Origin of the sequence: Xanthomonas melonis (assembly GCF_020783655.1) — a bacterium.
GTDB lineage: Bacteria > Pseudomonadota > Gammaproteobacteria > Xanthomonadales > Xanthomonadaceae > Xanthomonas > Xanthomonas melonis.
In genome coordinates, this window is record NZ_JAJGQH010000011.1 from 1 (window position 1) to 57671 (window position 57671).

The window sequence follows — 57671 nt, forward strand, 5'->3', positions numbered from 1 at the left end:
AGGCAATACCCCGCAAACGCGCCGAAAACGGCAAAAAATCGGGGATTTGAGCGCTCTTAGCGCGGTGGATGTGGCTTGCTTCGTTCTCCGGCCGCGTTGATCAGACCATCCCTAAAGCAATCCCCTGAAAGGCGAAACGCGATCCGCCCACCCAGCACCCGGCGTGGACATACCGGTTACCGCCTTGCCACCGCCCATTCCTAGCGCGCAAGCAACGTCAACAGCGCCTCGGCAGCCTTCTCCGAGGAAGCCGGGTTCTGACCGGTGACCAGGGTGCCATCGGTGACCACGTACTCGCCCCAATCCGCACCTTTTTCATACTTGCCACCGAGCTCGGTCAGCACGTCTTCGACAAGGAACGGCACGATCTTGGTCAGGCCCACACCCTCCTCTTCGCTATTGGTGAAGCCGGTGACGCGGCGGCCATCGACCAGCGGCGTGCCGTCGCTGCGCTTGACCCGGCGCAGCACGCCCGGCGCATGGCAGACCAGGCCATGCGGTTTGTCGGCCTTGGCGAAGGCCTCGATCAGCGCGATCGAGTGCGCGTCTTCGGCCAGATCCCACAGCGGGCCATGGCCGCCCGGGTAGAACAACGCATCGAAATCGTCCGCCTTGACGTCTGCCAGACGGTGCGTGCTTGCCAGTGCCTTCTGCGCATCCGGATCCTGCTTGAAGCGCCTGGTGGCGTCGGTCTGCGCGTCGGGCTCGTCGCTCTTCGGATCCAGCGGCGGCTGGCCGCCCTTGGGAGAGGCCAGGGTGATGTCCGCACCGGCGTCCTTGAACACGTAGTATGGCGCGGCGAATTCCTCCAGCCAGAAGCCGGTCTTCTTGCCGGTGTCGCCAAGCTGGTCGTGGGAGGTGAGTACCATCAGGACTTTCATCGCATTGCCTCGCATCATGGCCCACTCGGGCGAGGCAGCCAGTGTGCGGTTCGGCCCGTTGCAGCGTCGTGTAGAGCACGCTGCGCGCACCGCACCGTTCATCAATGTAGGCAATGCATCATCGCGACAGCACCAACGCGCGCCGCCGTATCACACGTTGATCGCCGGCGGCTGCAGCTGATCCATGCGGATGCGATTGGCAAACAACGAGAACGCCAGCATGCCGGCCAGCCCGCTGGCGCGGCTCACCCACGGCGGCAGCCAGCGCGGCGCCACCAGCACGCCGCTGTCGAACAGCGGCGCAAACCGCGCGACATCGCCCAGTGCCATCTTGCCGGCGAACAGATAACGGCAGAGCTGCAGTTGGTCACGTTGCAGGGCGTGGCGGAAGAAGGTGTGCACGGCCACCAGCCCACGCAGGTACACGGTGTCCTTGGTGAACGCTCCGCCGCCATGGGTGGGGACGCCGCGGAAGACCCGCTGCGCCGAGGAAAAACTCTCCGCGGCGTTCTGCCCGCCGTCGGTGAAATAGCGGAACACCTCGATGAAATCCGCACCCGCACGCGCCATCGCGATCGCTTCGATGCGCATGCTGATGCGCTTCATGCGTTCGATATCGATGCTGCCGGTGATCTGCTCGGCAAAGGTCGCCAGACCTTCCTGTGTCGCGGTGGTGCGCGGCGAGGAAATGCCCAGGCTGGGCAGATGCAGCTGCGCGCGCCCGTTGAGCGCGGTGAGCGAATGCACCAGCGCCTCGTGATGGAACAGCTGCGCGCGGTCGTAATCGCTGAAGGTGGCGCCGCTGCGCAGGCGGATGCGGTGCGCACCGGCCGCCGCCTTGGCGAGCAGGTCCGGATCCAGCGTCACGGTGATCACGCGCCCTTCGAAGAAGCCGTCCAGATCGTTCTGCAACTGCATGCGCAAGGCCGTGGCCGAGACCGGCACCTGCTCTTCCGGGGCCAGCAGTTCGCGGTCCAGCTCCTGCGCGATCTGGATGAAGTGCCGCGCCGCTTCGCGCGTGCTCGGGCCGTTGCCCGGCATCGGATCGTCGGGCACGCCGAACAGTTGCGCCGAGTAATCGCTGACCGCCGCCGTGCCCAGCGACTCCAGCAGGCCGGCGGCCAGGTCCCAACTATGGGTCGAATCGATCAGGTAGGCGCCGAGCGGATGGTGCGGATCGGCCGCCTTGGCGATCGCGGCAAGTTCGCGGCGGGTCTCGCCAAAGTCCAGCGCCGGGTAGTCCACCTGCGGCAGCGCCGGCTGCCCGCGCGCCACGCTCTGCAGAAACGGCTCCTGCAATGCGCGCGGCCAGCTCGCCAGGGCCAGCAGGCGCACACCGCGCACGGCCTTGACCAGGCGCGCATCCAGCGCCGCGTGGTGGACGATGTCCGGCGGGCCCTTGCGCGATGGCATCAGCGCCGCCCGGGGCGATCGACGCTGGCCGGGCGCTTGCCCGACCCTTTGCCGCGGGTGTTCTGCGCCACGCGGGTGGCAAGCTTCTCCGCCGCGCTGGCCACTTCCACACGCAGTTTCATGTAGTTGGCCACCCGCTCCGGATCCAGCTCGCCGGCCTCGATCGCCGCCCGCACCGCACAACCCGGCTCGGCGACATGCGCGCAATCGTTGAAGCGGCACTGCGCCGCCAACGCCTCCACATCGGAGAAGCCGCCCTCGGCCAGATCTTCCTCGCCGGTGGGCTTGAGTTCGCGCATGCCGGGCGTATCGATCAGGCACGCACCGGTCGGCAGCGGGATCAACGCGCGGTGCGTGGTGGTATGCCGGCCGCGCGAATCGTTCTCGCGCACCGCGTTGGTCTTCATCTTCTCGGTGCCCAGCAAGGTGTTGGTCAGGGTGGACTTGCCCGCACCGGACGAGCCCACCAGCACAGCGGTACGGCCATCGCCCAGCCATGGCCGCAGCGCCGCCACGCTGTCCGGATCCCGGGCATTGACCGCGCGCAGCGGGATGTCCTGCGCCTCCAGTTCCTCGAGCACCGCCAACGCATCGTCGGCGTATTCGGTCTGGTCGGCCTTGGTCAGCACCACCACCGGCTGCGCCCCGCCGCCGCCGACCAGCAACAGGTAGCGCTCGATGCGGCGCGGATTGAAGTCCGCATCCAGCCCGCACACGATGAACACCGTATCGATATTGGCCGCGATCACCTGCTGGTGGTAATGCTCACCGGCCGCCCCGCGCTTGATCGACGTGCGCCGCGGCAGCAGCGCCACGATGCGCCTGCCCTCCATCAGCACCCAATCGCCCACCGCCGCCCGCTCATGGCTGGGAAAGCGCGGTCGCTGCCACTCCGGCAGCGACTCGGCCTTCAGGCTCGCCTCCGGCGCATCGGCCACCACATAACCGGTGCGATGCTGCTCCACCACCCGCGCCGGTAACGCCTGCGGGTGCGCAGCAAACACCGCCTGCCAGGCCGCCTCCTCCGGCGGCCCAGGCCAGGGCCAGCCGATGGATTGAAGGGTGGGGTAATCAGGGGAAGGCGTGTTCATGGGGGGATTCTACGCTCACTGCCATTTGCGACATCCACCACCGATAAGCGCCAGTGGATTACAGCCCACACCCCGCAAGCCCGTCCTGATGTTTGCGGGGTATGGATTCAGCAACAAGCTGACCGTCAGACAGCAGCAATCAGGAGATGTGGCTGATTGCCGCGTTCGCCCCAGGTCTGCACATAGACCTCATTACCCGTTTCGCCCTGGGACATCGCACCAATCAACTGACTCAATTCCGCCCCACCAACCAAGCTGTCCACTTGATCTGCGCTGAGCTCCATCCGGTTCTTGTCGTGCAGACGGTCGACACGATTGGCGGCGTCCGCGTACCAGTTCTTGAACGTCAAACTACCGGACTGGTCGTTCAGTATTGCAACCATGTCATCGCCCACTCGGGTGAAGCTGAATTGATCGAAGCCTGCACCGTCCACCTGCAGCATATCGTCACCATAAGCATCGACATTGACGATGGTGTCGTGGCCTTGCCCAGCGGTGTAGCCATAAAAGTCATCGCCATCACCGCCAACCAACGTGTCGTCCCCATCGTTGCCATCCAGATCGTCACCACCATCGCCCCCATATAGAACGTCGCGGCCGGCACCGCCATAGATGGTGTCATAGTCTCCCAAGCCGCTCAGCACATTGTCTTGGGCGTTCCCGCGCAACCAATTTCTAGAATCATTCCCAGTACCGTTGACGGCGGCGCCAATCAGGATCAGCGACTCCAGGTCTCCATTCAAAGTGAAATCGATACTGGCGGCCACCGTGTCGCCATTGCGATCAGGGTGTTCACCCATTGCGGGAATGCCAGGCGCTGCCAACTCGCCGGCATAGGATGCCGTCGCGTTGCTCGAGAACTGCATTGCCATTGGGAATGAAGGGGCCTCGCCCTCGGTTTCGACGATGACATCACCAAGACTGTCGACATAGTAGAGATCATTTCCACTACCTCCTTCCATGCGATCGGCGCCGGACCCACCAATAAGCGTGTCGTCACCCCACGCACCGATCAAGGTGTCATTCCCCGCTCCACCATCCATCCAGTCGGCTTGGTAAGAATAATCGCCCACGGCCGCCGCGGTCAGGATATTGGCTCCTGCATTGCCCTGCAGGCTGTTGGATTTTCCATTCCCGGTCCCGTTGAGATCGGCAGACCCATCGAGGATCAACTGCTGCAAGTTCACGCCGAGCGTGTAGTCGATACTGCTGATCACCGTATTGATGTCTGTCCGCCAAAAATCTTCAAATCCGCTGTTGTATCCATCATCGAAAATGGAGTCACCAGCATCATCTACCACGTAGATATCGCTTCCCCTTCCCCCGCGCATCACATCTGCACCGGCACCACCGTCGAGTAGATCATCACCGCTTTCGCCTTCCAATTGGTCGTTACCATCCAACCCGAACAGCCGATCATTGCCGATGTTTCCACGCAAGATGTCGCCGGTGGCAGTCCCGTTCAAGGTCAGGTCGGGGTTAACGGCACTGGCACGCACCCATGCGGAATCCCAGACAGTTCCGTTGGCGAAGACCATCGATTCGATCGCTGCCATGCCACTTTCACTGAAGAATCCAATGATGGTGAGCGGCGATTGACCCTCCACATACATCTGCAAGTCATCGCCCAGCTTGTAGAGGGTGAAATCGCTTGGGGATAGGTCATCGTTGAAAATTATCCGATCTGTTCCGCCGTGGTCTTGTATCGCCTGGATTCCATAGCCCTTGCCGAACACGTAGGTATCTCCGGCATTACCGCCGGAAATGTGTACATCACTTGGCCCGAGATCGAACCAGGTGGCTCCCGCCATTTCATAATGATGATCACGCGCAGCACTCTGAATGCCGATGACGTAGCCGCCAGTATCATAGAAATTGGTATAGCTCGAACCGCCGATGTTGACTTCAATAGGTTCGAGAGGTGCATCAAGTTTTTTCAGAATTTCGTCTTGATCCCAGATATTGCCATCGGCGAAGCGCAAACCATTTATCGCCCCCCCACTCCCCCATTGTTCGGCTGTCAGAAAATGACCCAACGCCATCAATCGGTCGGTGTAGCCATCGATATCGATCACCAAAGCATCACCCGAGCGCGCGAGGCGGATGTTTTCCGTGGTAATTCCTTCACCAAGCTCAATCAAATCGTGGCCGGGCTCCTCTGTACGCCAATTACTAACGAAATCCAGTCCCGAGCCAATGCCAAAGCGATAAACGTCATTCCCGGCACCACCATTTACAATATCCGAACCACCGCCTCCCACCAGAATATCGTCACCCGCACCACCTGACAAGCTATCATTTCCGGCGCCACCGAAGATGACGTCATCATTCTCCAGCCCTTGGACAATATCATTACCTAAACCAGAATCGATAAATTCATCGCCCGGATAGAATACAATAATATTGTCGTTACGATACGACCCTCGCATTGATTGATAAAATATCTCCTGTGCATCCCATACAGTGCCATCAGCAAATACGATCTGCTCGATCAAATCAAAAGTAAGAACCCCCGAAGATTGATAATAGTAAAATCCTTCCAATGCAATGGAGTCACCGGTCCCTTCAATGACGACTTGCAAAGAACCGCCATAAATATCGTCGTTATAGAAGATGATATCTTCTTTCAGAACACTGGCATCGAACCTAAGCGTGTCGATGTCATCGAACTGCGGCAGACCCCGGTGCCAACCACCTTTTTCATGGATGAAGTCGCGACCGTAACCGCGGCCAAACTCGTAGGTATCCCCACCCCAACCTCCATAAAGTGCATCGCTACCTGCTCCACCATTCAGGATATCAGTGTCATCCCCACCACTGATTGAGTCATTGCCTGCGCCACCTATAAGAATATCGTTTCCGTCATCCCCATAAATAAAGTCATCACCCTCCCCGCCGTCCAGATAGTCGTCACCCCCCGCATCTAACTGCCAATAATAATAAACGTGGAGAAAGTCCCCTCTCAGCGTATCCTGGCCGTTTCCACCATAAATTCTATCGTTCCCCAACATTCCAACTAGACGATCATCGCCGTCATATCCGTAAATCTCATCGTCCCACGAATTTCCTTCAATCTCATCCGCACCGCGCCACAACATTTCTGGTAAAAGCTCGCTGCCGTCGGCCAGCAAGATACGTGCGGTCGGCCCATTTGCACCAGCATACCCCTCAATGGCGAGGCTCTGGCCAGTCTCGATAACGGTCATTATCAGAGCGCCATTCTTGAGCGCGTAGCGCATACCTTCTGGTCTGGCGATATCAACTAGCTGTACCTGCCGAACATCGGCAGCGGGGTCGAAGGCGATGCTGTCGTTACCGTAGCCGGTACCGTAACGAAAAACGTCGGCGCCCGCTCCGCCGGACAGATGGTCGTCGCCAGCTCCACCGTCGAGAAGATCGTCGCCGTCGCCGCCTTCGAGCAGGTCATCTCCGCCACCACCGAATACAAGATCGTTGCCGATTCCGCCATTGAGCGAATCATTGCCTTCCTGGCCGTACAGTCTGTCGTTACCCGCCTCGCCGTACAGTTCGTCGTCCTGGTCGCTGCCTTGCAACTCATCATCGCCCGCAGTACCACCGCCAAGTAAGCTCAGAGCTTCAGCTCGATCCATCGTCGAGCCATCGCCAAACAAGATCCGGTGCCTGCCGCTGTCGCGCGCAAGAAAACCTTCCAGGCGAACCGATTGGTCTGTACTGAATGTCATTACCAGCGCGTTCCCACTGCGCCGGAACGTCGCCTGATTTCGCGACAATCCGCTTAGCGCGATGGTGTCGCTTCCCGCCGATTGGCTACCCAAACCAATCACCTCATCATGACCATCACCGGCCCTGATCAGGTAAGTGTCGTTTCCTTCTGCACCGATGAGGGTGTCGTTGCCGGTGCCACCGTCGAGTTGATCGTCGCCCCGGCCACCGTCGAGGTAGTCATCGCCCGTGTTGCCAGAGAGCTTGTCGTTGCCGGCGAAATTGCCGACCTGATCGTCGCCGTAGAGGCTGTCATTGCCTTCGCCGCCGACCAACTGATCGTTGCCGCCCATGCCGAGAACCGTGTCGTCCCCAAGACCGCCATTGATCGTATCGTTGCCCTGCTCGCTTTCCGGGGCATCGAAATCGTCGCCGACAATCAGGTCGTAGCCTGTGCCGCCGTTGATGACGTCTGCACCAGCGCCCCCCAGCAAGGTGTCGGCATCATCGCCACCGTCGATAACATCATCGCCGCCCTGTCCATTGATCCAATCCATGCCAACACCGCCGCTGATGCGATCAGCGCCATGGAATTGGAGACCCAACTGGCCGACCACGAAGTCACCGTAGATGGTGTCGTTGCCCGCATCGCCAGAGATCGTGTCGTTGCCGCCGCCACCCCAGATCTGATCCTGGCCGTCACCGCCATGCAGGCTGTCGTTACCCTGGCGAGACGGGTCCATCCCCACGGTATCGCCAAGAAGGACATCGTCGTCCTGGCCGCCCCAGATCTGGTCGTTACCGCCGTCGCCCCGCAACTCGTCGTTGCCGGCACCGCCATCGATGATGTCATCGCCGTCGGCACGCGCTGCAGACGACAAATTGGCAACCTCTTCGCCTGCAAGGACGCCGTTGATCCGATCCCCGAAGATCAGGTCGTCGCCGTCGTTGCCCGTCAGAATATCGCTGTCATGTCCGCCGGAGATCACGTCGTTGCCGATGCCGCCGCCGACAATATCGTTGCCCTCTCCGCTCATGATCAGATCCGAACCGCCGCCACCGTCGATGACGTCGCCACCATCGGCGAATAGTTCCGGGTCGGGGAAGAACGACGGCCCACCGTTCCGGACGGTGCCGACCAACCCCAGAAAGACGTCTTCATAGTAGGTGCGCGCATCTTCCGCATTGCCGCTGCGCAGACCGACCATGAAACCCACACCACTGGCCAACATCCTGTCGGTGGGCGGATCGCCGATCCAGCGATCCAGATTACGCGCCGTCCTGGCCACTTCGACGATGAAATCGTTGCCATCGCCACCATTGATGATGTCGCTGCCAGATCCGCCATTGATGACATCGATACCGCCAGCGGCGTCGATGGCATCATCACCGAAACCCGTATAGAACGCCTCTGCCTCTTCATTACCTTGAAAGACGCCATTGATGCTGGCACCTTCTGGCGTCAGATCGCCATCCCACTTCGTGCCCGATGGTGGCAGAACACCTATCTCTCCGCCGAGAGAAATTCCTAATTGGCCGTTCTGCCACCGCTCGACATGGATCGTGTCGCCGCTAAGCAGATTGGTGATAATTAATCTATGGACCGGATCCACAATCATGGTCAATCGCAAGTTACCGGTGGAATCGGCCCACGTCGTCTCCGTCAGGCGGACACCTGCCGTCACTGCTACGTTGTCGACATACACAGCGCCATCGCCGCCGCTGTCGTAGATGCGGTCTGCACTGACTAGAAGGGATTCGTTGGTAAGAAAGCGGTATGTGTCGAATCCAGCGCCACCGTACAGGAGATCATCGCCCGATCCACCACTGATATCGTCGTCGCCGTTGCCACCCAGGACCAGATCGTCGCCGCCGCCAACTGCGATGGTGTTGTTGCCGTGCAGAGCCACCACAACGTCCGAGCGAACGTCGAAATCGGAACCGACGTAGCGCATGGCGGCACCATCCTGAACGCCCCAGCGTGCACGCTCCAGAAGATTCATATCGAGGGCAAGGTTTTGTGTTCTTGCAGAGACGTATTGGCTGAGTGATTCGATGCCTCGCTTCCGTTGGTCGCCGAGTGCTTCCGCATCGAAAACGATGTAGCCGTTACCGCGCGTCAGAACTTCGGTGAGCCAACCGGTGAATTTTTTATCGGGCGTTCTACCATTCGCCTGTTGATAGATTCCGGCGAGCAAGACGTCTACCAAGGCACCCGCCAAATTAATATGTTTTTCAACGCCATTTTCATGGATCACAAATGAATTTTCCGCTCCACGCAAATTCGTGGCGGCGATTTTCGCCAGGTCAGCCGCAAGCGTATCTAGCGAAGATTCCCCTGAAAGTTGGCGCTGCACCAACAATTCCAACAACGTGCTGTCTCTATCGTTTTCGGGAGATATGTTTTTATACGCACCCTCAAAAATTCTTGGTAGCAGCTCTTTGTAACTCGTGGAAGCCTGAAGAAAATTTTCGGAACTCATGAACCCGGCGAGCAGTGTCATTGAGTGGAGATTGACGGCTCTTGAGAAATCAGCGCCAATGCTACCTCCCCACCCAAAGAGATCTTCTGCCTGGGGATCTAATACAATCGGACTTCCATTATTTATCTTGAATGCATTGTCAGTTACATAGCTAAGCACCTCTCCCGCAACCACGATCTGCTGCACATTGGCTTTCCGCGCGTTGTACTCAAGCTGATCGTAATCTCGGAACGACTGCGGGATATCATACCCAGCAACTTCCAATATAGTCTCGTATGCCTCGTACGTAAATGAAGCCGCCGACAACTCAAACGGCGCTTGGTCGAAGACAATCGCCTTCTTATCGAAATAGACTGCCATCAACGAAGCAAGGCCACCACCGAGAGAATGGCCGGTAAAACTGGTCTTGGCCGGATCCACATTTTGCAGCTTAAGGACCTCCAGATAGAAGACGGTCGCCTCTAATGACTGAGAGATTGTCCCCAGGCCCGCCGGAATATTGCCCGACAGCCAATCGTTCACCGTGGCTCCTTCTTCGTTGGTCGTCCCTGCATACGAAACGACCACCTCACCGGTAGCTACGTTCCTGTAGGCCCGGGCCATGAAGCCTGTCACGGATACGGATTCGGCGATCTGCGTCCAACCATCCGGAAGCTGAAGCGTATTCAGCTCGGTCCTGACACTTGATTTAGCTCCATACACATTCGCCGCCAACAATGCATAATCAAGCTGTGCCTTGCTAAAATCCATGGCATACCATCCTTTTAATGTTTAGGTAGTTATTTACAAACCGCGTAATCGCGCTTTTTATAAAATTCGGAAATCAGTTTTGGAGGGCCTGAACTGGGCTGTCCTGTTACGTAAGCAATATCATCCCAGGATAGATAAGTCACGGGCCTGTCTGCATGACGAAAGCCCCAGTTACCCGTTCCCGACAAATTGATGCCCATCCGTTCGATAGGTGCGTCGTGTTGGTCAATCTTCTGCATCACGCCCTTTCGCCAGCGATAGACATTGATCAGATAGGAACCCGCAGGCTTGCCGACACAAAACACTTCGGCTGTTTCGTTGGCATGAACGACCAGATATGCGTCACCTTGAATAATATCAAAAGACCCCATACTAATCGCGCCTCTCATCCCTGAATTTTTTGTTGACCAAAAAACTTTCAATGGGGCATAGCTTATTTCTTGATAGATAGGGGGGCCATCATTGCTATTAGGAAAACCGCTCTTCAGTGCTACCGAATACCGATCCACATCGATACGACGCCCATCGCTAAGCCACACCTGCTCCTTCCAGCGCATGGTGTCCTTATTGCTGCAACCACTCAACACCGCAGCCATTACCAGCCCCCCAACTACTACCCATCCGCGCATCGTCATCGCATCGCCCTCGTTAAATCCTTCTTGTGAAACAGCTCATACACTGCACGCGGGTAACCCAAAATGTACTTGCGAAATACCTACCGCATTGCGCAAGCGCACTTCATGGTTGCAACAAATCCTGGACATCAATCCTACCCCTTAAACGATTCGGCGATCTGGCTCCAAGCACCAAGAAGCCGAAGCGTATTCAGATCGGTCCTGACACTTGATTTAGCTCCATACACATTCGCTGCCAACAATGCATAATCGAGCTGCAGTTGATTGAATTCCATGAATCTCCACTCCTTTTTTGAATTTTAATTCACTGGCAAATTGCGTGTTTACGATCACTGTAGAACTCAGAAATTCGCATCGGCGGCCCGGCACTTCTTTGTCCCGTTACATAGGAGATATCATCCCAGGACAGATAGGTCACAGGTCTATCGGCATGACGAAAGCCCCAATTCCCGGTTCCCGACAGATTGATACTCATGCGTTCGATAGGCGCTTCACGCTGATCAATCTTCTGCATCACACCCTTCCGCCAGCGATAGACATTGATCAGATAGGAACCCGGAGGCTTGCCGACACAAAACTTTTCAGCATCTTCACTAGCATACACAACCAGATAAGCGTCACCTTGGATAACATCGAAAGATCGCAGGCTAGTTGCTCCTTCCATACCGGCACCCTTGGTTGACCAGTGCACACCCAATGGCGCGTAGGTTATTTCCTGGTAAATAGGCGGCCCATCGGTCGAGTTGGGAAAGCCACTCTTCAGAGCTACTGAATATCGATCCACATCAATGCGACGCCCATCGCTGAGCCACACCTGCTCCTTCCAGCGCATTGTGTCTTTGTTGCTGCAACCGCTCAACAAGGCGGCAGACATCAGTCCAGCAACCATCGCCCACCTACACATCTTCATCGCGTCGCACCTCGTTGATTACTTCTTTTTAAAATTAACCAGCACTCAGACCAGTCCAGCGAAAGTGCATTCACGCAATGCCCGCTGCATTGCGTGAATGCACTTCATTGGTTACAGCAGCCTGGCCAAATCACTTCGCCACTCCTTAATTACAAGATAAATTTGGCGTTCTAGTATAAAAATCAGACACTAACTTTGGCGGCCGTTCGTCAAACTGCCCAGTAACTCTCGCAACTTCTTTCCATGAAACGTGTTGCGCCCCCCAACTATCCTTACGAAGAATCCAGTGCGCATTTCCTGAAAGATTCATCCTCATCCGATCAAGTGGGGCCTCGCGCTGGTCGATCTCATGCACTCTACCGTTACGCCAACGCAAGACATTTAGTAAAAGATCGCCTTTACGGCGCCCCATGCAAAATTCATCACGGCTTTTGCTAGCCATTGTAATCAGATAGGCATCGCGACCAACGATATAAAAAGACTCCACCTGCGTAGCGCCTTCTGCCGTCCAGAGCACCTGCAACGGGTCATATCTAAATTCTTGATGCCGGGTGACGATTGACGAAGAATTTGGGAAATCAATTGTTCCTTCTGCCTGACGCTCCACCTCTACAAAGTGGCCCTCATCCAACCAGACCTGCTCCTCCCATTTCATCTTTTGCTTGCAGCCAGACATACACGTCATGACCAAGGCCAAACCGACGAGCATCAGCAGTTTCATAAACTCATCTCTCTCTCAAGGATTCCGAGCCATGCACTCGCAAGGGACTCAACAAATAATCAATCACCCGCCGCTTGCCCGTTTTCACTTCCGCACTCAAGCTCATCCCGGCACTCATCCGCACCTTGACCCCATCGATCTCCAGCGTGCTGCCGTTCAATTTGATGCGCGCGGGGAACACCAGGCCCAGCTTTTCGTCCTGTGCAGCATCGTGGGAGACGCTGGCGACCGTGCCGGTCAGATAGCCGTAGCGGGTATAGGGGAAGCTGTCGACCTTGACGGTGACGGGTTGGCCGGGGCGCAGGAAGCCGATGTCTTTGTTCAGGACGGTGACTTCGACCTCCAGTGCTTCTTCGGCCGGCACGACGACCAGTAACGGCTGTGCGGGCGTGACCACACCGCCTACGGTGTGGACGGCGAGCTGCTGGATCGTGCCGTCGACGGGAGCATGCAGGGCCATCAGCTTGTCGCGCTGGCCGGTCCTGGCGACGTCCTGGGTCAGTTGGCCGGCTTGCTCGCTGGCTTGGCGTAAGGCGTCCAGTGCCTGCTGGCGGGTGTCGGTGACCAGCACGCGCAACTCTTCCTGCGCGGCGCTGATCGCCGAGCGGATCTCCTGCAGGCGGTTGCGCTGGGTGGCGAGCTGGCTTTCTGCGGCGATGCGTTCCTGTTCGCGCAACAGATAGTCATGGCGGCCGACGTACTTGCCTTCGACCAGGCGGCCGTAATCTTCCGCGCGCACTTTGGAGATGCGTGCGGATTCGGCCAGCGGTGCGATGGCATCCTGGGTGGTCTGCAACTCGGCTTGGCGCTGAGCGATGCTGGCTTCCAGGTTATGCCGGCGCGCCTGGAAGGCATCGAATTGACTGCTGACCAATTGCTGCTCGTTCGCTACGCGCTCCGTGGGGAGGTCCGGCGCCGGATCCAGCTGCGGAGACTGCCCGGTCGCAATGGCGTTTGCCAGCGCTGCCTGGCGAAGCGCGGCGAGCCGTGCATTGACCAGCGCATCACCGGCCTGAGCAAACTCGGCGCCCGTCGCGGTGGCATCGAGTTCGACCAGCAACTGGCCTTTCTTCACCGCCTGTCCGTCGCGCACCAGGATCCTGCGCACCACCGCGGTTTCTGCGGTCTGCACCACCTTGGTCCGCGAATCGACCACGGTCTTGCCCGGTGCCACGGCGACGATATCGAGCTTGCCCAGGCACGCCCACAGCAGCGCGACACAGAAGAAACCGATGATGATGCGCATCGTCCAGCGCGCGGTAGGCGAGACAGGCGTTTCGGTCAGTTCGAGATGCGCGGGCAGGAACGCGCGCTCGTCGGCGCTGCGCGTGGGCGGGTCGAGCTGGCGGCGCACCGCCCAGGCCGATTTGAAAATCTTGAAATAGCGGAGATAGAAATCGCGCCATCCCTGTAGCACGTGCTTCATGGTGTCCCCTGTTGCAGTCGATACAAGTGTGCGTACTGGCCTTCCGGGCGGTCGACCAATTCGGCGTGCGAGCCGCTTTCGACGATGCGTCCCTTCTCCACCACGACGATGCGGTTGGCCTGCCGCACGGTGGACAGTCGGTGAGCGATGATCAGCACGGTGCGTCCCTTGCAGATCGCGCGCATATTGCACATCACCGCATGTTCCGATTCGTAATCCAGGGCGCTTGTCGCCTCGTCCAGAATCAGGATGCGCGGATCGCCGATCAGTGCGCGCGCGATTGCAATGCGCTGGCGCTGCCCGCCGGACAGACCGGTGCCGTGCTCGCCAACCTTGGTGTCGTAGCCCTCTGGCAATTCCAGAATGAAGTCGTGGGCACCTGCCAGCTTGGCCGCATGGATCACCCGCTCCAACGGCATGCCGGGATCGGTCACGGCAATGTTCTCGCGGATGCTGCGGTTGAACAGGAAGTTTTCCTGCAAGACCACGCCCAGTTGCCGGCGTAGCCATGCAGGATCGGCCAGCGCCAGATCCTGGCCATCGATCAGCACTCGCCCGCGCTCAGGCGTGTAAAGACGCTGCACCAACTTGGTCAAGGTGCTCTTGCCGGAGCCGGAACGGCCGACGATGCCGATGATCTCGCCTGGACGAATGTCCAGTTCGATCCCGTTGAGCACCTCGGGCGCATCCGGCCGGTAGCGGAACGTGACCCGCTCGAACGTCACCTGCCCACGGATCGGCGGTAGTGCCAGGCGGCTACCCGGCACCTCGGTGCGGGTATTGAGGATGTCGCCCAGCCGCTCGACCGAGATACCGACCTGCTGGAAGTCCTGCCACAACTGGGCCAAGCGAATGATCGGCGCGGTGACCTGACCGGACAACATGTTGAAGGCGATCAACTGACCGATTGACAGCTTGCCCTCCATCACCAGCTTGGCGCCCCAGAACAGCACCGCCACGGCGGTGAGCTTCTGCACCAGTTGCACGCCCTGCTGGCCAAGCGTGGCGATACGGGTGACGTTGAAACCGGCGCTGACATAGCCGGCCAGCTGGTTGTCCCAGGTGCGGGTCACGCGCGGGTCCACCGCCATCGCCTTGACCGTACCGATGCCACTGACGGTTTCCACCAGGAACGACTGGTTGTCGGCGCCGCGCGCGAACTTGTCGTTCAAACGCTTGCGCAGCACCGGCGTGATCAACCCCGAGATCGTTGCGTACAGCGGCAACGACAGCACCACGATCAAGGTCAGCCAACCGCTGTACCAGAACATCACCGACAAAAAGACCACGGTAAAGAACAGGTCCAGCACCGAGGTCAGCGCCTGTCCGGTCAGGAAGTTGCGGATGTTCTCCAGCTCGCGGACGCGCGCGATGGTGTCGCCGACCCGCCGCGATTCGAAATACGCCAGCGGCAGCGACAGCACATGCCGGAACAGCCGTGCGCCCAGCTCCACGTCGATCTTGCTGGTGGTGTGGGCGAAGACGTAGGTACGCAGTCCGGACAGCAGCACGTCGAACACCGCCATCGAGACCAGCCCGATCGCGATCACGTCCAGCGTGGTCAGGCCGTTGTGCACCAGTACCTTGTCCATCACCACCTGGTAGAACAGCGGGGTGATCAGCGCGAACAGCTGGATGAAGAACGAGACGATGAACACCTCGAGCATCAGCTTGCGGTACTTGACCACCGCAGGAATGAACCAGCTGAAGTCGAATTTGGCCAGGTCGCCCAGCACCGAAGCCCGCGAGGCCACCTGCAGCAACCGCCCCTGGTAACGTGCCTCGAACTCGGCCAGCGAAATGGAACGTGGCCGCTTTTCGACCAGATCGTGGATCAGGATCTGGTCCGAGCCGACCTTGGCGACGATAAAGGCGCCCCCTTCTGGCAGGAGGGCCAGGGCCGGTAACGCAGCCATGCCGATGCGCGCGGCCGGCTGGGCCACGACCTTGGCTTTCAGTCCCAACTGCTTGGCAGCCAGCAGCAGCGTGGTTTCGTCGAACGGCTCGCCCCCACGGCCAAAGCCGTGTGCCAGCTGCGTCGCATCAGCTGCAATCCCGTGAAACTGCGCAAGAAGGACGAGCCCCTGCAACCCCAAATCCGGTCGGTCTTGCACCGACGAGCCGCCCTCGACCAACGAGAGCGACGCACTTCCCCCTGACATATGCATTCCTTGCTGTAGAGCCCAAGACGGGCTCAAGTGATGGACTAGAGTCTGAAACTGTTAAGAAACTGTCAATCAGACAATCCCGCGACCTCGATCAATTTTCTCAATCGAGCGTCTCCCAGGCTGAGACACGGACAGTCGATCCTGGGCACAGGTGGCCGAGGCCGGTTCTCTCCGAATGTGCGATGACGCCTGCAGGCCCCTTGACACCGTTGCCGATGCAAGCATGTCCGGCTGCCACATTTCCGTTACCATGCCAAGCCTCACGCCTACAACCGGCCTGCCGTATGTCCACTGCCCCGCAAAAGCCGCTCGCCATCCGCGAGCGTCTGTCCGAAGTCCGCTACGAGATCCGGGGCGAACTGGCGCGGCGAGCGCGGGAGCTGGAGGCGCAGGGCCGCAAGCTGATCAAGCTCAATATCGGTAACCCCGGTGCGTTCGGGTTCCGTGCGCCGGAGCACCTGCAGCGCGCGATCGCCGACGACATGGGCCGCACCGATCCCTACACCCATCAGCAGGGCCTGCCGGAAGCGCGCGAGGCCATCGCCACGGCCTACTCGCGGCGCCAGCATCCGGACGCACACCCGGACCGCATCTTCCTGGGCAACGGCGTCAGCGAGCTGATCGACCTGTCGCTGCGCGCCCTGCTCAATCCGGGCGACGAAGTGCTGGTGCCCTCGCCCGACTACCCGCTGTGGTCGGCGGCCACCATCCTCAACGACGGCCGCCCGGTGTACTACCGCTGCGCGCCGGAGAACGGCTTCCAGCCGGACCCGGTGGAGATCGAGACGCTGGTGTCCTCGCGCACCCGCGCCATCGTGCTGATCAACCCGAACAACCCTAGTGGTGCGAGTTACTCGCGCGAGCTGCTGGAGCGCATCGTGGCGATCGCGGTCAAGCACAATCTGCTGCTGATGGTCGACGAGATTTACGACCAGGTGCTATACGACGGCGCGGCCTTCGTGCCGGTAGCACCACTGGCAGGCGCACACCCCTGCATCACCTTCAGCGGGTTGAGCAAGGTGCACCGTGCCTGCGGCTGGCGCGTGGGCTGGGCGCTGCTGTCGGGCGAACAGGCGCGCATCAACGACCTGCGCAACGCGATGGACCTGCTCGGCGCGTTGCGCCTGTGCGCCAACGTGCCCGGCCAGTATGCCATCGATGCCGCCGTCAACGGCCCGGACACCATCTCGGCGCTATGCGCGCCGGGCGGCCGCCTGTACGAAACCCGCCGCGCGGTGATCGAGGCCTGTGCGGCCAGCGAGCATCTGCAGCTGGTCGCTCCGGCCGGCGCGTTGTACGCGTTCCCGGCGGTAGTGGGTGCGGCGGCACGCAATTTCGACGACCACGCATTCGCGTTGGACCTGATGAACGAGGAAGGCGTGCTGGTGGTGCCCGGCTCCAGTTTCAACGTGCCGTATCGCCACCACTTCCGCGTCACGCTGATGCCGGAGGCCAGCGTGATGCGCGACGTGTTCGCGCGGATCGACCGTGCCCTGGCGCGGCGCGCCGAGGCGGCAACCAAGGTCGTGCCGCTGAAACCGCGCAGCGTGGCCTGATGGCCGCGTTTGGCGTGCCGCAGCGCTATCTGGCGCTGGGCGACTCGTACACGATTGGCGAAGGCCTCGCTCCCGCGCAAGGATGGCCGGCGCAGCTGGCCGATGGACTGCGTGCACACGGCTGGGCCGTGCAGAGCCCGCAACTCATCGCCACCACCGGCTGGACGACCGACGAATTGCAGGCAGGAATCGACGCGGCCGCACCGCAGGGCCCATTCGATCTGGTGAGCCTGCTGATCGGCGTCAACAACCAGTACCGCGAGCGCTCGCTGGACGAGTACCGCAGCCAGTTCGATGCGCTGTTGCAGCGCGCGATCGAACTTGCCGGCGGGCATGCTGCACGTGTGCTGGTGCTGTCCATTCCGGATTGGGGGCTGACGCCGTTCGCACGCGCGCAAGGCCGCGACGCCGGCCTGATTGCGGCGCAGATCGACGCATTCAACGATGTGGCGGCGGAGCGCTGTGCCGAGCGCGCAATCCGCTTCGTCGATATCACGCCCACCAGCCGCGATGGCGGCGATGCGGCCGAGATGCTGGTCGACGACGGCCTGCATCCCTCCGGCGCAATGTATGCACGCTGGGCAGCGGTGGCGCTGCCTGCGGCGCGCGATGCGCTGGGAGCGACAGGATCGGCGGACACCATCGCCTGATGGCGAACACGGGCAGGCTGTCTCTCTGCGCGATGTCGCGAGCCTGCTGCTCGCCTTCCCACCAATGCCGCGTGCACTGCCCGATACCGATGCCGTCCACCGTGTAAAACAAGGCGCAATGCACCGGCTCGCCTGCCGCGGCCGGGTGCACATGTCTGCTTTGCAGCGCCCGTTTCCGAGGTGCACATCCGCGAGAACGCAAGACGCTGCACGCGGCCCTGTATCGCGAAATCGTCGAGCCCGCCCTACCGCAATCCGGTCACCAGGCCCAAAGAGCGGCCAACAGAACTGCTGCGCAGCCGCCAGGCGGGCGCGGCCGGTGCTCGGAATCCTCATGTACCACACGTACACTCCGGTTCCTCCGCGCCGTCCACACCCACCTGACGACCGCTCGCTACGTTCTGTTAGCCGCTCTATGCTACCCGCGCAGCACGCCTGATTGCCAAGGAACGACATTGCACAGCACCGCCACCCAACCGATGAGCCGCGCCCAGGCACTGGCGATCGCCCGCGCTTTCCTGCCCAGGCATCCGCTGGGCAACCGTTACGATTACTACTACACCCAGGCCAAGCTGCGTACCGACCCGTTGTACCCGGGCGTGCTGGCGCAGTTGCGCAGCACCAGCGCGCCGGTGCTGGACCTGGGCTGCGGGTTGGGCCTTCTCGCGCATGCCCTGCGCGCCGATGGCCAGGCACTGGCGTATCACGGCGTGGACGTGGACGCCTCCAAGATCGCCCGCGCGCAACGCATCGCGCAGCGTTCGGCGCTGGGCAACACCAGATTCGAAGTGGTCGACCTGAGTCTGGCCTGGCCGCAGCACCGCGGCAGCGTCACCATCCTGGACGTACTGCAATACCTGCAATCGGACATGCAGGCAGGCCTGTTGCGCAGCGTGGCGCAGATGCTGACGCCGGGCGCGAAACTGGTGATCCGCAGCGCGCTGGGCGACGACAGCGGGCGTGGCCGCACCAGCCGCGTCACCGACGTGCTGGCGCATCTGAGCGGCTGGATGCAACGCATGCCGCGCAGCTATCCCACCCGCGACAGCCTGCAGAGGCATCTGGACGCCGCCGGCCTGCGCGCGACGTTTTCGCCGCTGTACGGCAGCACGCCGTTCAACAACTGGCTGATCGTGGCCGAGCCACGCTGATCGTTCGCAGCGGCATCGGTATCGTCCGACGCCGCTGCCGATCCGCCAAGCCTTACCTTCGAGGCAGCGCACGCTGGCGATGCATTGCCCGCGCACGCCATCACCGCCGTGGTTACGCTTTACGCCACTCCCGCCGGCCCTGGCCTTTGGGCGATTGCGCCGTGGCAGGGCGCACTTGCCCACGACGCCTCCGGGACAGCATCAGGCCACATCATCGCCTCGCCTTGCGCACCTGGCTCAATCCGGACGCCGCCCCACCAGCCCGCGCGCGCGCATCGCCTCCAGCACCCCGCGCAGGATGGCGAGGTTATGCCCATGCGCGGCGCCCTCGTGCAACAACACGATGGCGCCAGGGCGCAGGTCGCGCACGATGCGCGCCACGGTGGCATCCGGTTCGCAGCGCACGCCGTCGAACCCGCGCGCGCTCCATGCCACCCGGGTCAGCCCGTGCGCACGCAGTGGCGATGCCACGAAGGGGTTGGTCATGCCCACCACCGAGCGGTACAACCGCGGCGCCTGCCCGGTGATGGTGGCCAGGGTGCGCTGCGCCAGGCCGATCTCCTGCGCCATGCGGCGCGGTCCCAGCGCCCAGAACCAGGCCTGCGGATGGGTCTGGCTGTGATTGCCGATGCCATGCCCGCGCCGCACCATCTCGCGCACCAGTTCCGGCCGCCGCGCAGCACGGGCACCGACCACGAAGAAGGTCGCCTTGGCATCGTAGGCGTCCAGTAGTTCAAGGATGGCCGGGGTATCCTCGGAGGGGCCATCGTCGATGGTCAGCCACACCTGCGGCGCATGGCCGGGCAACTGCGCCAGCACCGGCGCGTACAGCCGCGCACGCGGCAGGAACACCGGCACCACGAACAGGGCGTGCGACAGCAGCAGTGCGGGCAGGCCCCACGCCCACCCCAGCTGCCACCACAGCGCGGCCACCACCGCTTGCGAGAGCGCGAACAGGCCGACCCAGCGGTACGGGTGCGAGGGGGTGCGATACAGCGTTTCCGGCGTGGTCATGCCGCATGATGCCATGCGGCGTAGAATGGCTGGTCTCCACGACCCGACCGAAGCGCTGCCATGTCCCTCGATCCCGCCCTGCGTTCCCGTATCGATACGCTGCTGCAATCCAGCCGCGTGGTGCTCTTCATGAAAGGCCAGCCCGGCATGCCGCAATGCGGTTTCTCGGCCAAGGCGGTCGGCGTGCTGGACGGGCTGGGCATCGACTACGCTCACGTCAACGTCCTGGCCGACCAGGAGATTCGCGAAGGCATCAAGGCCTACGGCGACTGGCCGACCATTCCGCAGCTGTATGTGGATGGCGAGTTGATCGGCGGCAGCGACATCATCGTGCAGATGGCCGACAGCGGCGAGCTGAGCAGCATGCTCGGCCTGCAGGCGCCGGATCGCAGCCCGCCGAAGATCACCATCACCCCGGCCGCGGTGGAAATGCTCAAGGGCGCGCTGGCCGATGCGCCGGATGCAGCGCTGACGCTGGCCATCGATGCCAATTTCCAGCCGAACTTCCAGCTGGCGCCGACCAACCCGAATGCGATCGCCGCCGAATCCAACGGGTTGCGCGTGCAGTTCGACCTGGCCAGCGCGCGCCGCGCCGACGGCATCACCATCGACTGGGTGGACGATATCCGCGGCCGCGGCCTGGCCATCGACAACCCGAATGCGCCCAAGCCGGTGCAGGAGCTGTCGGTGCGCGATGCCGACGACCGCCTCAAGGCCGGCAGCCTGACCCTGGTGGACGTGCGCCCGGCCGACGAGCGCGCGCTGGCCACGGTGGCCGCGCCGTTCCGCACCCTGGATGCGCACGAGCGCGCGGCCATCGAGCAGTTGCCCAAGGACACCGCGCTGGCCTTCCTGTGCCACCGCGGTGGGCGTAGCCTGCAGGCGGCCGAGCATTTCCGCGGCCTGGGTTTCCGCAACGTCTACAACGTCACCGGCGGCATCGATGCATGGTCGGACGAGGTGGACAGCGGCGTGGCGAAGTACTGATTCCACACAGACGCCGCGCTTGGCGCGGCGCCTCGCAAAGCGAAACGGACGCTCCCTGCAGCGTCCGTTTTTCTTCATGGGTCACTGCACCAGATTGCCTGCCGTGCAGATAAGGTTCGCCTGGCCAGCAGCCAGCGAAGCATAGTCCGGCGGGTGCAGCGCCGTTGCAGGGCCGCTGGCCGCATCGTTCACCCGGCGAATCCGCCGGCATCCAGAAACTGCTGTTCCTCGGCGGTGGTGGTGCGTCCCAGCACCGCGTTGCGATGCGGGAACCGACCGAAGCGCTGGATGATCTGCTGGTGCTCCAGCGCCCATCGCGTGGTTTCCGCATCGTCCAATGCCCCGATCAGCTGCACGGCGCGCGCCTGCTCCTGCAGATCCTCGGCATGCTCGAACGGCAGATAGAAGAACAGGCGCAGTTGCGCCGACACCTGCCGATCGAATCCGCGCGCCAGGGCCTGTTTGGCGCACTGCAGCGCCAGGCCATCGGTGGCGTACGCATGCGCGCTGCCGCGGAAGGCATTGCGCGGAAACTGGTCGAGCAGGATCAGCAAGGCCAGCGCATCCTCGGCGCGCTCCATCCAGTGCGCGTACTCGCCGCGTGCCGCAGCGAAATGCTGCTCGCTGAAATGCTGGCGGAAATTCGCATCGAACGCATCGTTATGCGTGAACCAGCGCGCCGAGCCGGCCAGTTCCCAGAAAGCCAGTACCACATCGGCCTGCTTGTTGCGTTCTGACTTGGCGATCATCGACGTTATCCTTGGCGAATACGGCATAGCATGCACCGCCATGGGTGATGGAACCAGCATGGCGCACCTTTCGCACTTGGCAATCCGGGCGCAGGCGGCTAGGTTTGCAGCCTACGTTTTCGTGTCACCGGGGAAATCCATGCGTTCCATTCTGTTCGCCGCGCTCGGCGCGGCGTTGGCGTGCGGGTCCGCGTCTGCGGCATCGCGCTTCGTGCAAGACCCCTACCCCAGCACCTACCGTGCGCTCGCGTCCGGTCCGGTGCTGATCCAGCACGCCACCGTGCTGACCGGCACCGGGCAACGCCTGGACGATGCCGACGTGCTGCTGCGCGACGGCAAGGTGGCCGCAGTGGGCCGCGCACTCGAAGCGCCCGCCGATGCGCGCCGTATCGACGGCACCGGCAAGTGGGTGACACCGGGCATCATCGATGTGCATTCGCACCTGGGCGTGTATCCCAGCCCCGGCGTCAGCGCGCACAGCGACGGCAACGAGATGACCGCCCCGGTGACGCCCAACGTGTGGGCCGAACATTCGATCTGGCCGCAGGATCCGGGCTTCGGTACCGCGCTGGCCGGCGGCGTCACCTCGCTGCAGATCCTGCCCGGCTCGGCCAACCTGATCGGCGGGCGCGGGGTCACGCTCAAGAACGTGGCGTCCACCACCTACCAGGGCATGAAGTTCCCGGGCGCGCCCTGGGGCCTGAAGATGGCCTGCGGCGAGAATCCCAAGCGCGTCTACGGCGAGAAGGGCGGCCCCGGTACCCGCATGGGCAACGTGGCCGGCTACCGCGCCGCCTTCATCGACGCGGCCGAGTACCTGCAGAAGAACGCACCGAAAAAGCAGACCGAAAAGAAGCGCCGTTGGTGGAGCCGCGGCGGCGACAACGACAGCAGCGGCGATGCCGGCGGCAAGCGCGATCTGAAGCTGGATACGCTTGCTGGCGCCATCAACGGCGATATCCGCGTGCACATCCACTGCTACCGCGCCGACGAGATGGCCACCATGCTGGACCTGTCCAAGGAATTCGGCTTCCACATCGCCGCCTTCCATCATGGCGTGGAGGCCTACAAACTGGCCGACCGGCTGGCGCAGGAGAACGTCTGCGGCGCGCTGTGGGCAGACTGGTGGGGCTTCAAGATGGAGGCGTTCGACGGCATCCAGGAAAACATCGCGCTGGTCGACCGGCAAGCCAACAGCTGCGCCATCGTGCATTCGGATTCGGAGGAAGGCATCCAGCGGCTCAACCAGGAGGCCGCCAAGGTGATCGCCAATGCGCGCCGCAGCGGTATGGAGATCCCGCCCGAGCGTGCGATCCGCTGGCTCACCAGCAACGCCGCCAAGGCGCTGGGCATCGAGCGACAGACCGGCGCACTGGAGCCAGGCAAGATGGGCGATGTGGTGGTCTGGAACGGCAACCCCTTCAGCTCCTATGCGCTGGCAGAGCAGGTGTATATCGACGGCGCACAGGTCTACGACCGCCATAACCGCGCACTGCAGCCGGTCTCGGACTTCATGCTGGGCCAGGAGGTGGCACGATGAGCCGTATGCGCATGCACCGCCCGCGTCTGGGCGTCCTTTCCGCCCTGCTGCTCGCCGCGCTCGCCGTGCCAGCAGCGGCCCAGCAGGTGCTGATCCGCGGCGCCACCGTGCATACCGCCACCGCGCAGGGCACCTTGAAGAACACCGACGTGCTGGTGCAGGGCGGAGTGATCCGCGCGATTGGCAGCAACCTCGCCGCGCCCGCCGATGGCCGCGTGATCGATGCCCGCGGCCGGCCGCTGACACCTGCCCTGTTCGGCGGCATCACCGAGATCGGCATCGAGGAAGTGTCCGGCGAAGACAGCACCGTGGACAGCGGCGTCAAGCTCGCCGATCAGCCGATGCGCCCCGAATTCGACGTCACCCTCGCCTACAACCCCGAGTCGGTGCTGGTACCGGTGGCCCGCGTGGAAGGCATCGGTTTCACCGCATTGGGGGCGACCACCAGCGGCGCCTTCATCGCCGGCCAGGGTGGCATCGTGCGGTTGGATGGCAGCCCCGATCCGGTCGGCCCGCATGCCTTGTTCGTGCGGCTCGGCGCGGCGGCCTCCGATCTGACCGGCAGCTCGCGCGCCGCGCAGTGGATGCTGCTCGACCAACTGGTCGCCGAAGCGCGCGGACGTATGCCTGCCGATTCGCCGCATGCCTTGCTCACTCCGGTCGGGCGTCGCGTGCTGGCACGGTATCTGGCCGGACAAGGCCGCATCGTGGTGCAGGTCGAACGCGCGGCCGATATCCGCCAGCTGTTGCGTTGGGCGCAGCGCGAGAAGGTGCGCATCGCCATTGCCGGCGGTGCCGAAGCCTGGAAGCTGGCACCGCAACTGGCTCAGGCCGGGGTGCCGGTGCTGGTGAACGCGCTTGCAGATCTGCCATCGACCTTCGATCAGGTGGGCGCGACGCTGGAAAATGCCGCCCGTCTGCGTGCTGCCGGGGTGGAGGTCAGCTTCAGCCAGAGCGGTGATGCCTCACACAACGCGCGCAAGCTGCGTCAGCTGGCTGGCAATGCGGTGGCCAACGGCCTGCCGTGGGAAGCCGGCCTGGCCGGGCTGACCCGTGTGCCGGCCGAAATCTTCGGGGTGGCCGACCGCTTCGGCAGCATTGCGGTGGGCAAGCAGGCCGACCTGGTGCTGTGGGAAGGTGATCCGCTGGACGTTGCGCATTATGCCGAGCAGGTTTGGCTGGGTGGGCGCGAGATGCCGATGCGTTCGCGCCAGACCGAATTGCGCGACCGCTACCTGCAGCCAGCCGGTGCCCTGCCGCGTGCCTATCTGAAGTGAACCCGCCGTGCCTGCAGTAAGAGCAGCCAACAGAACGACTGTGTAGCCGCCAGCTTTCCGCCATGAATAGCTTGTTTCAGGGCAGCGGCTTGCGCTCGATCGATCGGGTGGTGCTGCGCGAAGCGCCGGCCAGGCTGCAATACTTCCGGACAACGATGGAGGGGCGCCTGGTGCTCACCGCAGACGCGCTGCTGTTCCAGCCGCAGGCACGCTCTGCGCAGGCGCATTCGCTGGCGATACCGCTGACACGCCTGGTCGCGTTGCGGCCCTGCTGGACGCGCGGGTTCGGACTGATTCCGCTGGCGCCGACCGCGTTCGCGCTGCGGCTGGATGAGGGCTGCGAGTACCGCATCGCGGTCGCGCAGCGGACACAGTGGATCCAAGCCATCGTCGCCGCCTGCGCGGACCTACGCGGCCGCGCTGCGGTTTAGCGTCTCCGGCAAAGCACCACCGCAGCCCGGCCGGGTCGTCCGGGCTGCGTCAGCGAGGGCCCTCGGCGGTCAACCGGTGGCGCGCGCGCTGGCAGATGCCGGCCGCCCTGCCTACTTCGCGTCCATCGTGGCGCTGACCTTGGCCCAGCCGTTGCCACGCACCACTTCGAAGCCGGCTTCAACCACATGCAGATACATGCTGTTGTTGTAGCGGCCATCCTTGGAGCGATTGGTCTGCAACCAGTTCAGGAAGGGCTTGGCGTCTACGTTGAGGCTGCCGCTGGTCTTGAGGGTGGGCTGGCCGGCGGTTCCGGTCGGGATGAAGGTGTACACGTAATACCCGGCGGCGGTGTTCATGCCCTCCCACAGGTCGAAGGTGCGGCCACCGGCGGTGATCACCTTGCTGGCGGTCAGCGTGCCGATCGGCCAGGAGTTGTGATCGCCCCAGATCATCACTTCCAGCTGCGGGTTGCCCTTGGCGGTATCCCAGCGAAAGAAGATGTCGTAGGCGAAGTCGCCCGCCAGCTGCGTACCGCCGGCACTGTAGGTGAACTTGAGCGGCATCTTGCTGATCGCCGAGACCTGCCGCGGAAACAAGGTATCGGTGGTTGGATTCCAGCCGTAGTGCGAGCCGCGCACGATCGCCGGATATCCATAGAGATTGTAGTCGGCGAAGTTGAAGGTGACGGTCAGCTCGGGCGTGCTGCCGGTGCCGAAGGTGCCCTGGATGATGTTGTTGGGATCGTTGAAGTTGTTGACCCAGGCGTAGTGGTTGCCAAAGATCTTGTACGGACCGGCCAATGCCGCAGGCGCCAGCGCCACCAGGCCGAGGGTCAGTGCCGCCTTCCACCAACGCGAGGCGCGCCGCGGCGCGGCGGGGGCCTGAAGGCGGTTCGGGACAACGGGAATGCTTGGGGTGTCGTACATATCAGCTCTCCTTGGATAGACGCTGCGGCGGTCGCGTTGCGCTGCCGTTGGCCCGCCTGGTCGCGGTCGCATCGGACCCTAACAGCGCCGCCATCGGCAGAGCTATACCGATTAGGACAGGCCTGCGCAGCCAAGTACGATAGCGGGCGCCACCTTGCGGTCGGCGCGTGCGCCGGTGCGCAGTTCGGCGTCCTTCTACGGGGCTGCCGCCGCCCGGCCCGGCCCTTGCCGGCCGCCCGAAGCGCGGCAATGGTGCGCAGCCACATACGCCACCGCGCGCCAGGCCTGCAACGGCCACCCCACCCGCGGATCGCAGCGCACCGGCGGGCCCCACCGGTTGGCAGGAAGCGCCGGACGGACACGGCCGGCCAGGCCGGGGGTTACGCGCAACGGCCGTTTTGCGATAGCGTTCGCATTTGAAAGCGACGCAATAGCCGGAGGGGGCGACGATGCGCATCGGAATCGTGGTGGACAGTGCGTGCGACCTGCCGCAGGACTTCATCGAACGCAACAACATCATCGTGCTGCCGATCAGCGTACGGATCGGGGAGGCGGTACTGGCCGATCACCGCGACGAGGAGGCCACGCTGAGCTTCCTGCAGGCACATGTGGCCGAACGCGGCCACGAGGCCGAGACCACGCCGTTCTCGGTCAACCAGATCCGCGACCTGTTCCTGCAACGGCTGGTGATCGATTACGACCACGTGTTCTGCCTGACCATCTCCAAGCTGCGCAGCCAGATCTACGACAATGCCATGCAGGCCAGCTTCGCGATCCTCAACGACTACAAGCCGATCCGCCAGGGCGCCGGGCATAGCTCGCCGTTCGCGCTGCGCGTGATCGACACGCTCAACCTGTTCGCAGGCCAGGGCGTCACCGCGGTCGAAGCGGTGCGCCTGCGCGATCAGGAACAAAGCGTGGCGGCGATCCGCACCCGCCTGGAGCAGCTGGCCGAACACACCTACGGCTACATGATTCCACGCGATCTCTACTACCTGCGGGCGCGCGCCCGCACCAAGGGCGATCGCAGCGTGGGCCTGATCGGCGCGGCGCTGGGCAGCGCGTTGGACATCAAGCCGGTACTGCGCGCCTATCGCGGCGTCACCGAACCGGTGGCCAAGCTGAAAGGTTTCGAGCCCTCGGCGGAGAAGCTGTTCGGCTTTACCGTGCGCAAGATCCGCGAAGGCCTGATGACCCCCACCGTGTGCGTGGGCTACGGCGGCGAGCTGGCCGAATTGCATGCCTTGCCCGGTTACACCGCACTGCAGGCCGCCTGCCAGTCGCATGGCGTGGAGCTGTTCGAAAGCGTGATGAGCCTGACCGGCATGGTCAATGTCGGCAAGGGCGCGCTGGCGGTGGGCTTCGCAGCCGAGCCGCACGGGTTTTCCGCCTGAGGCGAACGCGCCGCCCGCGGCTCTCGACGGCGTTCTCACCCTGCCTTGGCTAGGGTGCCGCGGTCATTCCACGGAACCTGCCCATGCCTGTCAGTTATTCGATCAGCCTGCCTGACCCCAAGCTTGCCCGCGGCAGCGCGCCGTCGGTGAGCTTCGATGCCCACGGTGCCGACGCGTTCGCCGAACAGCTGCAGGCGGCTCTGCGCGACCCAGCCTGGTTCGATCGCTGGCGCCAGCTGCAGGCCGACCCCGACGAGGTGGATCCCGCGCTGGGCATCACCGACCCGGCCGCCACCGTCACCGGCAAGCAGCACGACCTGCGTATCGATCTGGTCGCCACCACGAGCATTCCGGGCGATCTGTTCAAGCAACGCATGCAGGCCCTGGCCGGCCGCCACTGGGAAATGCGCGACGTGCGCTGAAGCCACCGCGCAGCGAAACGATGCCGCCACGTTGCCCACGCGGCGGCCCGTTCCGGGCGCCTGATGACGACGCGCTGCGTTGCGTATCCACTCCAACGCAGACCTACGTCCTGGAGACTGTGGCATCCCAACGCGCACGGTCGACGCCTTTGATCAGCAGCCACAGGCAGAGCGCGGTCTCGCCAACCAATACCGGCAAAAGAATGCCTGGCGTGATCATGGCTGCGAAGCCCGGTGCCAGCAGTTCGGCAAACGCCGCGATGAGATAGCTGGCGCCCGCCAGCACCATCAGCACGCCTAGCGTGCGCGGGAGATAGGTAGAGCGATAGATCAAACTGCCGCTGACCAGGCACGCGGCACCAAAAAAGATCAACGCGCCGTTGAAAGCGATGCCATGCCCCAGCAACGCCATCGACGCCAGTGCAAATCCGTGCTCGGCCGTTGCGCCCGTCGCACCGGATGCGAGGGGCAACACCATCAGCTGGAATACCTTGCTGACTGCCTCGACCGAAAGCGATGCGATGTTCAACAACACGAACAGCAGCGCCAGGCCGCGGCCCGCCGGCCGTAGCAGCAGATATTCGATCCACAGCTGCACGACAGCGATCAACGGGACCAGCAGGTTGGCAGCCAGCCCCATCTTCCATAGTGCGGCATGCGCCAGGATCGATCGCAACGTCGCCTGGTCGTCGCCTGCGACGATCAATGCATTGGACACATAGCCTTCGGCCCAGCCTCCGAGCACGATGACCGCCAGATAGAGAGCACCGGCAAGACGTGCATAGAACTGCGGCCGTGCGTGGATGTCGTACGCCATGAACGGCGCCGTCATCCAGTCGGAACGCATCGATGCGGCCATTAGCGCCAGCGCTCGGACGGCGCGCGAACATACGTCCGCAACACGTAGCGCCAGGGGATCAACAGGGGGAAGATCACCACCAGCAGACAGGCCGATACCGTGGACCAGGTGCCTGCGTCCATGCGGTCGTGCAGCAGACGCGGCGCTGCCACGAACCCCAGCCAAAGGCACTTCCACGCGATCTCGAACAGCAGCAGGGGCAGCATCTTGAGCGGGCTGCATAGCCCGAGCAGCGCCAGCAATCCGATCGCACCCAGCATGCACTGCACCACGCCTTCCATCAGCTCCCATCCGTCATGCCGCAGTACGATGCCTGGCCACACCTGCACACCCAGACCGACCACCAGCAGCAGATATCCCGCGCGCAACCCATACAAGCGCCACAAGGGAACAGCGTCGGGCGCGCTGGCGTGCGTGGTCGCAACAGCAGCCGTGCTGTCGGAAGCGTGCATCTTCGTCATCCGACATCCTTGAGGATCTTCTCGATGCTGTCGAGCCGCACCCGCATGTCGGCCAATGCCGCGTGGGTCTGCTCTGCGAGGTTGCGATACGCCTGGATGTATTCCAGCTGCGCCCTGGCTTGCCTGACCGCAGCGAAGTAACGCATGCCAAAGATCGCCAGCAGCGTGCCCAGCGGCAGGCAGATCGTCAACAGGTAAAGATGCTCGGACAAGACCGTCTCCTCAGGTGTCCGCCTTGTCGGTCAGCGACAACGCTGCGTCGGCAATGACTGCGGGTGAAAGTACAAGCTCGAATGCGTTGATCTCGAAGTAACTGAGTGACTTTCCATCGTCGGCCAACTCGAGCCGGCTGCTCACAAGGCCGGCGTCTTCGAGTTTCTTCAAGTGCAGATGCAATAGCGGACGGCTGATGCCGACGTCCCGCGCCAGTTGACTGACATAGTTGCGCCCCCCGGTCTGCAGGTGCGCAAGAATTCTCAGCCGGTGCGGGTTGTCGAGCGCCGACAGCAGTGCCAGCAATCGATCGCCTGCCGTCATCGCTCCCCTTCCCATGTGTAAGAAATATCTGACAGGTGTCGCCGTGTCAAGAAGTTTGCGTCGGAGAGAAGATCGAGGGAATGATGCGCCCGCCGAGAGGCACGAAGGCTCTCCTCGCGCAGGGCTGACCTACCGGCGCCAGGCCACCTACGTCGCCGAGGCGGTCCTTGTGGACGGATCGAGCGGGGTACGGCGCGCAGCCGCGCATGGAGCGACTGGCCGCACCAGCGCTGCACGCCTCCCCTCCCCGTTACGCTGCGCGTCTCACGTCAGCCACGCAGGCGCCCACGCTCACCCACGCAGCGCCGCTGCATGGTGCGCGATATGCTCGCCGATAAAGCTGGCGATGAAGTAGTAGCTGTGGTCGTAGCCCGGTTGCATGCGCACGGTTACCGGATAATCCGCCGCCTTGGCGGCCGCTTCGAACAGGCTGGTCTTCAGCTGATTATCGAGAAACTCGTCAGCATCGCCCTGATCGATCAACAATGGCAGGCGCTCCGATGCCTGCGCAACGAGCGCGGTGGCGTCGTAGGCCTTCCATGCCACGCGATCCTCGCCCAGATAGTGCCCGAACGCCTTCTCGCCCCACGGCACCTGGCTGGGCGCCACGATGGGCGAAAACGCCGACACGCTGCGATAGCGCCCGGGATTCTTCAGCGCGATGATCAGCGCACCATGCCCGCCCATCGAATGGCCGCTGATCGCACGCGCGCCGGTGGTGGCGAAATGCGCCTCGATCAGCGCCGGCAATTCGTTCACCACATAGTCGTACATGCGGTAATGCGCAGCCCACGGTTGCTGCGTGGCATCGACATAGAACCCAGCCCCCTTGCCGATGTCGTAGCCCTCGGCGTCGGCCACGTCCTCACCGCGCGGACTGGTGTCCGGCGCCACCAGGATCACGCCATGCTCGGCGGCATAACGCTGTGCGCCGGCCTTGTTGATGAAATTCTGCTCGGTGCAGGTCAGGCCGCTCAGCCAGTACAGCACTGGCAACGGGCCGTCGGCAGCCTGCGGGGGCAGATACACGCCCACCTGCATGCTGCAACCCAGGCTCTGCGACTGATGCCGGTACACGTCTTGCCAGCCACCGAAGCAGGCACGATGTTCGATACGTTCCATGAAGATTCCTTACCAAGAGACGACCCTGCAGCCGCAGTACCGGCCGCAGGGTCTGACGATCAATGCAACAGACCCTTCTTGCGCGCAACGTGCGCCGACAGGGCATCCATCAACGCGGGCGACAGGCAGTCGTAAGGCGGCAGGCCCAATTCGGTCAACCGGGCGCGCACACCGTCCATCTGCTCCGGCGGCGTGCCGGTTTCGATGATGGACGAAACGAACGCGGCAAAACCCGGCGCCGACCAGCCCTGCTGCTTGGACAACTCGGTGTGCACGAAATCCAGGCCGTAGAACGCGTGGTCGGTGCTTTCGATCCGGCCATACAGATGCACGCCGCAACCGGTACACGCGTGACGCTGGATCGCCGCACTTTCGTCGACGATCCTCAGCTTCTCTTCGTGCGCCGTCACCTTGACGTTGTCGCGCGGCACCACCGCCACCACGGAGAACTTCGCGCCGTCCGGCTTCCAGCATTTGCTGCAACCGCATGCATGGTTGTGCGCGGTCTGTGCAGACACCTCGACGGTCACCTTGTCACTGGCGCAGCGGCATTCGAGGGTGCCCCCTCGAAAGCCCTCTGCACCGCCTCGCGCAACGCCTCCATCTACCGAAGGATGAATCGACACGTTAGTCATCATGCCCCTCCCGGAGTCTCGGGTACCACGTGCGCGGAAGCGGCCGCGCGCCGCTCCTGGCCATGCGGTCAGAAATGGATCACGGTGCGGATCGATTTGCCCTCATGCATCAGGTCGAAGGCATGGTTGATCTCGTCCAGCGGCATGGTGTGGGTGATGAACGGATCCAGGTCGATCTCGCCGTTCATCGACTGCTCCACCATGCCCGGCAGTTGCGTGCGTCCCTTGACGCCACCGAAGGCGCTGCCGCGCCACACGCGCCCGGTCACCAGCTGGAACGGACGGGTGCTGATTTCCTGGCCGGCGCCGGCCACGCCGATGATGACGCTCTCGCCCCAGCCCTTGTGGCAACACTCCAGCGCCGAGCGCATCACGTTGACGTTGCCGATGCACTCGAAGCTGAAATCCACGCCGCCATCGGTCAGCTCGACGATGACTTCCTGGATCGGCTTGTCGTAGTCCTTGGGATTGATGCAATCGGTGGCGCCCATGCTGCGCGCCAGATCGAACTTGCCCGGGTTGGTGTCGATGGCCAGGATGCGCCCGGCCTTGGCCTGCACCGCGCCCTGGATCACCGCCAGACCGATGCCGCCCAGGCCGAACACCGCCACGCTTTCGCCGGGCTTGACCTTGGCGGTGTTGTGCACCGCGCCGATCCCGGTGGTGACACCGCAACCGAGCAGGCAGACCTTTTCCAGCGGCGCTTCCGGGTTCACCACCGCCAGCGAGATCTCCGGCACCACGGTGTATTCGCTGAAGGTGCTGCAGCCCATGTAGTGGTAGATCGGCTCGCCGTTGTAGGAGAAGCGCGTAGTGCCGTCCGGCATCAGGCCCTTGCCCTGGGTGGCGCGCACCGCCTGGCACAGATTGGTCTTGCCGGACAGGCAGAACTTGCACTTGCGGCATTCGGCCGTGTAGAGCGGAATGACGTGGTCGCCGACCTTGACGCTGGTGACGCCCTCGCCGACCTGCTCGACGATGCCGCCGCCTTCGTGACCGAGCACGGACGGAAAGATGCCTTCCGGATCGTCACCGGACAGCGTGAAGGCATCGGTGTGGCAGACGCCGGTATGGGTGATGCGAACCAGCACTTCGCCGGCCTGCGGCGGAGCGACGTCGATCTCGACGATTTCCAGCGGCTTGCCGGGACCGAATGCGACTGCTGCACGGGATTTCATTGGGATAGCTCCTGACGAGGATGATCGGGAACGGCGCGGCGTGCGCCGGCCATGTGGGAGTTCATTTGAGATAGGAACGCACCAGATCCAGCAGGTCCTGCACGCGCTCGGCGCGTTGCGCATCGGAAGCGGCGGCGTGCCCGAAGTCTTCGCGGATATGCGCTTCGAGTACCTGCGACATCAGCCCGTTGACGGCCCCGCGGATCGCAGCGATCTGCTGCAGCACCGGAGCGCAGTCTGCGCCCGCCTGCAATGCGCGTTCAAGTGCATCGCACTGTCCGCGCAGGCGGCGTACCCGTGCCAGGGCGCGTTTTTTTTCGAGCGGCGCATGCGGCATGGCGGCCCCCACCAAAATACTGGGGGGCAGTATAAACGCGTGGGCCAAAAAAGCGATGCACCGATTCCGGTGAACCGCTCAATGCGTTTTTGCGCTGCAGCGCACACGAAGGCAGGCGCCCCGCCTGGCAGTTCGCATTCCGTCGTGGCGGCGATGCTGCCTGATCAAAGGCAGCGGCCCCTCAGCTCTCCACGGCCACCTGAGCGGCTCCCGCCGCGTGCGGGGGCGCACAGTCGGCCGCTGCGTGGTCGGGCAACGATGCCAGCACCGCAGCGCGAAAACGTGCCGCGAATGCGGCGTCGCTGCCCTGATAGAACGCGCGTGCGCCGGCAGACAAGCGGTCCAGCTCCGCCTGCGGCATCGCCAGCGCGGTCTCCACTGCATGCGCGATGCCCGCCGCGTCGACGTAGTAGTACGACGCCAGACGGCGTTGGCGCACCGTACTCACCGGTATCATCACCCCATGCGCGGGCGTGACCAGTTCGTTCATCGGCTCGCCGTCGGTGGCCAGCGTCACCGCCCCCACGCTCAGCGCTTCCATCAGGTAATGGCCGAACCCTTCCGCCTCGGAGGGGCAGATATGGAACAGATGCGCATTCTGCAGGCGGCGCAGTTCGGCATCGTCGAGATAGCGGACCCGGTGATCGATGTTCGGCGCGACGATCGGCTTGCCGGCAGTGCGGGGATTCTGCACCACCGTCAGCAGCGGCCACTCCGGGTGCCGCTGCCAGGTGTCGAGCAGCACACGCGTGCCCTTGGCGGTGCTGCGTCCGGCCAGATGGAAGAACGCGCGCTGGCGCGGCACCTGCGCGTCGTAGCGATCCGGGCTGGTGAAACCGATGTAGCGCGTGGCGCAGCCCAGGCTCTGGAAGATCCGCTCGGCATGCTGGGTCTTGCACAGTACCGCGTCGAACTTCGGCAGCAACGGCAACCACTTGGGCAGCAACCACTCCGGGTTGGGGACCAGCAGATTGCGTTGCCCCAGCGGCAGACAGCGCGCATACACCCGCTCGGAGAAGATCTGCAACGACACCCGCCCGAACAGCAGGCGACTGGCCCACAGGCGCGCCTCGCGCCCGGTGTCGTGCATCCGCTGGCTGGTGAAGCCGACTTCCTGCACCGGCACCCCGCCGGCACGCAGGGTCTGCGCCATCAGCACCATGTCGCGGGTCAGGCCCACGCCATTGTCGCGACTGATCACCCGCATCATCGGAAACGCCGCGTCATGCACGTCCAGGCCGGCGCTGCGGCCCGGCGGCGACGTCATCGTGTCCTGCGCATCGTTTCGTTCCATCATGTCGCATCGCATCTGTGTCAAAGGTTGACAAATTCCATCATTATGATGCGTGTTTCCGCCTGCAACAGCGACCACCATGCATCCGGCAACTTACCCTCCGCGCGCGGTCTGCGCGCCACCGACGACGCCCGCCGACATGCAGCATTCCCGCGTCCTCGTCGTCGACGACGACCCTGACCTGCGCAAACTGATCGGCGACTTCCTCGGCGCGCACGGCTACGAGGTGGAGGTGGCCGAGAGCGTGGCGCAGATGCGCCAGAGCATCGCCCGGCGCCGCCCGGACCTCATCGTACTCGACGTGATGATGCCGGGAGAAGATGGGCTCAGCGCAGCCCGCAGCCTCGCCAGCGAGCGCGGTTCGCCGGCGGTCATCATGCTCAGCGCGCTGGGCAACGACACCGACCGCATCATCGGGCTGGAAGTGGGTGCCGACGACTACCTGGCCAAGCCCTGCAATCCGCGCGAACTGCTGGCGCGGGTCCGCGCCCTGCTGCGCCGCAGCCAGGCCAGTCACGAGCAGACCGACCACGGCGGCAATGTCTACGAATTCGCCGGCTGGCGGCTGGACGTGGTGCGGCGCGACCTGCGCGACCCCACCGGAATCTTCATCAACCTGTCCGACGGCGAATTCGCCTTGCTGCGCACCTTCGTCGAACACCCGCAACGGGTGCTCAGCCGCGATCAACTGCTGGACTACGCCCGCGGCCGCGATACCGACGTCTACGACCGCGCCATCGACAGCCAGATCAGCCGCCTGCGTCGCAAGATCAACGAGCGGGTCCATACCGAGTTGATTCGCACCGTACGCAACGAGGGCTACATGCTGTTGCCGAGCGTCACGCGCCTGTGAGCGCCCGCCCTCGTCGCGGGCTGTCGATCTTTGCCCGGACGTTCGTGTTGCTGGCGGTGGCCCTGCTCACCGCCCAGGGCATCGGCATCGCGCTGCTGGTCTTGCGTACCCCGGTCTACGAACCCCCGGTGCATCCGCCGGAGGTGGTGGCGCTGCTGTCCACGCGCATGCCGGCCGGCACGCGCACCCTGGCGGTACGGGACCGCGCGCAGGCACCATCGCCGCCGGCCGACCAGGTGCGCGACCGCTTTGCGGAATTGCTGCTGGCGCACTGGCTGGATGTCGATCGGCAGCGCGTGCGCTTCTACCGCAGCGCCGACGCGCATGCTCCACGCGAAGAGACCACCCAGGACGAGACCACCCAGGACCGCGACGGACAAACCGTAGCCGGCGGCGGCGGCGCAGACATGCCGGGAGCACGCCTGGAGGCGCCGGGCGAGCGTATCGCCGACGCGCCTTCGCTGACCGCCGCCCAGGGCAAGGACGGCGTGCCGGCCGATTGGGAAAGCGAACGCCTGACCCCAGGGGTGCCGCTGCTGGACGGCTTCACGGCCGCACTGCAACAGCCCGATGGAAGCTGGCGGACGGTGCAGTCGCCACGCCGCCAGCTATCGGCCGAGTTCAAGACCCATGTGGTGCTGCTGTTCCTGGCCGGGTTGCTGGTCAACGTGCCGCTGGCGTGGTGGTTTTCGCGCGCGCTGTCGGCGCCGATCCAGCGCTTTGCCGAAGCGGCCGACCGCCTGGGCCGCAACCCCGACGCTCCCGCCCTGCAACGCAGCGGACCGCCGGAAATCGTACGCGCCGCCGATTCGTTCAATGCCATGCAGGCGCGCCTGAACCGGCTGATCAACGAACGCACCCACATGGTCGCTGCGATCGCCCACGACCTGCGCACGCCGCTGGCGCGGCTATCGTTCCGCCTGGACGCCCTGCAGCCGCCGCTGCGCGAGAAGGCGTTGGCCGATCTGGAGGAAATGAAGGCGATGATCTCCGCGGCGCTGGATTTCATCCAGAACGATCGTCACCGCGGCGCACGTGCGCTGCTTGATCTACGCCTGCTGGTGGAAAGCGTGGTCGACAACGCTGCCGATGTCGGTGCGGACGCCGCCTTGCTGCCCGGCCCGGCGATCACCCTGGAAGGCGACCCGCTTGCCTTGCGGCGCGCGCTGATGAATCTGCTGGAGAACGCCTTGAAGTACGGCAGGCGCGCGCGCCTGCAGTTGCGCCGCGACGGCGAGGACGGCGTGCTCTGGATCGACGACGACGGGCCGGGGATCGATCCTGCGCAACGCGATCAGTTGCTGCTGCCGTTCGTCCGCGGCGAATCCTCGCGCAACCGCGACACCGGCGGCATCGGCCTGGGCCTGTCGGTCGCGCACAGCATCGTGCTGGCGCATGGCGGCGACCTGCGCCTGGACAATCGCGTCGAAGGCGGCCTGCGGGTGACGGTACGCCTGCCATGCATGCCGGAACGACGCTGACGCGGTAGCCGTCCGCCCGTCGGCAGCCGGATTCGCCCCCTGCGGCATGTGGATCCGGGCGAGCCACGCTGCCGACCTGCGCTACCGACATCCGCAGCGCGGCAGGAACAGCCCGCACGCTCGCCTGCCAGCTTGCGTCGACGCGCCCGCCCCCGGTGACGCACAGTGCCGGGGCCAGCGCGCGCGCCACCGCCGGCCGCACGGCTCAGTAGGCGAACTCGCGGAACACGCGATCGATATCGCCGTTCCAGGCACCGTGGTACAGCGCCAGCTTGCGTTCGGCGGCGGTGACGCCGCTGTCGGCGATCTCGGCGATCACGTCCAGGAACCCGGTCTCGTCCTGGCCGTCGCGATTCAGGCGCGCGCGTCGGCGCAAGCCCTCGCGGGCGATGTTCACCGCCTCTACCGCAAGGTCGCGCACCGTGCCGTCACGGAATGCCAGTCCCAGCGCATGCCTGGGCACGCCATCGCGCAGCGCATGCCGCTCGGAGGGGTTGAAGTTCTTGACCAGGTCCCAGGCCGCGTCCAGCGCGGTGTCGTCGTACAGCAGGCCCACCCAGAATGCCGACAGCGCGCACAGCCGATTCCACGGGCCGGCATCGGCGCCGCGCATTTCCAGGTACTTCTTCAGGCGCACTTCCGGAAACGCCGTGGTCATATGATCCGACCAGTCGCGCAGCGTCGGCAACGCGCCCGGTAGCGCCGGCAGCCTGCCTTGCATGAAATCGCGGAAGCTCTGCCCGCTGGCGTCGTGGTAGACGCCAGCGCGATACGAGAAATACATCGGCACATCGAGCAGATAGTCGACGTAGCGCTCGTAGCCGAAGCCGTCTTCGAACACGAAATCCAGCATGCCGGTGCGGTCGGCATCGGTGTCGGTCCAGATGTGCGAGCGGTAGCTGAGGTAGCCGTTGGGCTTGCCCTCGGTGAAGGGCGAATCGGCGAACAGCGCGGTGGCGATCGGCTGCAACGCCAGCGACACGCGGAACTTCTTGGCCATGTCCGCTTCGCTGGCGTAGTCCAGATTGACCTGCACCGTGCAGGTGCGCGTCATCATGTCCAGGCCGAGCGAGCCGACCTTGGGCATGTAGTTCTTCATGATCTGGTAGCGGCCCTTGGGCATCCACGGCATCTGATCGCGGCGCCATTTCGGCTGGAAGCCCATGCCCAGGAACCCGAGCTGCAACTCACCGGCCACCTGCGCCACTTCGTCCAGGTGGGTGCCGGTTTCCACGCAGGTGTGGTGGAGGGTTTCCACCGCTGCGCCGGACAGCTCCAACTGGCCGGCCGGCTCCAGCGTGACCGAGGCGCCGTCGCGCAGCAGCGCGATGGTGCGGCCGTTCTCCTGCACCGGTTCCCAGCCGAAGCGGGTCAGCCCGGTGAGCAGCGCCTCGATGCCACGCGCGCCCTCGAACGCGGGCGCACGCAGGTCGTCCAGCTGGAAGCCGAACTTCTCGTGCTCGGTGCCGATGCGCCACTGCGCGCGGGGCTTCTCGCCGGAGGCCAGCACCTGGACCAGTTCCGCGCGTTCGGTGATCGGCGTTTCGGCGACGTGGCTGGGACTCGACAAGGGCGGGCTCGCAAACGGAAGGGGTGGGACGATGTGGGGCTACTCCCCATCCACCGCAAGGCCCGCACTATACGCGCAGGGCATCGAAGAATTGCCGCCACCGGCCGGGTCTGAGATTTCCATCCATGCGCACCGCATCCAGTGGGCGGCGCACGGCTGCAGCTGGCGCCGCAGCGGCCACCGGCATCACTCGCCGGCAGGCGCTTCCACGTCCTGGCCCAGCCAGCCGCCGACAATGCCACGCAGCTCGTCCACGCCCTGGCGCGACTCGCCGGAGAAGGCCTGTACGGTCACGCTGTCGCCGAAGCGTGCAGCCAGTTCCTTCTTGACCTTCTGCAGGGTCTGCATCTGCTGGCCACGGCCGAGCTTGTCGGCCTTGGTCAGCAGCCCGTGCGCGGGAAGCCCGCGTTCGGCCGCATAGCCGAGCATCTGCAGGTCGTAGTCCTTGAGCGGGTGGCGGATGTCCATCACCACCACCAACCCGCGCAGCGCCTGGCGGGTGCGGAAATAGCGGTCGATGAAGGCCTGCCAGTGCGCCTGCAGGTCCTGCGGCACCTTGGCATAGCCATAACCGGGCAGGTCCACCAGGTAGCGCTCGGGCTGGACCTGGAAGAACACCAACTGCTGGGTGCGGCCGGGGGTCTTGGACACGCGCGCCAGCGAATTCTGGCGGGTCAGCGCATTGAGCGCGCTGGATTTTCCGGCGTTGGAGCGGCCGGCGAAGGCCACCTCGTAGCCGCCATCGTCTGGCAATTGCCGGGCGTTGTGGGCGGACAGGTGGTAGCGGGCTTGTTCGATGAGAAGCGACATCCGCCTAGGATCGCACGTTCGGGCCCGGTGGTTTTGCTGCACTGTTCGTTGACCCTGGCGCAAAGCCATGTCGATAATCGAAGGACGCCTGCCATAGCCAGTACCCAACGCGCGCGGGCCGGGTCCATACGGAGCTTTAGCTGATGCGCCATGCTCGTGTGCTAGTCCTCGCCGCCCTCGCCGTGCCGGTCATCGCGGCCGTGGCGTTTGCGCAATCGGCGGTCACGCCGATCCCCGATCCGCCGCCGGTGCGCGTCGCGCCGCTGGAGGTAGACCTGTCCAAGACGACCTGGGGCGATGCCAAGGCCGGTCAGACCAAGGCGGCGGCCTGTGCCGCCTGCCATGGCCCGGACGGCAATCCGGCCGTGGCCATGTATCCGCGCATCGCCGGCCAGACCGAGCGCTACGTTGCGCATCAGGTGGCGCTGATCGCCAGTGGCGAGCGCAACACCGGCATGTCGGCGGTGATGGTGCCCTTCGTCAAGGACCTCACTGCGCAGGACATGCGCGATCTGGGCGCCTACTTCGCCACGCAGAAGTCCGCCGCCGGTGTGGCCGACGACGCGGCGATCGCCGAAGGCCCCTACCAGGGCATGAAGTTCTACGAGGTCGGCGAAAAGCTCTACCGCAGCGGCGACATCGCGCGCGGCGTGCCGGCCTGCATGGCCTGCCATGGGCCATCCGGCGCCGGCAACCCCGGCCCGGCATACCCGCGGCTGGGTGGCCAGCACGCCGAGTACGTGGCGCGGCGCCTGAAGGAATATCAGGCCGGCACCACCCAGCAGCGCGATCCTGCCCTGTTCAATATCATGGCGCAGGTGGCGCACCCGCTGACCGAGCAGGAGATCCAGGCACTGGCCAGTTACCTGCAAGGCCTGCACGACCGCGCCGACGACGCGGCCGCCGCCCAGGTCGCACCCGGCACCCCGGCACGCTCGTGAGCTAGGCTGCACCACCGCCGCGCCGCGTCACGACGCCGGTCCCGCGACCGGCGTCGTCGTTTTCCCGCCCTCCCCCCGCATCCCCACGGAGCCTGCATGAACCTGTTTTCCCGTCTGTCCCTGCTGCTGTTGATCCTGGTGCCGCTGGCGGCCTGTGCCGCCGACAACAAGGCGCCGCCGGTGGAAGGCGAGGATTACACCCTGATCGAAGGCGGCCAGCCGTATGCGCCGCTGGCTGGCAAGGTCGAGGTGGTGGAAGTGTTCGGCTACACCTGCCCGCACTGCGCGCACTTCGAACCGACGCTGGAAGCCTGGGCCGCCAAACAACCGTCCCATGTACGCTTCACCCCGGTACCGGCGGCGTTCGGCGGATTCTGGGACAGCTTCGCGCGCGCCTATTTCGCCGCCGACATCCTGGGCGTGGCCAAGCGCAGCCATCGCGCCATGTTCGACGCCATCCACGAAAAGCAGAGCGTGCCGACCCAGAACGTCTCCCCGGAGGAGCTGGCCGCGTTCTATGCCGACTACGGCGTACCGCAACAGCGCTTCGTGGACACCTTCAAGAGCGCGACGGTGGATGCCAGGCTCAAGGGCGCTCGCGAGTTCGCGCAGCGCAGCAAGCTGTCCGGCACGCCGGCGCTGATCGTCAACGGGCGCTACCTGATCGGCGCACGCAATTACCCGGACATGCTGAAGATTGCGGACTACCTGATCGCCCGCGAGCACGCGGCGCCTGCCAAGCGCTGAACCGCCTAACCGTTACCGACTGCCGCCCATGGCATCATGCGCCCCGCGGCCGTCCGGCCCTTTCTCGCCCCACGCTGGAGATCCAATCCGATGAAGAACCGCTTCGCCCTGACGCTGCTGGCGTTGCTGCCGATCCTGGTCGCCTGCAAGGCCCAGGACGGCTCGTCCGACACCGCGCCGGCCGCGACCACTCCGGCTGCCGACACCTCCACCGCGCCCGCGGCGACGCCTGCCGCCCCTGCGGCCACCGATCCGGCCGCCCCGCCCGCCGCCGACAGTGCCGCCACCCCACCACAGGCCGCACCCAGCGCCGCGCCGCGCGCGCCCAACGGCCCGGAACCGGTGGCCGGCACCGACTACATCGACATCCAGGGCGGCCAGCCGTACCAGCAGGCCGCCGGGAAGATCGAGGTGGCCGAGATCTTTGGCTACGTCTGCCCGGCCTGTAATGCGTTCCAGCCGCTGATCGGGCCGTGGAAGGCTGGCCTGCCGTCGGACGTGCATTTCGTCTACGTGCCGGCGATGTTCGGCGGCCCCTGGGACGACTACGCACGCGCGTTCTATGCGGCCGAGACCATGGGGGTGCAGGAAAAGACCCACGAGGCGCTGTACAAGGCCATCCATGTCGACCAGACCCTCAAGGGCGAACGCGGCAGGGATTCGGTGCAGGACATCGCCGCCTTCTACGCCAAGTACGGCGTGGACCAGAAGGCCTTCCTCGACACCATGAGCAGCTTCGGCGTGTCGGCCAAGACCAACCGCGCCAAGCAGTTCGCTACCCGCAGCAGCATCACCGGCACTCCGTCGCTGATCGTCAACGGCAAGTATCTGGTCAAGGGCAAGAGTTTCCCGGACATGCTGCGCATCGCCGACCACCTGATCGCGCGCGAACGCGCCACGCTGGCCAAGTGAGCCGGGTACCCGCCGCATCGTGAACGCTTCGGACTCGCGCACCCTGCGGGTGCTGACCGCCAACATTCAGGCCGGCTCCAGCACCCGCCGTTACAGCGATTACGTGACCCGCAGCTGGTCGCACGCGTTGCCGCTGGGCAGCAAGCGCACCAGCCTGGACAGCATCGCCAAGCTCGCCGGCGACCGTGACATCGTTGGCCTGCAGGAGGCCGACCCGGGGAGCCTGCGCTCGGGTTTCACCAACCAGACCCACTATCTGGCCGAACGCGCCGGCTTCCATTACTGGAGCCACCAGCCCAATCGCCGCATGGGCGGGGTGGCCTCCAGCGCCAACGGCCTGCTGAGCAAGCTGGAACCGCTGGAAGTGCAGGACCACGCCCTGCCTGGCCGTATCGGCGGGCGCGGCATCCTGCTGGCCAAGTTCGGACAGGGCCGCGACGGCCTGGCGGTGGCGGTGGCGCATTTGTCGCTGGGCGCCAATTCGCGCATGGCGCAGCTGGCCTTCATCGCCGAATTGTTGTCCGAGCATCCCAATGTGATGCTGATGGGCGATTTCAACTGCGTGGCCGACCGCCCGGAAATGCAGGCGCTGTATCGCCATACCCGTCTGCAGCCGCCGGGCTGCGTGGTGCACACCTTTCCCAGTTGGCGACCGGATCGCGCCATCGACCACATCCTGGTCAGCGACAGCCTGGTGATCGAACACACCGAGGCCATTCCGGCCGCATTCTCCGATCACCTGGCGGTCGGCATGGACGTGCGCGTGCCACAGCAGTTGCTGCGCTAGCCGGCGCGAACTGCAGACCACTTCGCATTGGCGAACTCGACCGACGACACAGCCTCGACAGCGCCTGTGGGATAACACGGGCAGTTCCATCGGAGGCATCGCACGTGTTACGCATCGTCAGTGCGCCGGCATGAGTGCATCGGACCCGCAGCCCTTGCCGGTGCGCACCTTGCGACCGGTGTTCCTGTTGGCAGGAACCGTGGTGTGCACCTTCGCGTTGCTGGTCTCGCTGTTCCCGCTCAAGGCCGGCAGCGTGCTGTTGGACGCGCAGACCTGGGCCTCGCGCAATGTGGGGTGGTATTACCTGCTGGCGATGACCCTGTACCTGGTGTTCGTGCTCGCCACGGCGCTCTCCAGCCATGGCAACATCAAGCTCGGCGCCGATCATGACGAGCCGGAATTCAGCTATCTCTCCTGGGCCGGCATGCTGTTCGCCGCAGGCATCAGCATCACGCTGTTCTTCTTCTGCGTGTCCGAACCGCTCACCCATTACCTGCAACCACCGCAGGGCGGCACCGGCAATGGCGAAGCGTCTGCGCGTCAGGCGATGCAGCTGGCGTTTCTGCACTGGGGGCTGCATGGCTGGGGCGTGTTCGCGCTGGCAGCCATGGCGCTGGCGTATTTCGCCTTCCGGCACAACCTGCCGCTGGCGCTGCGCTCGGCGCTCTATCCACTGATCGGCAAGCGCATCAACGGGCCGATCGGCTATACCGTGGATGCGCTGGGCATCGTGGCCACCGTATTCGGCCTGGGCGCGGACATGGGCTTTGGCGTGCTGCACCTCAACGCCGGCCTGAGCACCTTGATGGAAATCCCGCACGCGCATTGGGTGCAGGTCGCCCTGATCGCGGCGATGATGGGCGCGGCGATCGTGGTGGCGGTGTCTGGCGTGGAGAAGGGCGTCCGCTGGATGTCGGACATCAACATGCTGCTGGCGATCGCGCTGCTGTTGTTCATGCTGTTCGCCGGGCCCACGCAGTACCTGCTCAACGCCTTGATGCAGAACCTGGGCGATTACCTCGGCAGCGTGGTCGGCAAGAGTTTCGACGTCTATGCCTATGGTGGGCGCGCCGACTGGCTTGGCAACTGGACGGTGTTCTACTGGGCCTGGTGGATCGGCTGGGCACCGTTCGTGGGACTGTTCATCGCGCGCATTTCGCGCGGGCGCACCATTCGCGAGTTCGTGCTGGGCGTGCTGCTGATACCGCTGGGTTTCACCCTGGCCTGGCTGTCGATCTTCGGCAACAGTGCGCTGGATCAGCTGCTGCATCACGGCCAGGCGGCCTGGGCGCAGCAGGCCGTCGAGGCGCCGCAGACCGTGCTGTATTCGCTGCTGCAGAGCTACCCTTGGAGCCGCACGGTCATCACCGTGACGGTCGCCATCAGCTTCGTGTTCTTCGTGACCTCGGCAGATTCGGGAACCGTGGTGCTGTCCACGCTGTCGTCGCACGGCGGCGAGCCGCACGACGACGGCCCACGCTGGTTGCGCGTCTTCTGGGGCGTACTCACCGCCGTGGTCACTGGCGGTCTGTTGCTGGCCGGCAGCATGGATGCGCTCAAGTCGGCGGTGGTGTTGGCCTCGCTGCCGTTTTCTGCGGTGCTGCTGCTGATGGCCCTGGGGCTGTCGCGTGCGCTCAGCGAGGAATCGCAGCGCAAGCGCGCCCAGCTGTACAGCCCCAGCCCGCTGATCGGGCAATCGCGTCACCACGGCGGCTGGCGTCAGCGGCTGGGCCAGGCGATGCATTTCCCGGCGCGTGATGAGGTCTATCGTTTCATGCACGACCAGGTGCGCCCAGCCATCGAAGCGGTGGTTGCCCAGCTGCTGGAAGAAGGCTGGAAGGTCAGCAGCCGGCTCGACGATGGCGACATGGAGATCAACGTCGATCATGGCGAGCAACAGGGCTTCCGCTACCAGGTGGTGATGCGTGGCTATCTCACGCCATCGTTCGCCGCCCAGCGCTTCCGCCATCAGCGCTATTACCGCGCCGAGGTATACCTGTACGAAGGCAGCCAGGACTACGACCTGGTCGGCTACAGCCGCGAGCAGATCATCAACGACATCATCGATCAATACGAGCGTCACCTGCAGTTCCTGCATCTCACCCGCTAAAGGTGCATCGCTGCGGCGAGCGTCCCACAGGAGGTTTGTCATGCCACGTTTCCCCGACCAGCTGCTCTACATCGGCGGCCGTTATGTTCCCGCCCGCGGCGGCCACACCTTCGAGGTGATCAACCCCGCGACCGGCGAGGTGCTGGCCAATGTGCACAACGCCGGCGCCGATGACCTGGAGGCGGCAGTGGATAGCGCCAAGGCCGGACAGCAGCGCTGGGCTGCGCTGACGACGGTGGAACGCTCGCGCATCCTGCTGCGCGCGGTGGCCTTGCTGCGCGAACGCAACGATGCCCTGGCCGAGCTGGAGACGCTCAACACCGGCAAGCCGGTGAGCGAAACCCGTAGCGTGGACGTGGTGACCGGCGCAGACGTGCTGGAGTACTACGCAGGCGTGGCGCAGGCGTTACAGGGCGCGCAGGTGCCGCTGCGCGAAGGCAGCTTCTTCTATACGCGACACGAGCCGCTGGGCGTGGTGGGCGCGATCGGCGCGTGGAACTATCCGATCCAGATCGCACTGTGGAAGGCGGCGCCGGCGCTGGCCGCAGGCAACGCCATGATCTTCAAGCCCAGCGAGGTGACCCCGCTCACCGCGTTGAAGCTCGCCGAACTGTTCACCGAAGCCGGCCTGCCCGATGGCGTGTTCAATGTGCTGCCTGGCGATGGTGCCAGTGTGGGGACCGCGCTGACCGAACATCCGCAGATCGAGAAGATCAGCTTCACCGGCGGCACCGCCACCGGCCGCAAGGTGATGGCCAGCGCGTCGAGTTCGTCGCTGAAGGAAGTCACCATGGAGTTGGGCGGCAAGTCGCCCTTGATCGTCTGCGCCGATGCCGACCTGGATCTGGCCGCAGACATCGCGATGATGGCCAATTTCTACAGTTCCGGGCAGGTCTGCACCAACGGCACCCGCGTGTTCGTGCCGCGCGCGCTGCGCAGCGCGTTGGAGGCACGGCTGCTCGCACGCGTGCAGCGCATCCATATCGGCGATCCGCTCGATCCGCGCACCACCTTCGGCCCGATGGTCAGCGCGGCACACATGCAACGGGTGCTGGAGCATATCGAACAGGGCAAGGCCGAAGGCGCACGTCTGCTCTGCGGTGGCGAGCGACTGCGCGATGGCGCGCTGGCGCACGGATGTTACGTGGCGCCGACCATCTTCAGCGACTGCACCGATGTGATGACGATCGTGCGCGAAGAGATCTTCGGGCCGGTCCTGAGCCTGCTCGCCTACGATGAAGAAGACGAGGCGGTGATGCGCGCCAATGCCACCACCTACGGGCTGGCAGCCGGCGTGGTCACGCCGGATCTGGCGCGTGCACACCGGCTGATCCATCGCCTGGAAGCGGGCATCTGCTGGGTCAACACCTGGGGCGAATCGCCAGCACCGATGCCGGTGGGAGGCTACAAGCAATCGGGCGTGGGCCGCGAGAACGGGCTGGCCACGCTGCAGGCCTACACACGCACCAAATCGGTCCAGATCGAACTGGAACGCTACGCGTCGGTGTTCTGACGACAGCCCGGCGGCGCCAGCGAGCGGCACGCGCGCGACCAGGCAAGACAACGAGCCACGCACAGGCGCGCGGCCATTGCCTCGATGACGATGCCTTCCGCATCCGCCACGCGCCAGGACCGCCACGTACTGCCATCGCATCAGGAGAACAGCATGCAACGCGAATACGACTACATCATCATCGGCGCCGGCTCGGCAGGCAACGTGCTGGCCGCGCGCCTGACCGAGGATCCGGGCGTGACCGTCCTCCTGCTGGAGGCGGGCGGGCCGGATTACCGGCTGGATTTCCGTACGCAGATGCCGGCAGCATTGGCCTTTCCATTGCAGGGCCGCCGCTACAACTGGGCCTACGAAACCGAGCCGGAACCTTACATGGACAACCGGCGCATGGAGTGCGGGCGCGGCAAAGGCCTGGGCGGCTCGTCGCTGATCAATGGCATGTGCTACATCCGCGGCAACGCCTTGGACTTCGACCATTGGGCCAAGCGTCCCGGTCTGGAGGACTGGAGCTACCGCGATGTGCTGCCGTATTTCCGCAAGGCGGAGACACGCGACATCGGTGCCAACGACTACCACGGCGGCGATGGTCCGGTCAGCGTGGCCACGCCGAACAACGACAACAATGTGTTGTTCCATGCCATGGTCGAGGCTGGGGTGCAGGCGGGTTATCCGCGCACCGACGATCTCAACGGCTATCAGCAGGAAGGCTTCGGTCCGATGGACCGCACGGTGACACCACGCGGACGCCGCGCCAGCACCGCGCGCGGCTATCTGGACATGGCCAGGCCGCGCGATGGCCTGCATATCGTCACCCATGCCACCACCGACCGCATCCTGTTCGCAGGCAAGCGCGCCATCGGCGTGCATTACCTGGTGGGCAACAGCAGCGAAGGCATCGATGCACATGCGCGTCGCGAAGTACTGGTGTGCGCCGGCGCGATCGCCTCGCCGCAACTGTTGCAACGCTCCGGCGTGGGTGCGCCAGATCTGCTACGCGCACTGGACGTGCAATTGGTACACGACCTGCCCGGCGTCGGCCAGAACCTGCAGGATCACCTCGAGGTGTACATCCAGTACGCCTGCACCAAGCCGGTATCGCTGTATCCGGCGCTGCAGTGGTGGAACCAGCCGGCCATCGGTGCGCAGTGGTTGTTCGCGGGTACCGGCATCGGCGCCAGCAACCAGTTCGAGGCCGGTGGCTTCATCCGCACGCGCGAAGAGTTCGACTGGCCCAACATCCAGTACCACTTCCTGCCGGTGGCGATCAATTACAACGGCAGCAATGCGGTGAAGGAGCACGGGTTCCAGGCGCATGTGGGCTCGATGCGCACGCCCAGTCGTGGACGCGTGCATGCCAGGTCGCGCGATCCGCGCCAGCATCCCTCCATCCTGTTCAACTACCAGTCCACCGATCAGGATTGGCAGGAGTTCCGCGACGCGATCCGCATCACCCGCGAGATCATCGCCCAGCCCGCGCTCGATCAATACCGCGGCCGCGAAATCAGCCCCAGCGCCGATTGCAAGACCGATGCCGAGCTGGACGCGTTCGTGCGTTCGCGCGCAGAAACCGCCTATCACCCATCTTGCTCCTGCGCGATGGGCACCGACGACATGGCCGTGGTGGATGGACAAGGCCGTGTGCACGGCATGGAGGGTTTGCGCGTGATCGATGCCTCGATCATGCCGCGCATCATCACCGGCAACCTCAACGCCACCACCATCATGATCGCCGAGAAGATCGCCGACCGCATGCGCGGCCGCACGCCGCTGCCGCGCAGCACGGCGGATTACTACGTGGCGGGCGATGCGCCTGTGCGCGGGTGATGCTAGAAAACGCGGTGCGCCACCCTGGGTCGGGTGCGCGCTGCCCTCACCAGAAAGTTTGCAGGTTGTTTGCTGAAAGCCCGTTTTCCGATCTCGTTGCGTTGCGAAGCTGATCGGATGCGCCATTACCGAAAAACGCACGTCATGCGGTGCTTGCAGCCATGCACACCGACTAACTCGACTGGTCCTTGCCCGCCCACCGTCGCGGGACCTTACGCGGCATGGATGCCGCGTAAGAGCCTACATGGACGTACTTGCGGCGTGTCCCGCGAGGGTGGGCGGGCAAGGGCCGTGCAGCCAAGCCGCAGATCAGCCTCTCTCCGCTTTACGACCGACCCGACCTGATGGACTAGAACTTCAAGTCGACCCGCGCATACCAGAAGCGGCCACCGGGAATGTCGTAGGTAGACGCGTCATAGCCGTTGAGCGAGCATGACAGGCAGATCGGCGGGTCCTTGTCGAACACGTTGTTCAACCCGGCGGTGAGCTGCAGGCCCTTGAGCCAGTCGATGCGGTAGCCCACCTGTGCATCGTGGTAGGTGATCGCATCCAGCCGATTGGTGCCTTCGGTCGGGTTGGAACACACCGCGAATTCGACGGCATCGCCGCAACGCTCGGTGAGCTTGGAAATGTGGCGAGCCGTCCACGATGCGGTCCAGTTGCCCAGCGACCAGTCCAGCACTGCGTTGCTGGTCCACTCGGGAATGGCGCTGTCCACCACTTCGATGCCCGGCCCCTGCGGTTGCCGCTGCCCTGCTGCGCCCAAGGCTTCGTAGCGACCCACGAAGGTGTTCTGCCAGGAGAGCTTGAAACGGCCCAATGCGCTTTCCGGCAGGGTCCAGAACAGGTCCACGTCCCAACCGTCGGTCTTGATCGAGCCCAGGTTGGTCAGGCGGTTGTTGAAGGTATTGATGCCGCCGGTGGACGCGCGCCCGATGCCGTCGCAGTACAGCGCATCCAGCGTGTCCACGCACAGGTCCAGTTGTGTCTGCGCATTGATCGCCTGGATCGCGCCATCCACGTGGTGGCGATAGAACGTCACCTCCATGTCCAGCCGATCCGACCAGCTGGCATTGCTGGCGAAACCCGGGCTGAAGACGAAGCCGGCGCTGAAGCTGCGCGAGCGCTCCGGATCCAGCTGTTCGTTGCCACCGGTGGTGACCGAGATCTGCTGGTTGGCCTGCTGGTACCCACCCGGCACGCCGAGCGCAGCGCAGTTGGCGGCGCTGCCCCGTGGCGCAGTGCCGCCCAGGCCGATCGAACACGGATCGGACAATTGCAGGTCGGCGCGCGCCGCCGAGCCGAACAGCTCGCCGATGGTCGGTGCACGGAAACCTTCGGCGTAGCTGGTGCGCAGCACCAGCTCGTCGGTGACCTGCCAGCGCAGGCCGTACTTGGGGGTGAACTCGCCGCCGAAGGTGGAATAGTCCGAATAGCGTCCGGCGATGTTCAGATCCAGCTTGTCGCCCAACGAAGAGTTGGCGAAGATCGGGATATTGAGTTCGAGATACGCTTCGTTGACGTCGTAACTGCCGGCCGTCGGCAACGACGGCACGCCGTTGTAGCGCCCGGCCACGGTGAGCGGATCGGGTTGATAGGAGCCTTCGTACTTGCGGTATTCGTAGCCGGTGGCGAACGAGACGGCGCCGCCGGGCAGCTGGAACAGCTCGCTGCTGAGGTTGGCGGTGAACAGGCTCAGTTCGTTCTGGCTGCGGTCGCGCACCACCGGCTGGATCCAGCGCAACATGTCCGGCGTGATGCTGCCGGCGCCGCTGAAGATGTCCAGCGGCACGCAGCCGGCCACCGCCGCGCAGGCGGCCGGATCGCCCAGCGCCAGATTGATGTTGTAGATGTTGTAGCTGCCGTAGTTGGTCTGTTCGGCCTTGTTCTTGCTGTACATGCCGTTGACATCCCAGTACCAGGTGCGCGCGCCGCCTTCGAAGCTGCCCACCAGCCCGGTGCCGACATACTGCGTGTCCACCTGCTGCTCGTAGCGGCGCGGCCCGCCTTCCACCGGGCGCCGGCCGATCTGGATCAGATTGGTGGCCGAGTCCAGATCGAAGCCGAACGGATTGAAGGGATTGAGCGCCGAAATCCGGATGTTGTCGGCCAGCGGATTGCCGGTGCCGGCGTCGGGGCCGAGGAAGATCGGTTCCGGTGCGGCCTGATTGGTCGATTCGCGCCGGTTGCCCAGGGCCTTGACGTACCACTGCACATCGTCGGTGAAGTAGTAGCGGAACTGCGCGAACACGCCCTTGCGCTCGGACGGTGTCAGCAGCAGGTTCTGTTCGGCGAAGTTGTAACGGTCGGCGGTACCGAAGCAATGGTAGTCGTCGCTGCGCGTACAGCCGGCGCTGCCGTCGTAGCGGGGCGTGCCCACGCCGGCATTGGGGGTGAGGTTCTGGCGGACGCCGGTGGTGGGGTCGACGAACTGGAAGCGTCCGTCCGGCGTCGCCGAACTACCGAAGGTCAGCCCGGTGCCGGGAATCGGGAAGCGCGATTGCGCGCGGTCGCGCGCGTAGATCGGATCCTGCTTCACGTAGCTGGCGCCGAGGAACAGGCTGAAGTCCTCGCCGCTGGTGCCCCAGGCCAGGTCCACGCCCTGGTTGGCACCGTCGCCCTTGCCGTACTGGCCGTAGTTGAGCGTGACCTGCGCACCGTCGAAGCTGCGCCGGGTGATGATGTTGACCACGCCGGCGATCGCATCGGAACCGTACAGCGAGGAAGCGCCGTCTTCGAGTACTTCGATGCGCTCGACGATGGCCAGCGGGATGGTGTTGAGGTCGGTCGAGGAGCCCACGCCCGAGGCGGAGGATTCATTGACCCAACGGATGCCATCGACCAGCACCAGCACACGCTTGGAGCCGAGATGGCGCAGATCCACCTGCGCCGAGCCCGCGCCCACGCCGCCGCCATCGGGCGGAAAGCCGAAGTTGCCGGAGGAATTGAACTTGGCATTGAGCGCCGAGCCGGACGCGGTGAGCTCCTGCAGCACTTCGCCGATCGAGGTCAGGCCGGTGCGCTCGATGTCGGCGCGATTGAGCGTCTGGATCGGCACCTGCCCTTGCAACTCGGCGGTCTTGATGCGGGTACCGGTGACCTGCACGCTGTCGAGCGTACGCGTGGCCGGCGCGGCTTCGGGCTGCTGCGCCCAGGCGAGTGTGGGAATCAGGCACAGCGACAACTGCACGGCCAGGCGCGACCGCGTTGGGCAAATCAGACGCTTCATCCTTTCTCTCTCCGGAAGGATTTGGTAAGTGTCCGCACGCCCCCGTGCCCTGCGGTCCGCCCCGAGTTTTAAATGAAACCTTAACGCTCCGCAATCGGGCGATGCAGCACTGCGATGCGCGTCGCAGTCATGGTCGGAGTATCCCCGCCGTATTGAGGGGCGCAGGCCGCATGGATCCGCCCATCCGAGCGCAGCCTATGATCGATTGCAGCTCTGCCGTGCAACGCATGCGCTGCCGCCACCATCGCGCGTTCACCTGGGCGCTCAGCCCTGCTTCGGTATCATCGCGCGATGACCTCCGCCCCCCGTTTCGCTTCTCTCGTCGCCGGCGTGCTGTGCCTGTGCGGCACCGCCCTGCACGCGCAGGATCTCGACCCGCAATTGAGCGCGATGCGCGATGCGCTCGCCGCCGCCGAGCGCGGCCAGTCCGATCCCGCACAGCTCACCGCCCTGAGCCGCCATCCGTTGTATGGCTGGCTGGAGTTCGCCACGCTCAAGCGCGGTATCGACAACGTATCCAACGCGCAGGCGCAGGGTTTCCTGCAACGTTACGCCGGCCAGCCGGTGGCAGAGAGCTTCCGCAGCGTCTGGCTGCCGGCGCTGGCGCGTCGGCAGGACTGGAATGCCCTGCTGGCCAATTGGAAGACCACCGACAACATCGGCCTGCGCTGCGCGCAGCTGACCGCGCGGCAGGCAACCGGCAAGCTGGATGCGCAGTGGAGCCGCGACGCGCTCACCCTGTGGCGCAACGGCAAGGCCTTGCCCGATGCCTGCGACCCGATGCTCGCAACCCTGGAATCGCGCGGCGAGCTGACGCCTGCGCTGCGTTGGGAGCGTGTGGAGGCGGCCGCCGATGCGCAGCAGCCTGCGATCATGCGCACCGCCGCACGCGGTCTACCGGCCGCCGATCTGGCGCTGGCCAACGACTACGCCGCGTTTCTCGACAAGGTCCACCCGCGTGCACTGGGCTGGCCCAAGAGCGAGCGCAGCCGCCGCATCGCCGTCGATGGCCTGGCCAAGCTGGCCAAGAGCGACCCGGACGCGGCCGAACAACAATTGCCGCAGCTCGCTGGCGCCCTGGATTTCAGCCAGGCGCAACGCGGGCAAGTGCTGTATCAGATCGCGCTGTGGACGGTGGCCTCGTACCTGCCGGATTCGGCACGCCGGCTCAACGCGGTACCCGACGCCGCTTACGACGAGCGCCTGCACGAATGGCGGGCGCGCGAGGCAATGGCGCGCGGCGACTGGCCGGCGGCGCTGGCCGCGATCCGCAAGATGCCGGCCACCCAGCGCGCCGATTCGCGCTGGCAATATTTCGAAGCGCGCCTGACCGAGAAGACCGGCTCGGCCGCAGCCGCACAACCGCTGTACCGCGCCGCCGCGCAGTCACCCACCTTCCATGGCTTCCTCGCTGCCGACCGCCTGCGCCAGCCGTACCGGATCTGCCCGTGGGAGCCCAAGGACAGCCCGCAGGCCAAGGCTGCAGTGGCGCGTGACCCGGCATTGACCCGTGCGATTGCGTTGTTCCAGATCGATCGCCCCGGTTGGGCGGTGGCCGAATGGAACGATGCCGCCAGCCGTTTCGACGACACCCAGCGTCGCCTGGCAGTGGAAGTGGCCAGCGACAACGGCTGGTTCGACCGCGCGGTGTTCGCGCTCGGCAAGCAACCGGACGAACAGCGCCTGTATGCGCTGCGCTTCCCGCTGCACCACGACGACAGCATCCGCCGCGAGGCTGCCAGGAATGCGATCGATCCGGCGTGGGTGGCGGCGGAGATCCGCGCCGAAAGCATCTTCAACCCGCGCGCGCGCTCGCCGGCCAACGCGATGGGCCTGATGCAGGTGTTGCCGGGCACCGGTGCGGCCGTGGCCAAGGGCATCGCCCTTCCCGGTTACGCGGGTGCGGCCAGCCTGTACGAGCCGGAGACCAATATCGCCATCGGCACCGCCTACCTGCGTCAGTTGCTCAACACCTACGGGCTGCCGTATCTCACCATCGCCGCCTACAACGCCGGGCCGGGCCCGACCGGCCGCTGGCAGTCGCAACGGCCGAACTTCGACCCGGATTTCTGGATCGAAACCATCAGCTACAAGGAAACGCGCGACTATGTCGCGCGCGTGCTGGCCTTCAGCGTGATCTACGACTGGCGACTCAACGGCGACATGCTGCCGCTGAGCGACCGCTTGATGGGCAAGCTGGTGGACAAGCGCCAGAAGCCGGTGTGTACGCCAGGCCAGGCGACCAATAACGCGGCGCAGGACTAAGCTCCCAATCAGCCGCCGAGCATTGCGGCCGGATGAGGTGATCGTGCTTGCGCGGTTGCGCGTGGTTGTCTTGGCCTGGGGCGCAAGCTAGGCGATGCCGCTCTGGTACTTGCCTTTCGTTCTCTCCTAAGCTTCGGGCTTTGAGGCTTCAGGCTCTGAGGCTCTGAGGCCAATCAAGATTTTCCGTCGTTGCGTTGTTCGGTGCATCGAAGGCTCGGGTCGTCGAGGGGAGCGATGCCCTCACCGCTTGCGGGACACGCCGTGAATCCGTCCCTGGAGGCTCGGTGGCGGCATCCGTGCCGCCACACGGTCCCGCAGCCGGCAAGGGCACCGCACCAGGATGTTGGTCGGTGGCCGCGTGAAAAGCTGTCTGTCGGCGACGTGCATTGGACGTTGAACCGGCGCATCAGTAGCCAACAATACGAAACACGCATAGCTCTTGACCACGCACACCGACCATCCCGACTGGTCCTTGCCCGCTCACCGTCGCGGGACCTTACGCGGCATGGATGCCGCGTAAGAGCCTACAGGGACGTACTTGCGGCGTGTCCTGCGATGGTGGGCGGGCAAGGGCCCTGCAGCCAAGCCGTGGATCAGTCGCCCTACGACGCGCGCAGCGCATCGGGCATCATGTGCGGATGAAGATCTATCTCGTTGGCGGCGCCGTCCGCGATGCCTTGCTCGGCCTGCCGGCCGGCGACCGCGACTGGGTGGTGGTCGGTGCCGATCAGGCGCAGATGCAGGCGCAGGGATTCAAACCGGTGGGCAAGGATTTCCCGGTATTCCTGCACCCACGCAGCGGCGAGGAATATGCACTGGCGCGCACCGAGCGCAAGTCCGGCCGCGGCTATCGCGGCTTCGTGGTGGACGCCGATCCCTCGGTAACGCTGGAAGAAGACCTGCTGCGCCGCGATTTCACCATCAATGCGATTGCCCGCGACGAGGACAGCGGTGCGTTGGTGGACCCGTATGGCGGTGCGCGCGATCTGCAGGCGCGCGTGCTGCGGCATGTGGGGCCGGCATTTATCGAAGATCCGGTGCGCGTGCTGCGTGCGGCACGCTTCATGGCGCGTTTTGCCGCACTCGGCTTCACGCTGGCACCGGAGACCGCGGCATTGATGCGCCAGATGGCAGCCAGTGGCGAATTGGACAGCCTGGTACCGGAACGGGTCTGGCAGGAACTGCGCCGCGCGTTGACCTGCGCACAACCATCGGCCTTCCTGCACACGCTGCACGACACCGATGCGCTGCGCGTGATCCTGCCGGAAATCGATGCGCTGTACGGCGTGCCGCAACGTGCGGAATTCCATCCGGAGGTCGACACCGGCATCCACCAGGAGATGGTCAGCGACATGGCCGCACGCCTGGCACCGGGCGATGCGCTGATCGGCTTCGCTGCGCTGACTCACGACCTGGGCAAGGCATTGACGCCGCCAGAGCAATGGCCGCGCCACCTCATGCACGAGCAGCGCGGCGTCGCGCCGCTGCAGGCGCTCTGCGAACGGCTCAAGGTGCCGCAGGACTACCGCCAGCTTGCCATCACCGCCTGCCGCGAGCATCTCAACGTGCATCGCCTGTCCGAACTGCGCAACAGCACCGTCCATGAATTACTGGTGCGCTGCGACGGTTTTCGTCGGCCCGAGCGCATCGCCCAACTGGCGCTGGTCTGCGAGGCCGACAAGCGTGGACGTTTGGGCAGCGAAGACGCCGGCTATCCCCAGGGCGAGCAGCTCAGGCAACTGCATGCCGCCGCGCTCGCCATCAATGCACGCGACCTGGCAGCGACCGGATTGCAGGGCCCGCAGATCGGCGATGCCCTGGCCAAGGCGCGTATTGCCGCGATTGCGGCCCTGCGCAACCGTGACGGGTAGCGCGGGCCAGCCGCGGTGAGCGGCGTACGCGCTGCACACTGCAGCGGCTGCGGTGCGCAGCCGCCCGGCCCATTCACAGCTTGAAATTCAGGCTCAGCATGAAGGAACGGCCGTTCTTGTAGAGGTAGTACGGCTGGTTCTTGTTGCCGATGTAGCTGAAGTAGGTTTCGTCCAGCAGATTGGTGGCTTCCAGCGCCACCCGCAGCCGCTCGGTGGCCTGGTAACCGAACGAAGCGTCGAGCTGGGTGAAGGCGTCGGTCATCTGCTGGCCGTTGAGCCGGCCGATCTGGGTGAAGTACTCCGAGCGCCAGCCCAGGTTCACCCGCGCACTCCACTTGCCCTGCTCGTAGTACGGGCTGATGTTGTAGGCGTTGCGCGAGTTGTACGGCAGGCTATAGTCGCCATCGGTGTTGGCGTCGGAATAGGTGTAGTTGGCCACCACGCCGAAGCCGTTGCCGAAGTTGTGCTGCAGGTTGAGCGCCACGCCCTGCACCTTGGCATCGCCGGCATTGGTGGGCACCGAGGTCTGGTAGGTGCTCGATCCACCGGTGGCGTTGTTGAAGAACACCCGGTCCTGCACGGTGGTGAGGATGTAGTTGGAAATGTCGCGCGAGAAGAATTCGGCGCTGAGCAGGCTGCTGTCGGCGAAGTACCATTCCAGCGATGCGCCCAGGTTGGTGGACTCGTACGGACTCAGGCCGGGGTTGCCGGTGGAAGCGGTCAAAGTGGTGTCGTCGGTGGCCACGTACGGGGTCATGTTGGTGTAGCGCGGCCGCGCGATGACCTTGGACGCGGCAAACCGCAGCATCAGGTCGTCGCGCAGGTCATAGGCGATATTGAAGGCCGGCAACCACTTGCCGTAGCTGCTGAGAAAGTTGACCGGCGTGTAGCTGCCGCCCGGCGCATAGCTGAAGCCATCGGTGGAATCACGCGTATGCACGTAGCGCACGCCGATGTTGCCGCGATAGCGCTCGCCGGAGAAGTTGCCCTGCAGGAACCAGGCGCGGTTCTGTTCCTCGATGCTGTAATTGCCGGCGTAGCTGATCGGCAGGCCCGCATCGCCTTCCAGGCCACCGATGTAGCGGCCGATCGCGCCACGGCCGATGGTGGCCCAGCGTTGCATGTCGGCGCTGGTGGACAAGCCATCCAGGTACCCGGACGGAGTGATGCCTGGCGAGAAATCCGCCAGCGTGCTGCCGTCGTTCGGCGCCCAGGTGCGGCTGTAAGACGACTGCCCGGTGGCATGGTTGGTGAGCTTGATGCCGGTGAGGATCTGGGTGAACGGCCCCCACTCCACTGCGTGATCGAAGTCCATTTGCAGGTAACGCTCCTTGTCGTACTGCGGGCTGTGGCTGGCGGAGACGTTGTTGAGCTGCATCGCCGCCGTATTGGTGGGATCGGTGCTGTAGTCCATCGCGGTGCGGCGCCCGTCGATGGTGTAGCTGTAGCCGGCCAGGTTGCGGAACTGGATGCCGTAGATGCGCTCGGCACCGCCCTGCGAGCTGGTGTACCCGACCTGGCTGGAGGCGTTCCAGCCATCGCCATGCCAGTCGGCGCGCAGTTGGATGCTGCCGGTGCTGACATCGCTGTTGCGCAGGTACCCATCCAGGAAGGTGGTGGACCGATCGCCGAAGGTGCCCGAGGTGGCTACGCCGTTCTCGAAGCCCAGCGCCTGCGCATCGCCTGGATTGGATCCCCAGTAGCCGTAGCGGCTCTGGTTGTAGTTGTCGAAGTTCTCGGTGACATACAGACCGGTCAGGTTGAGCTCGAAGTCGGCATCGGGCTTCCACTGCAATGCGGCGCTGATGCCATCGCGTTTGCGTGTCTGCTGGAATAGCGCGGTGTTGATCGAGGTGGGAAACACGCCGGTGTTGTTACCGACCACCGCAGGCGGAAACGCAGCACCGGCGACATCGTCGTAACCGAAGATCTCCACACCTTCGCGGCGCAGCACACGCTGCGAATGCATCACCGAGGTCAGCACGCCGAAGGTTTCGTCCTGGTTCTTCCAGCTGTAGAGCGCGGAGGCGTTCGGCTTGCCCTCGTCGGAGCGATCGTTGTACCCGTAGCTCACT

At 64.4% G+C, this 57671-nt stretch carries 45 protein-coding genes, 1 other RNA gene and 2 pseudogenes (1 of these 48 running past the window's edge); 22 read left to right on the plus strand and 26 right to left on the minus strand.

What is annotated here, in order from left to right; translation table 11 throughout:
- Window positions 1-200: 200 nt before the first annotated feature.
- From LL964_RS12150 to LL964_RS12205, 10 genes are all read right to left on the minus strand, one after another.
- Window positions 201-881, minus strand: coding sequence for a type 1 glutamine amidotransferase domain-containing protein (locus LL964_RS12150; RefSeq protein WP_104585646.1), 681 nt, complete (start codon window positions 879-881; stop codon window positions 201-203).
- A gap of 150 nt (window positions 882-1031) precedes the next feature.
- Window positions 1032-2294, minus strand: coding sequence for a flavohemoglobin expression-modulating QEGLA motif protein (locus LL964_RS12155; RefSeq protein WP_104585648.1), 1263 nt, complete (start codon window positions 2292-2294; stop codon window positions 1032-1034).
- The gene (gene rsgA, locus LL964_RS12160; RefSeq protein ID WP_104585650.1) at window positions 2294-3385 is read right to left on the minus strand and encodes a ribosome small subunit-dependent GTPase A; all 1092 of its coding nucleotides are present in this window, start codon (window positions 3383-3385) and stop codon (window positions 2294-2296) included. The genes LL964_RS12155 and rsgA overlap by 1 nt, the downstream gene beginning before the upstream one ends.
- Before the next feature lie 125 nt (window positions 3386-3510).
- Complete coding sequence (locus tag LL964_RS12175) at window positions 3511-10302, minus strand: calcium-binding protein (protein ID WP_104585652.1); 6792 nt, start codon at window positions 10300-10302, stop codon at window positions 3511-3513.
- 29 nt (window positions 10303-10331) lie between these two features.
- Complete coding sequence (locus LL964_RS12180) at window positions 10332-10937, minus strand: hypothetical protein (protein ID WP_104585654.1); 606 nt, start codon at window positions 10935-10937, stop codon at window positions 10332-10334.
- Between the two features lie 134 nt (window positions 10938-11071).
- On the minus strand, window positions 11072-11212 hold the full coding sequence (locus tag LL964_RS12185; RefSeq protein WP_167395201.1) for a hypothetical protein: 141 nt from the start codon (window positions 11210-11212) through the stop codon (window positions 11072-11074).
- Window positions 11213-11241: 29 nt separating this feature from the next.
- Complete coding sequence (locus tag LL964_RS12190; RefSeq protein WP_228329445.1) at window positions 11242-11811, minus strand: hypothetical protein; 570 nt, start codon at window positions 11809-11811, stop codon at window positions 11242-11244.
- Window positions 11812-11992: 181 nt separating this feature from the next.
- Complete coding sequence (locus LL964_RS12195; RefSeq protein WP_228329446.1) at window positions 11993-12568, minus strand: hypothetical protein; 576 nt, start codon at window positions 12566-12568, stop codon at window positions 11993-11995.
- Window positions 12569-12572: 4 nt separating this feature from the next.
- Window positions 12573-13994: an HlyD family type I secretion periplasmic adaptor subunit gene (locus LL964_RS12200; RefSeq protein WP_104585658.1), complete on the minus strand. Its 1422-nt coding sequence runs from the start codon at window positions 13992-13994 to the stop codon at window positions 12573-12575.
- On the minus strand, window positions 13991-16156 hold the full coding sequence (locus LL964_RS12205; RefSeq protein ID WP_104585660.1) for a type I secretion system permease/ATPase: 2166 nt from the start codon (window positions 16154-16156) through the stop codon (window positions 13991-13993). The genes LL964_RS12200 and LL964_RS12205 overlap by 4 nt, the downstream gene beginning before the upstream one ends.
- 290 nt (window positions 16157-16446) lie before the next feature.
- On the opposite strand from LL964_RS12205, the gene LL964_RS12210 reads away from it, so the two are divergent.
- From LL964_RS12210 to LL964_RS12225, 4 genes are all read left to right on the plus strand, one after another.
- The gene (locus LL964_RS12210) at window positions 16447-17718 is read left to right on the plus strand and encodes a pyridoxal phosphate-dependent aminotransferase (RefSeq protein ID WP_104585662.1); all 1272 of its coding nucleotides are present in this window, start codon (window positions 16447-16449) and stop codon (window positions 17716-17718) included.
- Window positions 17718-18368: an SGNH/GDSL hydrolase family protein gene (locus LL964_RS12215; RefSeq protein ID WP_104585672.1), complete on the plus strand. Its 651-nt coding sequence runs from the start codon at window positions 17718-17720 to the stop codon at window positions 18366-18368. Before LL964_RS12210 ends, LL964_RS12215 begins: the two co-directional genes overlap by 1 nt.
- Before the next feature lie 334 nt (window positions 18369-18702).
- Window positions 18703-18778: non-coding RNA, sX9 sRNA (locus tag LL964_RS12220), on the plus strand.
- Between the two features lie 69 nt (window positions 18779-18847).
- The gene (locus tag LL964_RS12225; RefSeq protein ID WP_104585674.1) at window positions 18848-19519 is read left to right on the plus strand and encodes a class I SAM-dependent methyltransferase; all 672 of its coding nucleotides are present in this window, start codon (window positions 18848-18850) and stop codon (window positions 19517-19519) included.
- Window positions 19520-19756: 237 nt separating this feature from the next.
- On the opposite strand, the gene LL964_RS12230 is transcribed toward LL964_RS12225, so the two are convergent.
- A complete protein-coding gene (locus LL964_RS12230; RefSeq protein WP_208621390.1) occupies window positions 19757-20548 on the minus strand; it encodes a polysaccharide deacetylase family protein in 792 nt (263 codons plus the stop codon).
- A gap of 45 nt (window positions 20549-20593) precedes the next feature.
- Between LL964_RS12230 and grxD the strand changes: the two genes are divergently transcribed.
- Window positions 20594-21520, plus strand: coding sequence for a Grx4 family monothiol glutaredoxin (gene grxD, locus LL964_RS12235; protein ID WP_104585678.1), 927 nt, complete (start codon window positions 20594-20596; stop codon window positions 21518-21520).
- Between the two features lie 188 nt (window positions 21521-21708).
- Here the strand turns inward: grxD and LL964_RS12240 are convergent, their stop codons facing one another.
- Entirely contained in the window at window positions 21709-22269 is a 561-nt protein-coding gene (locus LL964_RS12240) for a DUF924 family protein (protein WP_104585680.1), read from the minus strand.
- Between the two features lie 139 nt (window positions 22270-22408).
- On the opposite strand from LL964_RS12240, the gene LL964_RS12245 reads away from it, so the two are divergent.
- The 3 genes from LL964_RS12245 to LL964_RS12255 all read left to right on the plus strand — a co-directional run bounded on the left by LL964_RS12245 (window position 22409) and on the right by LL964_RS12255 (window position 25517).
- Entirely contained in the window at window positions 22409-23809 is a 1401-nt protein-coding gene (locus tag LL964_RS12245) for an amidohydrolase (protein WP_104585682.1), read from the plus strand.
- Window positions 23806-25086: an amidohydrolase family protein gene (locus LL964_RS12250; protein ID WP_104585684.1), complete on the plus strand. Its 1281-nt coding sequence runs from the start codon at window positions 23806-23808 to the stop codon at window positions 25084-25086. The genes LL964_RS12245 and LL964_RS12250 overlap by 4 nt, the downstream gene beginning before the upstream one ends.
- Before the next feature lie 89 nt (window positions 25087-25175).
- The gene (locus tag LL964_RS12255) at window positions 25176-25517 is read left to right on the plus strand and encodes a hypothetical protein (RefSeq protein ID WP_208621396.1); all 342 of its coding nucleotides are present in this window, start codon (window positions 25176-25178) and stop codon (window positions 25515-25517) included.
- Window positions 25518-25628: 111 nt separating this feature from the next.
- On the opposite strand, the gene LL964_RS12260 is transcribed toward LL964_RS12255, so the two are convergent.
- Window positions 25629-26444 (minus strand): GH12 family glycosyl hydrolase domain-containing protein, encoded by an 816-nt coding sequence (locus tag LL964_RS12260; RefSeq protein WP_104585688.1) that lies wholly within the window; start codon window positions 26442-26444, stop codon window positions 25629-25631.
- A gap of 449 nt (window positions 26445-26893) precedes the next feature.
- On the opposite strand from LL964_RS12260, the gene LL964_RS12265 reads away from it, so the two are divergent.
- Window positions 26894-27838: a DegV family protein gene (locus LL964_RS12265; RefSeq protein WP_104585690.1), complete on the plus strand. Its 945-nt coding sequence runs from the start codon at window positions 26894-26896 to the stop codon at window positions 27836-27838.
- An 83-nt stretch (window positions 27839-27921) separates the two neighbouring features.
- Window positions 27922-28260 carry a hypothetical protein gene (locus tag LL964_RS12270; protein ID WP_167395202.1) on the plus strand — a complete coding sequence of 113 codons (339 nt, stop codon included), beginning with the start codon at window positions 27922-27924 and terminating at the stop codon, window positions 28258-28260.
- Window positions 28261-28363: 103 nt separating this feature from the next.
- Here the strand turns inward: LL964_RS12270 and LL964_RS12275 are convergent, their stop codons facing one another.
- The 9 genes from LL964_RS12275 to LL964_RS12315 all read right to left on the minus strand — a co-directional run bounded on the left by LL964_RS12275 (window position 28364) and on the right by LL964_RS12315 (window position 34656).
- Window positions 28364-29119: a DUF4386 domain-containing protein gene (locus LL964_RS12275; protein ID WP_323132947.1), complete on the minus strand. Its 756-nt coding sequence runs from the start codon at window positions 29117-29119 to the stop codon at window positions 28364-28366.
- A complete protein-coding gene (locus LL964_RS12280; protein WP_208621391.1) occupies window positions 29119-29580 on the minus strand; it encodes a hypothetical protein in 462 nt (153 codons plus the stop codon). Before LL964_RS12280 ends, LL964_RS12275 begins: the two co-directional genes overlap by 1 nt.
- Complete coding sequence (locus tag LL964_RS12285; protein ID WP_146092315.1) at window positions 29577-29792, minus strand: hypothetical protein; 216 nt, start codon at window positions 29790-29792, stop codon at window positions 29577-29579. The genes LL964_RS12280 and LL964_RS12285 overlap by 4 nt, the downstream gene beginning before the upstream one ends.
- 10 nt (window positions 29793-29802) lie before the next feature.
- Entirely contained in the window at window positions 29803-30117 is a 315-nt protein-coding gene (locus tag LL964_RS12290; protein ID WP_104585695.1) for an ArsR/SmtB family transcription factor, read from the minus strand.
- Between the two features lie 291 nt (window positions 30118-30408).
- Window positions 30409-31239: an S-formylglutathione hydrolase gene (gene fghA, locus LL964_RS12295; RefSeq protein WP_104585697.1), complete on the minus strand. Its 831-nt coding sequence runs from the start codon at window positions 31237-31239 to the stop codon at window positions 30409-30411.
- A gap of 59 nt (window positions 31240-31298) precedes the next feature.
- The gene (gene gfa / locus LL964_RS12300) at window positions 31299-31874 is read right to left on the minus strand and encodes an S-(hydroxymethyl)glutathione synthase (protein ID WP_104586441.1); all 576 of its coding nucleotides are present in this window, start codon (window positions 31872-31874) and stop codon (window positions 31299-31301) included.
- 68 nt (window positions 31875-31942) lie between these two features.
- Complete coding sequence (locus LL964_RS12305; protein WP_104585699.1) at window positions 31943-33052, minus strand: S-(hydroxymethyl)glutathione dehydrogenase/class III alcohol dehydrogenase; 1110 nt, start codon at window positions 33050-33052, stop codon at window positions 31943-31945.
- 61 nt (window positions 33053-33113) lie between these two features.
- Window positions 33114-33389, minus strand: a complete 276-nt coding sequence (locus tag LL964_RS12310) for a metal/formaldehyde-sensitive transcriptional repressor (protein ID WP_104585701.1) — start codon at window positions 33387-33389, stop codon at window positions 33114-33116.
- A 181-nt stretch (window positions 33390-33570) separates the two neighbouring features.
- The gene (locus LL964_RS12315) at window positions 33571-34656 is read right to left on the minus strand and encodes a glycosyltransferase (RefSeq protein ID WP_425478141.1); all 1086 of its coding nucleotides are present in this window, start codon (window positions 34654-34656) and stop codon (window positions 33571-33573) included.
- Between the two features lie 166 nt (window positions 34657-34822).
- Here LL964_RS12315 and LL964_RS12320 point away from each other — a divergent pair, with 166 nt between their 5' ends.
- From LL964_RS12320 to LL964_RS12325, 3 genes and pseudogenes are all read left to right on the plus strand, one after another.
- Window positions 34823-35536 (plus strand): response regulator, encoded by a 714-nt coding sequence (locus LL964_RS12320; RefSeq protein ID WP_104586443.1) that lies wholly within the window; start codon window positions 34823-34825, stop codon window positions 35534-35536.
- Window positions 35533-35857, plus strand: a pseudogene (locus LL964_RS20165) (two-component sensor histidine kinase); the annotation flags it as partial. The gene LL964_RS12320 and the pseudogene LL964_RS20165, both read left to right, overlap by 4 nt.
- A gap of 170 nt (window positions 35858-36027) precedes the next feature.
- Window positions 36028-37017, plus strand: a pseudogene (locus LL964_RS12325) (ATP-binding protein); the annotation flags it as partial.
- 205 nt (window positions 37018-37222) lie between these two features.
- Here LL964_RS12325 and LL964_RS12330 read toward each other — a convergent pair.
- Window positions 37223-38587 carry a glutamate--cysteine ligase gene (locus LL964_RS12330; RefSeq protein WP_104585707.1) on the minus strand — a complete coding sequence of 455 codons (1365 nt, stop codon included), beginning with the start codon at window positions 38585-38587 and terminating at the stop codon, window positions 37223-37225.
- Between the two features lie 186 nt (window positions 38588-38773).
- Window positions 38774-39397, minus strand: coding sequence for a ribosome biogenesis GTP-binding protein YihA/YsxC (yihA, locus tag LL964_RS12335; protein ID WP_104585709.1), 624 nt, complete (start codon window positions 39395-39397; stop codon window positions 38774-38776).
- 143 nt (window positions 39398-39540) lie between these two features.
- Here yihA and LL964_RS12340 point away from each other — a divergent pair, with 143 nt between their 5' ends.
- The 7 genes from LL964_RS12340 (at window position 39541) to betA (ending at window position 48231) form a co-directional block, all read left to right on the plus strand.
- Entirely contained in the window at window positions 39541-40338 is a 798-nt protein-coding gene (locus tag LL964_RS12340; protein WP_167395204.1) for a c-type cytochrome, read from the plus strand.
- A 96-nt stretch (window positions 40339-40434) separates the two neighbouring features.
- On the plus strand, window positions 40435-41085 hold the full coding sequence (locus LL964_RS12345) for a thiol:disulfide interchange protein DsbA/DsbL (RefSeq protein WP_104585711.1): 651 nt from the start codon (window positions 40435-40437) through the stop codon (window positions 41083-41085).
- 90 nt (window positions 41086-41175) lie between these two features.
- On the plus strand, window positions 41176-41997 hold the full coding sequence (locus LL964_RS12350) for a thiol:disulfide interchange protein DsbA/DsbL (RefSeq protein ID WP_104585713.1): 822 nt from the start codon (window positions 41176-41178) through the stop codon (window positions 41995-41997).
- A 49-nt stretch (window positions 41998-42046) separates the two neighbouring features.
- Window positions 42047-42784, plus strand: a complete 738-nt coding sequence (locus tag LL964_RS12355; protein ID WP_104586446.1) for an endonuclease/exonuclease/phosphatase family protein — start codon at window positions 42047-42049, stop codon at window positions 42782-42784.
- A 130-nt stretch (window positions 42785-42914) separates the two neighbouring features.
- On the plus strand, window positions 42915-44894 hold the full coding sequence (gene betT / locus LL964_RS12360; RefSeq protein ID WP_104585715.1) for a choline BCCT transporter BetT: 1980 nt from the start codon (window positions 42915-42917) through the stop codon (window positions 44892-44894).
- 40 nt (window positions 44895-44934) lie between these two features.
- Window positions 44935-46407 (plus strand): betaine-aldehyde dehydrogenase, encoded by a 1473-nt coding sequence (gene betB / locus LL964_RS12365; protein ID WP_104585717.1) that lies wholly within the window; start codon window positions 44935-44937, stop codon window positions 46405-46407.
- Between the two features lie 153 nt (window positions 46408-46560).
- Window positions 46561-48231, plus strand: a complete 1671-nt coding sequence (gene betA, locus LL964_RS12370; protein ID WP_104586447.1) for a choline dehydrogenase — start codon at window positions 46561-46563, stop codon at window positions 48229-48231.
- Window positions 48232-48580: 349 nt separating this feature from the next.
- Here betA and LL964_RS12375 read toward each other — a convergent pair whose 3' ends face one another.
- Complete coding sequence (locus tag LL964_RS12375; protein ID WP_104585718.1) at window positions 48581-51460, minus strand: TonB-dependent receptor; 2880 nt, start codon at window positions 51458-51460, stop codon at window positions 48581-48583.
- Between the two features lie 291 nt (window positions 51461-51751).
- Between LL964_RS12375 and LL964_RS12380 the strand changes: the two genes are divergently transcribed.
- Window positions 51752-53725 carry a transglycosylase SLT domain-containing protein gene (locus LL964_RS12380; RefSeq protein ID WP_146092316.1) on the plus strand — a complete coding sequence of 658 codons (1974 nt, stop codon included), beginning with the start codon at window positions 51752-51754 and terminating at the stop codon, window positions 53723-53725.
- Between the two features lie 638 nt (window positions 53726-54363).
- Window positions 54364-55596: a multifunctional CCA addition/repair protein gene (locus LL964_RS12385; protein WP_104585722.1), complete on the plus strand. Its 1233-nt coding sequence runs from the start codon at window positions 54364-54366 to the stop codon at window positions 55594-55596.
- A 73-nt stretch (window positions 55597-55669) separates the two neighbouring features.
- Here LL964_RS12385 and LL964_RS12390 read toward each other — a convergent pair whose 3' ends face one another.
- A protein-coding gene (locus LL964_RS12390) for a TonB-dependent receptor (RefSeq protein WP_425478135.1) crosses the window boundary here: on the minus strand, window positions 55670-57671 show its 3' portion. Its footprint extends 617 nt past the window's final position; the window shows 2002 of its 2619 coding nt (coding positions 618-2619); the start codon falls outside the window, past its right edge; the stop codon is at window positions 55670-55672.

Coding starts and splice junctions, on each gene's coding strand:
- LL964_RS12150 (WP_104585646.1), bottom strand. CDS start 881: ATGAAAGTCCTGATGGTACTCACCTCCCACGACCAGCTTGGCGACACC.
- LL964_RS12155 (WP_104585648.1), bottom strand. CDS start 2,294: ATGCCATCGCGCAAGGGCCCGCCGGACATCGTCCACCACGCGGCGCTG.
- rsgA (WP_104585650.1), bottom strand. CDS start 3,385: ATGAACACGCCTTCCCCTGATTACCCCACCCTTCAATCCATCGGCTGG.
- LL964_RS12175 (WP_104585652.1), bottom strand. CDS start 10,302: ATGGATTTTAGCAAGGCACAGCTTGATTATGCATTGTTGGCGGCGAAT.
- LL964_RS12180 (WP_104585654.1), bottom strand. CDS start 10,937: ATGACGATGCGCGGATGGGTAGTAGTTGGGGGGCTGGTAATGGCTGCG.
- LL964_RS12185 (WP_167395201.1), bottom strand. CDS start 11,212: ATGGAATTCAATCAACTGCAGCTCGATTATGCATTGTTGGCAGCGAAT.
- LL964_RS12190 (WP_228329445.1), bottom strand. CDS start 11,811: ATGTCTGCCGCCTTGTTGAGCGGTTGCAGCAACAAAGACACAATGCGC.
- LL964_RS12195 (WP_228329446.1), bottom strand. CDS start 12,568: ATGAAACTGCTGATGCTCGTCGGTTTGGCCTTGGTCATGACGTGTATG.
- LL964_RS12200 (WP_104585658.1), bottom strand. CDS start 13,994: ATGAAGCACGTGCTACAGGGATGGCGCGATTTCTATCTCCGCTATTTC.
- LL964_RS12205 (WP_104585660.1), bottom strand. CDS start 16,156: ATGTCAGGGGGAAGTGCGTCGCTCTCGTTGGTCGAGGGCGGCTCGTCG.
- LL964_RS12210 (WP_104585662.1), top strand. CDS start 16,447: ATGTCCACTGCCCCGCAAAAGCCGCTCGCCATCCGCGAGCGTCTGTCC.
- LL964_RS12215 (WP_104585672.1), top strand. CDS start 17,718: ATGGCCGCGTTTGGCGTGCCGCAGCGCTATCTGGCGCTGGGCGACTCG.
- LL964_RS12225 (WP_104585674.1), top strand. CDS start 18,848: ATGAGCCGCGCCCAGGCACTGGCGATCGCCCGCGCTTTCCTGCCCAGG.
- LL964_RS12230 (WP_208621390.1), bottom strand. CDS start 20,548: ATGGCATCATGCGGCATGACCACGCCGGAAACGCTGTATCGCACCCCC.
- grxD (WP_104585678.1), top strand. CDS start 20,594: ATGTCCCTCGATCCCGCCCTGCGTTCCCGTATCGATACGCTGCTGCAA.
- LL964_RS12240 (WP_104585680.1), bottom strand. CDS start 22,269: ATGATCGCCAAGTCAGAACGCAACAAGCAGGCCGATGTGGTACTGGCT.
- LL964_RS12245 (WP_104585682.1), top strand. CDS start 22,409: ATGCGTTCCATTCTGTTCGCCGCGCTCGGCGCGGCGTTGGCGTGCGGG.
- LL964_RS12250 (WP_104585684.1), top strand. CDS start 23,806: ATGAGCCGTATGCGCATGCACCGCCCGCGTCTGGGCGTCCTTTCCGCC.
- LL964_RS12260 (WP_104585688.1), bottom strand. CDS start 26,444: ATGTACGACACCCCAAGCATTCCCGTTGTCCCGAACCGCCTTCAGGCC.
- LL964_RS12265 (WP_104585690.1), top strand. CDS start 26,894: ATGCGCATCGGAATCGTGGTGGACAGTGCGTGCGACCTGCCGCAGGAC.
- LL964_RS12270 (WP_167395202.1), top strand. CDS start 27,922: ATGCCTGTCAGTTATTCGATCAGCCTGCCTGACCCCAAGCTTGCCCGC.
- LL964_RS12275 (WP_323132947.1), bottom strand. CDS start 29,119: ATGGCCGCATCGATGCGTTCCGACTGGATGACGGCGCCGTTCATGGCG.
- LL964_RS12280 (WP_208621391.1), bottom strand. CDS start 29,580: ATGACGAAGATGCACGCTTCCGACAGCACGGCTGCTGTTGCGACCACG.
- LL964_RS12290 (WP_104585695.1), bottom strand. CDS start 30,117: ATGACGGCAGGCGATCGATTGCTGGCACTGCTGTCGGCGCTCGACAAC.
- fghA (WP_104585697.1), bottom strand. CDS start 31,239: ATGGAACGTATCGAACATCGTGCCTGCTTCGGTGGCTGGCAAGACGTG.
- gfa (WP_104586441.1), bottom strand. CDS start 31,874: ATGACTAACGTGTCGATTCATCCTTCGGTAGATGGAGGCGTTGCGCGA.
- LL964_RS12305 (WP_104585699.1), bottom strand. CDS start 33,052: ATGAAATCCCGTGCAGCAGTCGCATTCGGTCCCGGCAAGCCGCTGGAA.
- LL964_RS12310 (WP_104585701.1), bottom strand. CDS start 33,389: ATGCCGCATGCGCCGCTCGAAAAAAAACGCGCCCTGGCACGGGTACGC.
- LL964_RS12315 (WP_425478141.1), bottom strand. CDS start 34,656: ATGACGTCGCCGCCGGGCCGCAGCGCCGGCCTGGACGTGCATGACGCG.
- LL964_RS12320 (WP_104586443.1), top strand. CDS start 34,823: ATGCAGCATTCCCGCGTCCTCGTCGTCGACGACGACCCTGACCTGCGC.
- yihA (WP_104585709.1), bottom strand. CDS start 39,397: ATGTCGCTTCTCATCGAACAAGCCCGCTACCACCTGTCCGCCCACAAC.
- LL964_RS12340 (WP_167395204.1), top strand. CDS start 39,541: ATGCGCCATGCTCGTGTGCTAGTCCTCGCCGCCCTCGCCGTGCCGGTC.
- LL964_RS12345 (WP_104585711.1), top strand. CDS start 40,435: ATGAACCTGTTTTCCCGTCTGTCCCTGCTGCTGTTGATCCTGGTGCCG.
- LL964_RS12350 (WP_104585713.1), top strand. CDS start 41,176: ATGAAGAACCGCTTCGCCCTGACGCTGCTGGCGTTGCTGCCGATCCTG.
- betT (WP_104585715.1), top strand. CDS start 42,915: ATGAGTGCATCGGACCCGCAGCCCTTGCCGGTGCGCACCTTGCGACCG.
- betB (WP_104585717.1), top strand. CDS start 44,935: ATGCCACGTTTCCCCGACCAGCTGCTCTACATCGGCGGCCGTTATGTT.
- betA (WP_104586447.1), top strand. CDS start 46,561: ATGCAACGCGAATACGACTACATCATCATCGGCGCCGGCTCGGCAGGC.
- LL964_RS12375 (WP_104585718.1), bottom strand. CDS start 51,460: ATGAAGCGTCTGATTTGCCCAACGCGGTCGCGCCTGGCCGTGCAGTTG.
- LL964_RS12380 (WP_146092316.1), top strand. CDS start 51,752: ATGACCTCCGCCCCCCGTTTCGCTTCTCTCGTCGCCGGCGTGCTGTGC.
- LL964_RS12385 (WP_104585722.1), top strand. CDS start 54,364: ATGAAGATCTATCTCGTTGGCGGCGCCGTCCGCGATGCCTTGCTCGGC.